Source organism: Corynebacterium sp. c25Ua_89 (genome assembly GCF_047459735.1).
GTDB classification, from domain to species: domain Bacteria; phylum Actinomycetota; class Actinomycetes; order Mycobacteriales; family Mycobacteriaceae; genus Corynebacterium; species Corynebacterium simulans.
In genome coordinates, this window is sequence record NZ_JASBOD010000009.1 from 1 (window position 1) to 57,671 (window position 57,671).

At 60.4% G+C, this 57,671-nt stretch carries 48 protein-coding genes and 2 tRNA genes (1 of these 50 running past the window's edge); 26 read left to right on the forward strand and 24 right to left on the reverse strand.

Annotated features, from left to right (window positions below; all coding sequences use genetic code 11):
* Window positions 1–94 precede the first annotated feature (94 nt).
* The 4 genes from QKB66_RS11585 to QKB66_RS11600 are packed head-to-tail and all read right to left on the reverse strand — an operon-like array spanning window position 95 to window position 3,495.
* Window positions 95–895: an alpha/beta hydrolase family esterase gene (locus QKB66_RS11585; protein ID WP_414253350.1), complete on the reverse strand. Its 801-nt coding sequence runs from the start codon at window positions 893–895 to the stop codon at window positions 95–97.
* A gap of 11 nt (window positions 896–906) precedes the next feature.
* Entirely contained in the window at window positions 907–1,863 is a 957-nt protein-coding gene (locus QKB66_RS11590; RefSeq protein WP_145914868.1) for a metal ABC transporter permease, read from the reverse strand.
* Entirely contained in the window at window positions 1,841–2,542 is a 702-nt protein-coding gene (locus tag QKB66_RS11595; protein ID WP_070498226.1) for a metal ABC transporter ATP-binding protein, read from the reverse strand. The genes QKB66_RS11590 and QKB66_RS11595 overlap by 23 nt, the downstream gene beginning before the upstream one ends.
* Complete coding sequence (locus tag QKB66_RS11600; protein ID WP_248093104.1) at window positions 2,542–3,495, reverse strand: metal ABC transporter solute-binding protein, Zn/Mn family; 954 nt, start codon at window positions 3,493–3,495, stop codon at window positions 2,542–2,544. Before QKB66_RS11600 ends, QKB66_RS11595 begins: the two co-directional genes overlap by 1 nt.
* Before the next feature lie 118 nt (window positions 3,496–3,613).
* Between QKB66_RS11600 and QKB66_RS11605 the strand changes: the two genes are divergently transcribed.
* Window positions 3,614–4,723, forward strand: coding sequence for a LacI family DNA-binding transcriptional regulator (locus QKB66_RS11605; RefSeq protein WP_070498232.1), 1,110 nt, complete (start codon window positions 3,614–3,616; stop codon window positions 4,721–4,723).
* 133 nt (window positions 4,724–4,856) lie between these two features.
* Here QKB66_RS11605 and otsB read toward each other — a convergent pair whose 3' ends face one another.
* From otsB to thrE, 5 genes are all read right to left on the reverse strand, one after another.
* Entirely contained in the window at window positions 4,857–5,603 is a 747-nt protein-coding gene (gene otsB, locus QKB66_RS11610; RefSeq protein WP_414253351.1) for a trehalose-phosphatase, read from the reverse strand.
* Between the two features lie 20 nt (window positions 5,604–5,623).
* On the reverse strand, window positions 5,624–6,121 hold the full coding sequence (locus tag QKB66_RS11615) for a hypothetical protein (RefSeq protein WP_414253352.1): 498 nt from the start codon (window positions 6,119–6,121) through the stop codon (window positions 5,624–5,626).
* Window positions 6,118–7,548 carry an alpha,alpha-trehalose-phosphate synthase (UDP-forming) gene (locus QKB66_RS11620; protein ID WP_414253353.1) on the reverse strand — a complete coding sequence of 477 codons (1,431 nt, stop codon included), beginning with the start codon at window positions 7,546–7,548 and terminating at the stop codon, window positions 6,118–6,120. Before QKB66_RS11620 ends, QKB66_RS11615 begins: the two co-directional genes overlap by 4 nt.
* 5 nt (window positions 7,549–7,553) lie before the next feature.
* On the reverse strand, window positions 7,554–7,901 hold the full coding sequence (locus QKB66_RS11625) for a hypothetical protein (RefSeq protein WP_061924617.1): 348 nt from the start codon (window positions 7,899–7,901) through the stop codon (window positions 7,554–7,556).
* A 182-nt stretch (window positions 7,902–8,083) separates the two neighbouring features.
* Window positions 8,084–9,817 (reverse strand): threonine/serine exporter ThrE, encoded by a 1,734-nt coding sequence (thrE, locus tag QKB66_RS11630; protein ID WP_082787664.1) that lies wholly within the window; start codon window positions 9,815–9,817, stop codon window positions 8,084–8,086.
* Between the two features lie 137 nt (window positions 9,818–9,954).
* On the opposite strand from thrE, the gene QKB66_RS11635 reads away from it, so the two are divergent.
* A tRNA-Thr gene (locus QKB66_RS11635) sits at window positions 9,955–10,027 on the forward strand.
* A 13-nt stretch (window positions 10,028–10,040) separates the two neighbouring features.
* Here QKB66_RS11635 and QKB66_RS11640 read toward each other — a convergent pair.
* Together QKB66_RS11640 and QKB66_RS11645 are read right to left on the reverse strand one after the other, a co-directional pair.
* Window positions 10,041–10,589: a TetR/AcrR family transcriptional regulator gene (locus QKB66_RS11640; RefSeq protein WP_414253354.1), complete on the reverse strand. Its 549-nt coding sequence runs from the start codon at window positions 10,587–10,589 to the stop codon at window positions 10,041–10,043.
* Entirely contained in the window at window positions 10,576–12,072 is a 1,497-nt protein-coding gene (locus QKB66_RS11645) for an MFS transporter (protein WP_414253355.1), read from the reverse strand. The genes QKB66_RS11640 and QKB66_RS11645 overlap by 14 nt, the downstream gene beginning before the upstream one ends.
* A 173-nt stretch (window positions 12,073–12,245) precedes the next feature.
* On the opposite strand from QKB66_RS11645, the gene QKB66_RS11650 reads away from it, so the two are divergent.
* From QKB66_RS11650 to QKB66_RS11660, 3 genes are all read left to right on the forward strand, one after another.
* Window positions 12,246–13,982 carry a pyruvate dehydrogenase gene (locus QKB66_RS11650; protein WP_414253356.1) on the forward strand — a complete coding sequence of 579 codons (1,737 nt, stop codon included), beginning with the start codon at window positions 12,246–12,248 and terminating at the stop codon, window positions 13,980–13,982.
* 197 nt (window positions 13,983–14,179) lie between these two features.
* The gene (locus tag QKB66_RS11655) at window positions 14,180–14,884 is read left to right on the forward strand and encodes a response regulator transcription factor (RefSeq protein ID WP_061924579.1); all 705 of its coding nucleotides are present in this window, start codon (window positions 14,180–14,182) and stop codon (window positions 14,882–14,884) included.
* Window positions 14,885–14,918: 34 nt separating this feature from the next.
* Window positions 14,919–16,379 carry a sensor histidine kinase gene (locus QKB66_RS11660; RefSeq protein ID WP_414253357.1) on the forward strand — a complete coding sequence of 487 codons (1,461 nt, stop codon included), beginning with the start codon at window positions 14,919–14,921 and terminating at the stop codon, window positions 16,377–16,379.
* A gap of 42 nt (window positions 16,380–16,421) precedes the next feature.
* On the opposite strand, the gene QKB66_RS11665 is transcribed toward QKB66_RS11660, so the two are convergent.
* A complete protein-coding gene (locus QKB66_RS11665; protein WP_239240619.1) occupies window positions 16,422–16,844 on the reverse strand; it encodes an HIT family protein in 423 nt (140 codons plus the stop codon).
* Window positions 16,845–16,878: 34 nt separating this feature from the next.
* On the opposite strand from QKB66_RS11665, the gene purD reads away from it, so the two are divergent.
* The 5 genes from purD to QKB66_RS11690 all read left to right on the forward strand — a co-directional run bounded on the left by purD (window position 16,879) and on the right by QKB66_RS11690 (window position 23,514).
* On the forward strand, window positions 16,879–18,177 hold the full coding sequence (gene purD, locus QKB66_RS11670) for a phosphoribosylamine--glycine ligase (RefSeq protein ID WP_414253358.1): 1,299 nt from the start codon (window positions 16,879–16,881) through the stop codon (window positions 18,175–18,177).
* A 71-nt stretch (window positions 18,178–18,248) separates the two neighbouring features.
* Window positions 18,249–19,688: an adenylosuccinate lyase gene (purB, locus tag QKB66_RS11675; protein WP_070518878.1), complete on the forward strand. Its 1,440-nt coding sequence runs from the start codon at window positions 18,249–18,251 to the stop codon at window positions 19,686–19,688.
* 21 nt (window positions 19,689–19,709) lie between these two features.
* On the forward strand, window positions 19,710–20,579 hold the full coding sequence (locus QKB66_RS11680) for a phosphoribosylaminoimidazolesuccinocarboxamide synthase (RefSeq protein ID WP_248093129.1): 870 nt from the start codon (window positions 19,710–19,712) through the stop codon (window positions 20,577–20,579).
* A gap of 76 nt (window positions 20,580–20,655) precedes the next feature.
* The gene (locus QKB66_RS11685) at window positions 20,656–22,779 is read left to right on the forward strand and encodes a S9 family peptidase (RefSeq protein WP_414253359.1); all 2,124 of its coding nucleotides are present in this window, start codon (window positions 20,656–20,658) and stop codon (window positions 22,777–22,779) included.
* 48 nt (window positions 22,780–22,827) lie between these two features.
* Window positions 22,828–23,514 (forward strand): DUF2334 domain-containing protein, encoded by a 687-nt coding sequence (locus QKB66_RS11690; RefSeq protein ID WP_061924562.1) that lies wholly within the window; start codon window positions 22,828–22,830, stop codon window positions 23,512–23,514.
* A 221-nt stretch (window positions 23,515–23,735) separates the two neighbouring features.
* Here the strand turns inward: QKB66_RS11690 and QKB66_RS11695 are convergent, their stop codons facing one another.
* Window positions 23,736–26,417: an ExeM/NucH family extracellular endonuclease gene (locus tag QKB66_RS11695; RefSeq protein WP_414253360.1), complete on the reverse strand. Its 2,682-nt coding sequence runs from the start codon at window positions 26,415–26,417 to the stop codon at window positions 23,736–23,738.
* Window positions 26,418–26,831: 414 nt separating this feature from the next.
* Here QKB66_RS11695 and QKB66_RS11700 point away from each other — a divergent pair, with 414 nt between their 5' ends.
* Entirely contained in the window at window positions 26,832–30,512 is a 3,681-nt protein-coding gene (locus QKB66_RS11700; RefSeq protein WP_414253361.1) for a phosphoribosylformylglycinamidine synthase, read from the forward strand.
* 197 nt (window positions 30,513–30,709) lie between these two features.
* Here the strand turns inward: QKB66_RS11700 and QKB66_RS11705 are convergent, their stop codons facing one another.
* Complete coding sequence (locus tag QKB66_RS11705; protein WP_248093137.1) at window positions 30,710–31,747, reverse strand: alpha/beta hydrolase; 1,038 nt, start codon at window positions 31,745–31,747, stop codon at window positions 30,710–30,712.
* A 325-nt stretch (window positions 31,748–32,072) separates the two neighbouring features.
* Between QKB66_RS11705 and trhA the strand changes: the two genes are divergently transcribed.
* Entirely contained in the window at window positions 32,073–32,807 is a 735-nt protein-coding gene (gene trhA, locus QKB66_RS11710) for a PAQR family membrane homeostasis protein TrhA (RefSeq protein WP_414253362.1), read from the forward strand.
* A gap of 22 nt (window positions 32,808–32,829) precedes the next feature.
* On the opposite strand, the gene QKB66_RS11715 is transcribed toward trhA, so the two are convergent.
* On the reverse strand, window positions 32,830–34,923 hold the full coding sequence (locus QKB66_RS11715; RefSeq protein ID WP_248093143.1) for an acyl-CoA dehydrogenase family protein: 2,094 nt from the start codon (window positions 34,921–34,923) through the stop codon (window positions 32,830–32,832).
* Window positions 34,924–34,979: 56 nt separating this feature from the next.
* A complete protein-coding gene (locus QKB66_RS11720) occupies window positions 34,980–36,278 on the reverse strand; it encodes an acetyl-CoA C-acetyltransferase (RefSeq protein ID WP_248093144.1) in 1,299 nt (432 codons plus the stop codon).
* A gap of 154 nt (window positions 36,279–36,432) precedes the next feature.
* Here QKB66_RS11720 and QKB66_RS11725 point away from each other — a divergent pair, with 154 nt between their 5' ends.
* Both QKB66_RS11725 and QKB66_RS11730 read left to right on the forward strand, forming a co-directional pair.
* Window positions 36,433–37,761: a 3-oxoacyl-ACP reductase gene (locus tag QKB66_RS11725; RefSeq protein ID WP_414253363.1), complete on the forward strand. Its 1,329-nt coding sequence runs from the start codon at window positions 36,433–36,435 to the stop codon at window positions 37,759–37,761.
* On the forward strand, window positions 37,762–38,679 hold the full coding sequence (locus QKB66_RS11730) for a MaoC family dehydratase (protein ID WP_414253364.1): 918 nt from the start codon (window positions 37,762–37,764) through the stop codon (window positions 38,677–38,679).
* Here QKB66_RS11730 and QKB66_RS11735 read toward each other — a convergent pair.
* Window positions 38,676–39,695 carry an acyl-CoA thioesterase gene (locus QKB66_RS11735; RefSeq protein ID WP_414253365.1) on the reverse strand — a complete coding sequence of 340 codons (1,020 nt, stop codon included), beginning with the start codon at window positions 39,693–39,695 and terminating at the stop codon, window positions 38,676–38,678. The two genes, QKB66_RS11730 and QKB66_RS11735, sit on opposite strands and share 4 nt — an antisense overlap.
* A gap of 34 nt (window positions 39,696–39,729) precedes the next feature.
* Here QKB66_RS11735 and QKB66_RS11740 point away from each other — a divergent pair, with 34 nt between their 5' ends.
* From QKB66_RS11740 to purM, 3 genes are read left to right on the forward strand one after another with little or no spacing between them, the layout of a single operon-like run.
* Window positions 39,730–40,134: a sterol carrier family protein gene (locus QKB66_RS11740; protein WP_061924533.1), complete on the forward strand. Its 405-nt coding sequence runs from the start codon at window positions 39,730–39,732 to the stop codon at window positions 40,132–40,134.
* Window positions 40,135–40,144: 10 nt separating this feature from the next.
* A complete protein-coding gene (gene purF / locus QKB66_RS11745) occupies window positions 40,145–41,644 on the forward strand; it encodes an amidophosphoribosyltransferase (protein ID WP_414253366.1) in 1,500 nt (499 codons plus the stop codon).
* Window positions 41,645–41,665: 21 nt separating this feature from the next.
* Entirely contained in the window at window positions 41,666–42,718 is a 1,053-nt protein-coding gene (gene purM / locus QKB66_RS11750) for a phosphoribosylformylglycinamidine cyclo-ligase (RefSeq protein WP_061924525.1), read from the forward strand.
* A 492-nt stretch (window positions 42,719–43,210) separates the two neighbouring features.
* On the opposite strand, the gene QKB66_RS11755 is transcribed toward purM, so the two are convergent.
* Together QKB66_RS11755 and QKB66_RS11760 are read right to left on the reverse strand one after the other, a co-directional pair.
* The gene (locus tag QKB66_RS11755; RefSeq protein ID WP_179294342.1) at window positions 43,211–43,411 is read right to left on the reverse strand and encodes a DUF3073 domain-containing protein; all 201 of its coding nucleotides are present in this window, start codon (window positions 43,409–43,411) and stop codon (window positions 43,211–43,213) included.
* A gap of 178 nt (window positions 43,412–43,589) precedes the next feature.
* Window positions 43,590–44,648, reverse strand: a complete 1,059-nt coding sequence (locus QKB66_RS11760) for a YgfZ/GcvT domain-containing protein (protein ID WP_414253367.1) — start codon at window positions 44,646–44,648, stop codon at window positions 43,590–43,592.
* 30 nt (window positions 44,649–44,678) lie between these two features.
* Here QKB66_RS11760 and QKB66_RS11765 point away from each other — a divergent pair, with 30 nt between their 5' ends.
* Window positions 44,679–45,545 carry an aminodeoxychorismate lyase gene (locus QKB66_RS11765; RefSeq protein ID WP_414253368.1) on the forward strand — a complete coding sequence of 289 codons (867 nt, stop codon included), beginning with the start codon at window positions 44,679–44,681 and terminating at the stop codon, window positions 45,543–45,545.
* 8 nt (window positions 45,546–45,553) lie between these two features.
* Here the strand turns inward: QKB66_RS11765 and QKB66_RS11770 are convergent, their stop codons facing one another.
* A complete protein-coding gene (locus tag QKB66_RS11770; RefSeq protein ID WP_414253369.1) occupies window positions 45,554–46,192 on the reverse strand; it encodes an FABP family protein in 639 nt (212 codons plus the stop codon).
* A 53-nt stretch (window positions 46,193–46,245) separates the two neighbouring features.
* Between QKB66_RS11770 and QKB66_RS11775 the strand changes: the two genes are divergently transcribed.
* Complete coding sequence (locus QKB66_RS11775; protein WP_414253370.1) at window positions 46,246–47,286, forward strand: diacylglycerol/lipid kinase family protein; 1,041 nt, start codon at window positions 46,246–46,248, stop codon at window positions 47,284–47,286.
* A 2-nt stretch (window positions 47,287–47,288) separates the two neighbouring features.
* Here QKB66_RS11775 and QKB66_RS11780 read toward each other — a convergent pair whose 3' ends face one another.
* Window positions 47,289–48,098 (reverse strand): DUF2993 domain-containing protein, encoded by an 810-nt coding sequence (locus QKB66_RS11780; protein WP_061924512.1) that lies wholly within the window; start codon window positions 48,096–48,098, stop codon window positions 47,289–47,291.
* Window positions 48,099–48,131: 33 nt separating this feature from the next.
* Here QKB66_RS11780 and mshD point away from each other — a divergent pair, with 33 nt between their 5' ends.
* The 5 genes from mshD to pstB all read left to right on the forward strand — a co-directional run bounded on the left by mshD (window position 48,132) and on the right by pstB (window position 53,259).
* Window positions 48,132–49,052, forward strand: a complete 921-nt coding sequence (gene mshD, locus QKB66_RS11785) for a mycothiol synthase (protein ID WP_248093159.1) — start codon at window positions 48,132–48,134, stop codon at window positions 49,050–49,052.
* A gap of 194 nt (window positions 49,053–49,246) precedes the next feature.
* A complete protein-coding gene (pstS, locus tag QKB66_RS11790; RefSeq protein WP_414253371.1) occupies window positions 49,247–50,341 on the forward strand; it encodes a phosphate ABC transporter substrate-binding protein PstS in 1,095 nt (364 codons plus the stop codon).
* Between the two features lie 127 nt (window positions 50,342–50,468).
* Window positions 50,469–51,512: a phosphate ABC transporter permease subunit PstC gene (pstC, locus tag QKB66_RS11795; RefSeq protein ID WP_248093162.1), complete on the forward strand. Its 1,044-nt coding sequence runs from the start codon at window positions 50,469–50,471 to the stop codon at window positions 51,510–51,512.
* Between the two features lie 13 nt (window positions 51,513–51,525).
* Window positions 51,526–52,437, forward strand: coding sequence for a phosphate ABC transporter permease PstA (pstA, locus tag QKB66_RS11800; RefSeq protein ID WP_414253372.1), 912 nt, complete (start codon window positions 51,526–51,528; stop codon window positions 52,435–52,437).
* A 48-nt stretch (window positions 52,438–52,485) separates the two neighbouring features.
* Complete coding sequence (gene pstB / locus QKB66_RS11805) at window positions 52,486–53,259, forward strand: phosphate ABC transporter ATP-binding protein PstB (protein WP_061924498.1); 774 nt, start codon at window positions 52,486–52,488, stop codon at window positions 53,257–53,259.
* Between the two features lie 182 nt (window positions 53,260–53,441).
* Here the strand turns inward: pstB and phoU are convergent, their stop codons facing one another.
* A complete protein-coding gene (gene phoU / locus QKB66_RS11810; protein WP_414253373.1) occupies window positions 53,442–54,170 on the reverse strand; it encodes a phosphate signaling complex protein PhoU in 729 nt (242 codons plus the stop codon).
* A gap of 49 nt (window positions 54,171–54,219) precedes the next feature.
* Window positions 54,220–55,365 carry a tRNA dihydrouridine synthase DusB gene (gene dusB / locus QKB66_RS11815; protein ID WP_414253374.1) on the reverse strand — a complete coding sequence of 382 codons (1,146 nt, stop codon included), beginning with the start codon at window positions 55,363–55,365 and terminating at the stop codon, window positions 54,220–54,222.
* Between the two features lie 179 nt (window positions 55,366–55,544).
* On the opposite strand from dusB, the gene QKB66_RS11820 reads away from it, so the two are divergent.
* Together QKB66_RS11820 and QKB66_RS11825 are read left to right on the forward strand one after the other, a co-directional pair.
* Window positions 55,545–57,047 carry an acetyl-CoA hydrolase/transferase family protein gene (locus tag QKB66_RS11820; protein ID WP_070455474.1) on the forward strand — a complete coding sequence of 501 codons (1,503 nt, stop codon included), beginning with the start codon at window positions 55,545–55,547 and terminating at the stop codon, window positions 57,045–57,047.
* 110 nt (window positions 57,048–57,157) lie between these two features.
* Window positions 57,158–57,230: transfer RNA gene (locus tag QKB66_RS11825), tRNA-Lys, on the forward strand.
* A 234-nt stretch (window positions 57,231–57,464) separates the two neighbouring features.
* Here the strand turns inward: QKB66_RS11825 and QKB66_RS11830 are convergent.
* Window positions 57,465–57,671: the 3' portion of a metal-sensitive transcriptional regulator gene (locus QKB66_RS11830; RefSeq protein WP_248093165.1), read on the reverse strand. It continues 126 nt past the right edge of the window; only the last 207 of its 333 coding nucleotides appear in the window; the start codon falls outside the window, past its right edge; the stop codon is at window positions 57,465–57,467.

The window sequence follows — 57,671 nt, forward strand, 5'->3', positions numbered from 1 at the left end:
TGCTCGCATTTTCATGCGCTTGACGACGCCCCGCAATTCACCAGAGAGCTGCATTTCCAGGGCTGGGTAAGTAGCGGGGAGGCGAGCCGCGGGGCTATAAGCCGAAGAAGTCCTCCACCACCTGGGCCGCGATGAAGCTATCGGTATTCGGGCCCAAGCGCGCGTCGAGCTCGTTGCCCGAGGGGATGACGTGGCCCACGCCTTCCATGGTCCACAGTTCGACGGGGTTGTCACCTTCCCAGGAATCCAAAGACACATCAGAAAACGGGCGGGTTACCTTGGCCTTAGAGCAACCGTTCATCGTGGCGAAGTGCTGCGCAGTCCACAACGCGGAAGTAACCTCGCCGCGGGAGCTATTCGCGAGGCCAGCCTGGCCGCCTTCATAAGGTGCTAACGGGTCCGCCGTGCCATGCATCATGAGGATTGGGGTGGGCTTATAGCCCTCGGGATTAGACGGCGCATGGTTAGCGCCGCTGCCCATCGTCGAGGCGAAGATGCAAGCGCCGTTGAGGAAGCCGGGGGCGTCGAAAAGCAGGCGAATTACCATCTGCCCACCGTTGGAATAACCGCATGCGAAGGTGCGCTGCGTGCCGTATTCCTCCTGTACGGTGGCGGCGACGTGTTGGAGAAAGGCGACATCGTCAATGCCAAGCTCACGGGTCTTGACCGGAAGCACCGCGCGGGCGTCGTTGAAGTGCCTGTCCACGCCGTCGGGGTAGACAACCACCGTGCCCGTGCGGGCGGCGAGCTCGTCGAAAGTACCGTTTGTAAAGCGCCGCATCACGCTGCCATTTTGCAGCGAACCGTGGAGGAAAAGCAGCAGGTTCGGGCCGGGATTATCCGGCGCGACGACGGTGTACTTACGCTTGAATCCCTGAAATTCCACGATGGTCATGGAACAAAAGTTTAGTCGGGGTGAGCGCAGGTTTCGTCGTGTGTGCTGGTGTGGTGCTTTTCCGAATCGCTGCGGCCCTCGAAGTGAGCTTTGGTGACGCGTGCTGCTGCGATGTCGTCGCGCACGGCACGGCGGTTGCGCAGCCAGCCGATTAGACGGCAAAACAGGTAAATGACAAAAGAAATCGTGGTCACGAAGACCGAGACCGGCAAGCCTGGTGCTAACGAGAGGATGAGGCCACCCACGGCGGCGACCTCGGCGAAAAGCGTGGACCACAGCACCGCGCGCACCGGCGAGGAGGTGATCTGCACTGCCGCTGCGCCCGGTGTAATCAGCAGCGCCATGACCAACAGCGAACCGACAATCTGCACCGACTGCGCCGCGGTAAGGCCCACCAGAATGGCAAAGCCTACGGAGATAGCGCGCACCGGTACGCCGGCTGCCTGCGCCATGACCGGGTCGGCGGAAGCGAAAAGCAGCGGGCGCCAGAAGAGCAACACGACGCCCACGATGATGACGGTAGTCAGCGCCAGCAGCCACACCGAGGCCGCGGAAACACCCACGATCTGGCCGGTCAGCAGGGTCATCGCCGTATTGGAATTGCCCGGATAGAGATGCAAAAACAGCACCGATAGACCAAGGCCAAAGCTCATCACCACGCCAATCGCGCTGTCTTGCTGGCCTTTCAACCCCAACACCGCGAGGATGATGGCGGCTACGATGGCGCCCGCGATGGCACCAAAGCCTAAGTTAAATCCGAAGAGCAGGGCCGCCGAAGCGCCCATCAGGGCGAGCTCAGACGTCGCGTGCACCGAAAAGGACATTTGGCGCAGCACGATGAGTGAGGTCATCACACCAGAGAGGATGCCCAGCAGCGCGCAGGCCCACAGGGAAGACTGCACGAAATCGACGCCGAGCAGATACTGGGTGTCTTCGAAAAACTTATTAGACAACGATGAGTCTCCCATCGACCTCGATGACGTTGACCTTGGAACCGTACAGCTCAGACAAGACATCCGAGCGCATCACCTCATCCACAGCGCCAAACATGTGGCCATGCGGGGCGATGTAGAGCACCTTGTCCACCACGCCTAGCACCGGGTTGATGCCGTGTGTCACGAACAACACGGAGGTGCCGCGTTCTTTGCGCCAGCGGTCGAGCTTTTCCACGGTCGCTTGCTGGCGGGCAGGATCGAGCGAGAGTAATGGTTCGTCGGCAAGGATGAGCTGCGGGTCATCGGCCAGCGCCTGGGCCTGCCGGATGAGCTGTTGCTGACCGCCCGAAAGCTGCCCCACGCGGCGCTCGGCGATGCCGGTGGCACCCACCTCGGCGAGGAGTTCGTTGACGCGGGCGCGGGAGGGGCGTCGCTTAGCGATGGCCCCGTGTGCCAACGACAGTGAGACCAAATCCCGAGCGCGCATGGGAAGATCCTGCGGAAACATGCGCTGCTGCGGAATGAAGCCAACCCGCGAATTGACGTCCACGCGCCCCCCGGTGAGCTGGCGCGTGCCCAGGATGGTGCCCAGCAAGGTGGACTTGCCCACGCCGTTTGGCCCCAAGACGGCGATGAATTCGCTCTTGTCGACGCCCAGGTTGAGCCCCGACCACAGCGGCTCCACGGCCGCTTCATGAAATTGAACCAGCACTAAGCTGCCTCGAGGTGATCCACGGCCTGCTCGTAGTAGTCGAGGAAGTTCGTGCCCTCTGGTGGGGTCTCGCCGATTTCCACGATAGGGATGTGGCGCTCCTCGGCTGCCTTGTGGATGCGCGAGGAGATATCGGTCTCGGTCTGTGGGTTATAAATCAGCAGATCGACCTTGTCTTCCTTGATGGCCTCTAGGAAGCGTGCGAGGTCGGCGGCAGTCGGCTCGCCCTCAGACACGGTGGCTTTGCGGAAGCCCTCCGGCGTCACGTCCAAGGCAGGGGTGTACTTCATGATGTAGTCCGCAATCGGCTCGGTCTGCGCATAGTTGAGCTTCGGCAGCTTCTCGACACGCGCCTTAATGTCCTCGACGCGCTCCAACAGCGGGTCTGCAGATGCCTTGGCCTCTGGGTTGGCCTCATTGACTAGGTCGGCGACCTCGGTGGCCACTTTCTCGATGGCGGCAGCGTCGTACCAGACGTGCTCGTTGCCCTCGATGTTGGTGACCTTGGAGGGCTCCTTCTTGGCGATGTCCTTGGCCTCTGCCGCGGTGACGACGTCCGGCTCTTCGTCGAGCTTGCCGTGGTCGGTCAGAGGGAGGGCGTGGATGATCTCGTCCTGGTTCTTTACTGCCTGGTACAGCCAGGAATCGTATCCGCCTCCGCCGACGATGAGGACGTCGGCTTCGTTGGCCTTAGCGATGTCTGCCGCGGTGGGCTCGAAGTGGTGCGGGTCGACGCCGTTGCCCTTGACGATTGGCTCGACCTCAATCTTGACGTCTTGCCTCTGTGCGGAGTCGATGACTTCCTGGGCCACATCTGCCCAGATGGAGGTGGAGGCGACGACCTTGATGGTGTCCTCGTCGGCGCTATCGGTACTGGAGCAACCGGCCAGGGTGAGGCTGGCTGCACACAGGAGAGCGGCGGGCGCAGCCAGGGATTTAAGGGAAAAACTCATGCCCTCTAGTTTGCGTTTGTTGAAAATTGTTGTCAAATGGAAATGTATTGAAAATCCGCTCGCTAAAGACCTTGCCTGAAACGCGAAACGCAGAGGTGAACAGGGTAGGGTAGCCAGCATGGTAAAACGCAGCCAGAATCGGAAAACGCTAGCCTCGCTGGCTGCTGAATTGGGTGTTTCGCGTACCACCGTTTCCAATGCATATAATCGCCCAGACCAGCTGGCCCCAGCCACGCGCGAGCGCATTCTCTCCGCGGCCGCAGCCCACGGCTACACGGGCCCCGACCCCACCGCGCGCAGCCTGCGCACTCGCCGCGCGGGCTCCACGGGGGTCCTCCTGACCGAGCACTTGTCCTACGCCTTCGAGGACGCCGCCTCCGTTGATTTTCTAGCCGGCATGGCAGAGGCATCCACGGGTGCCGCGACCACCCTAACTCTGATTCCCGCAGGGCCCGACGCCCCTTCCGACGACGCTGCCGCCCTCCTCACCCGCGCCGCCGTGGATGGCTTCGTTATCTACTCGGTCTCGTCCGAATCCGTGGAAGCGGCGCGAACGCGTGGTCTTCCGCTGGTGGTCTGCGATCAGCCCAAGGACTCTGGCCTTCCCTTCGTGGGCATCGATGACCGCGAGGCAATCAAGCCCGCCGCCCGCGCGTTGCTCGCGGCCGGCCACCGCCGCATTGGCATCCTGTGCATTCGCCTCCACCACGAGCGCATCGATGGTTTCGTAAGCCCGGAGCAGGTCGAACGCGCAGACATGCACGTCCAGCGCGACCGCGTGCTGGGCGCTCTCGATGTATTTGCACAGGCAGGCATTGGCGAGATTCCCATTGTCACCCGCCACATCAACGATGCAAGCACCGCGCGTTCCGCGGCCACCGAGCTTTTCAGCACCCACCCGGAGCTGACCGCCGTGCTGTGCACCACCGACTCGATGGCGCTCGGCGTGCTCGGCGTCTTGCGCGATGCTGGCCTCGCGGCACCGAAAGACCTCTCCGTGACGGGGTTTGACGGCATCACCACCGCCTTGCTGGCGGGGCTTACTACCGTGGTCCAGCCGAATAAAGCCAAAGGCGCGGCGGCAGGCCACATGTTGGCCGAGCATATCGACGCCGCGCTTTCCGAGACCGCCCCAGCGCACGACCACAAGCTGCTGCCCACCCGCTTCAACGAGGGGACCACGGTGGGCTCGCCGCGCGAGCAGCATTTATTGGATTGGCGGCTCTAGTCGGCACACTTTGCCAAATATTGCGCCAAAACTTGCCGAAATCAGCGCCTTATTTGGCAAAATGTACCGCGCTTGCCCCGTTTACCGCGCTTGCCCCGTTTACCGCGCTTGCCCCGTTTACCGCGCATCACGCTTAAGCGCCGAGGTGAACCGCGCGGGCCGCAGCGAGCTCCTCCAAGAAATCAGATACAGCCGCAATATCCGGAACGCGGTGTGCGGCTAGCGTCTCGCCCTCGCCAACCTTCACGCCAAGGTCTGGCGGCTGATTCAAAACCGCGAATCCGTCTTCATCAGTGACGTCATCTCCCAGGAAGACGGTGGCGGTGGCGCCGACGCGCTCGCGCAGCTCGGAAATCCATGAGCCCTTCGTGGCCTGGGTAGCGGAGAACTCGATGACAGACTTCCCGGCAGTCATGGGGAAGCCGGCTGGGTCGAGCTTGCTTCCAGCCTCGTAGGCCTCGGCGGCTAGCTCTGGGTCTGTAAGCTCCAAGCGACGCAGGTGGAACACGCGCTGGAAAGGCTTAATCTCAATTTCCGCGCCAGGAAAGCGCTCCATCAGCTCACGGATTTCAGCTTCCTTGCGGTCCAAGTGCGCCTGGGCTTCCGGCGCAAGGGAAGAGTCCTGCCACGAGGACTCCGCGCCGTGGGAGCCGCCCAACAGAACCGGCTCGCGCAGCGGGAAGACGCGCTTTAGCCCTTCCAAGTGGCGCCCAGAAAGCGCCGCCACCGTGGTATCCGGCAGCTGCGCCAGACGCTCCAGGGCAGCCAACGACCGCGGCTCGGCGTGAACCGCATAGATGTCATTGGCAAAACCGGCGAGGGTGCCATCAAAGTCAGAAACTACGGCCAGATGCTTGGTTGCTGCGAGCTTTTCAATCATGCCCTCATCCTAAAACAGCCCTAAAGCGAGACCATGCGAATAGCGGGGGAGTCCACCTCGGCGGTATCCAGAGTCAGCACCAGCTGATTATTCGGGTTTAGCCGAACCTCAAAATCATGGTCTTCCGCCAGCAGATTGCGCAATAAGTTATCCGCCCACAGTGCGGAGCCGGTGCAATCGTCGGGACGGGTATCCATTCGCACCTTATCGATGTGCATGGTGTCCGCGTCGCGGATATTGGCGGTATCCTCGGCCTCGCTGTAGGAGACCTTGGCTTGGAACGGTGCACAGCCAGTGGAGCCCACAATGGAGGATTCGCCGAAACTCATCTGTGGCACCGCCTTCGCGGTCTGCGGAATCGCAGAAGGCTCATCCGGCTTGGTGTAGATAGCCACTACCTGCCAGTCCTTGCCCACGATTCTCTCGTCACCGCGTGGCTGCGGCCCTTCATCCTCGGAGCCGCAGGCGCCAAGTGTCATTGATGCGGCGAGAAGTGCCGCTGTAATTACTCGCTTCACTTGTTCTTCGCTGCTTTCTCTAGGGCGCCCAAAAAGGCGCGCGACCATACATCCACGTCGTGTTGGACCACCTGTGCGTGCAGGTCGAGCATGTGCTGGCGCATGGTTTCGGGTGAATCATCAAGCGCCTTCAATGCACTGAGTAGGGCGCGCTTGATGGACTCTATGTCGAAAGGATTGCATAGGTTGGCCTGCTTGAGCTCCGCGGCGGCGCCGGCAAACTCGGAGAGCACCAATGCACCGCGGCCGTCGTCGTGGCAGGCCACATACTCCTTGGCCACCAGGTTCATGCCGTCTTTGAAAGGGGTGACCAGCATGACGTCGGCAAGCCGGTAGTACTTGCGCAGCATGTCCTTGTCCACTGCGCGGTGCACGTAGTGGACCACTGGCCGCCCAATCTGGCCGAAGCGCCCATTGATGCGTCCCACGGCTTCCTCGACCTGTGAGCGGGTCACACGGTAATGGTCGATGCGCTCGCGCGAAGGCGTGGCAATCTGCACCAGCGTAACCTCGCTCGGATCCAGCGCCTGTGACTCCTGCAGCTCCTCGAAAGCTTTGAGGCGCTGCAGGATTCCCTTGGTGTAGTCCAACCTGTCGACGCCCAAAATGACGCGGTGGTGGCCGCCGAATTCCGCACGCAGCTTGGCGACGTCGCGGTCCTCCGCCTTACTGAACCGCGTCATGTCGGAGGATTTGATGGAGATCGGGAACGCGCCCACGCCAACGGTGCGGCCATCGACCTTGATGCCGGCAGTGATGTCGCGGGTGCTGACCTCGCCCGTGACCTCTAAGCCGAGGCGAGTGGCCAGCTCTAAGAAGTTACGGGCGTTGGATTCGAGGTGGAATCCGATGACATCGGCGCCCATCAACCCGCGGACGACCTCTTCGCGCCATGGCAGTTGCAGGAAGAGATCCGCAGAGGGGAATGGAATGTGTAGGAAGAAGCCGATGGTGAGATCGGGGCGTAGTTGGCGCAGAATGCCTGGCAGCAGCTGCAGCTGATAGTCCTGTACCCACACCGTGGCGTTGGGCGCTGCGACCTTGGCTACTTCCTCGGCAAAGCGCAGGTTGACCTCGCGATAGGAGTACCACCACTCGCGCTTGTACTGCGGGGTGACGATGAGGTCGTGGTAGAGCGGCCACAGGGTGGCGTTGGAAAAGCCTTCGTAGAAGCCCTCGTAATCCACGTCGGTCAGCTTGACCGGGTGCAGCAGCACACCGTTTTCGGTGTGGAAGGGTTCCGGGGCGTCGTTTGTGATGCCTGGCCAGCCCACCCAGCAGCCTTGCTCGGCCTCCAGCACTGGCGACAAAGCAGTAACCAAGCCGCCAGGCGAGGCCTTCCAGGTGCGGGTGCCGTCCGGTTGGATCTCCAGATCCACGGGGAGGCGGTTGGCCACCACCACGAAGGAATTGTCGTGGCCAGACATTGTTCTTAGGCCTTCTTCGTGGTCTTCTTAGAAGCCTTCTTGGCGGTCTTCTTTGTGGACTTCTTGGTCGACTTCTTCGTTGCCTTCTTGGTGGTCTTCTTCGAAGATTTCTTGGTTGTCTTCTTCGAGGACTTCTTAGAAGCCTTCTTTGGCGCAGCATCTTCCTGCTCTGCAAGAACCTTCTTGTGTACCAAGCCATCTGGCTCGACGCCGAGCATGGACATCAAGGTCACGCCATCGAGGAAGTCCTCAGCATAAGTAGCGACGATGCGGCGCGCAGCGCGGGCGGTCTCCTCCTCGACTGCATTGTTCTGGTCTGCAGCGGGCTGAGTGTCAGTGACCTTTGGTGGCACGAAGTCCTCCTGAACGAGTTGTGAAAGCTTTCAGACCGCATATTCTACGCCATGCGGCCGTGCGGTGCGGATTCGGGGCTATGTGCGCAGAGATCTATTTTGTAGGCCTGGGTTATGGCACCGGGCACGGCGAGGATTTTGCCCTAACTGCCAAATCGGTGCCGTGCGGGGAACTTTTTTGCTCACGATTTGGCATCTGGGGCGGTTTCGGCCGCATCTTCGGCGCCGTCTGCAGCGGGTTGTGCGCTCTCACCGTTTTGCGGTTGGGCCTCCCACTGCGTGGTAACCGGCCACATTTCGGTGATGGACTCCCATTCTTCCTTCCAGTCTTCGCCGATGGCTTGGTCTTGGAGCATGCGTACCTGCTTGGCAGGCATCGGCGGCTTGGGCCCCAGCTTCGGAGGCAGGACGGGGCGGTTGACTTTGGGCGCGAAGGGGGAAAGCGGCACGCGCGGAATGCGTGGTTTGTGGGCAGCCAGGCGGCTGGCCTGGCGGAAGGAGAAGTGGCCCACGCGCTTGATGGTGGCATAAGGGCGGAAGTACTGCGGGCGACGCAGGCGGCGGGCCACGCGTTCGCCCAGCACAACTCCGGCAGCCAGCGCACCAGCGATGGCTAGCGCTCGTGACAGGTTGGTAAAGCCGGAGATCATCTGCTCATTCAGCGAGGCGTACATGCCGCGGTAGAGGGTAAGGCCAGGCAGCATCGGCGTATAGCCCACGATCATTGTGATGAGCGGCGGCATCATGTAGCGGCGCGAGAGCAGGCCGCCGGCCAGGCCCACCGCCGTGGCGGAGATGCCGCAGGCTACGACGTCGCTCACACCGAAAGGAATGACTACGAAGTAGTAGAAGAGCATACCGGCGCCCGCGGTAAGGCCAGAGACGGTGACCTCAATCCAGGAAGCGCCGCAGGCCAGGGCGAAGGCGCCCGAACCGATGCTGCCGCAGAGGATGAGCAGCGGGACCTGGTGATAGACCGGCGGCGCGAGCGTGGCCAGAGGCGGCAGGGTAAAGCCCATCCAGTCAGAGAACTGAATGCCCACGCCGACGCCGGCGATGATCGCGCCGGTGGCCAGCATGGCTTCGAAGAAGCGAGCGGCCGATGTTACCGGTGCGCGGGTGATGCCGTCGACCAAACATTGCACCAGGGTAAGGCCGGCGACGAGCACAATAATGCCTGAACCAATGATCTGGGAAGGCGAGAAGGTAATGCCGATTCCGGCGGCCACGTTGTAGAGGATCGCCGCCGGTACGACGGCGAGGAATCCGCCCATGATGTTTTGGTAGAAGGGCGGCACGCGGAACCTTGCCGCCCAGGCGTTGACGCCCATAACCAGCAAAGAGACGAAAAACGCCATGACGCCCACCAAGGCGTCGCCGCCGAGCATCACGGAGAGAATGCCACCCATAACGCCCCAGCCCAAAAGGACAGTAGAAGTCCGATAAGGTGGCTTCATGTTGTTGATCTCGTCCAAGACGTGCTCGGCCATGGCCGGTGGTGTGGCGCCCGAGCGGATCGAGTAGATCAGGCGGTCTACCGCGGAAAGCTTGGAAAAGTCCACCGAAATTGAAGGGGCCACGCGGAATACGTGTAGGTTACGGCGGTTAGAACCCGTGCCCATCGCGGTGTGAATGGTGATGGTATTCATCATGATGTCCACATGGCAGTAGTGGAGACCATAGGAAGAAGCCACCAGGTGAATCTGTGCCTTGGCATCAGAGTTGGCAGTACCGGCGCTGATTAGGATTTCGCCCACGCGTGCAGCGATTTCCATGACACCAGTGACCTGCGCGGCGTCGGTTAGATCGACTGGCGCTAGCGGCGATGGTGGTGGTGCGGCCTTTGCCGCATCGATGGTGGCAACGTAGCCGGAAGAAGCACTAAAACGCTCCCTCAGTGCGGAAATAAATGACACGCAACAAACCCTTAAAAACCGATTGAGACTCTTGCTTGCACTCTATCCGCTGGGGTTGCGCGACGCACGGGCCACCCCAGTGTTTTCGTCCGCTCGCCTGCTCGGGTACGATTCTTCGCAGCGGCTCAATCCGCGGTGCTGGAGTGGCGCAATTGGTAGCGCAACGCACTTGTAATGCGTAGGTTGCGAGTTCAAGTCTCGTCTCCAGCTCAAATTTCTACTTTTAGAGCTCTACGTGGAGTTCCCCTGAATCAATGCATTGCAGGAGGGACTCCACGATTTTCTTTCTTGCAGCCTCCGGCAGTTTCCGCTCGGTGAGATGATCGTGGACCCAGAGGCCGTTTCCAAGTAGCACGATGACGACACCAGTCGGCTCCTTGGAGGCCGGATCGGGCAGCCAGCGCTTATCGACGTCGCGCCATTGTTCCATGAAGTCCGGGTGTTGCTGAGAGTGGATGCTCATCAGCAATTCGATCAGAGGGTCGTTCTTGCCTAGGGATTGCACGAGTGCGCGCAGGCGCTCCTTTTTGTCTAGCTCCGCGGCCTGCTTGCCGCCGGCTAGCTCTTCGAGTTCCGCTTCCCAGCGCGCGGCGCAGAAGCGGTGGCACTCGATGAGTAGATCGTGGCGGGAAGGAAAGTGATAGATGAGCCCGGACTTTGACATTCCCGTGGCGGTGGCCAGGGCGTCGTAAGTCACGGCATGCACGCCCTCGTTCTCGATGATGGTGAGGGCGGCTTTTAGCACTTCGGTCTTTTTACTAATGCGCGGCATCGTAGCCTCCCGACTTTGGGTTGTTTTTAAACAAATAGCCGGTAACTGCGGCGAAGAGCAGCATCATCGCGAGCAAGCCGCCGAGGGTCGTGAGGTAAGCGTTGTCGTAGGCGGCTGCGGCGAGGTCGTGGGTCGCGGCGTCATAAAGCGCTTGCATGCCCTCGATATTCGCGGGCAGATTGCGGGAGTAAAGCAAAGGCACAATGGAGCCGGTGATAGCGATGGATAGCAGCGTGCCGAGCTCGTAGGAGACCTCCTCGACGCCGGCGGCCATGCCGGAACGATGGGGCGGTGCCGCGCCGATGATGGCGGTTGAGGCCACGGACATCGTGAGCCCTGCGCCGATGCCCATGCAGAGCAGTCCCGCAACGAAGCACCAGAAGATGCCGTGGTGGCCCGCCCACATCGCGATGGCGATGCCCGCAGCCATGAAAACAAACCCGCCGGCGATGATGGGCAGAAAGCCCCAGCGGTGCAGGTTGGCGCCGCCTAGGGTGGACATCGGAAGTGCCGCAATCGCCACCGCAGAAATGGTGAATCCCGCATGCAGGGGGCTTAAACCATTGACCATCTGTAGCTTTTGCGTGGTGAGCATCTCCAACCCGGACATGCCAAACATCGCGCCGCCCGCAGCAATGACGCCGCCTGTGAAGACGGGGGAGCGGAAGACATCGAATGTGAGCATCGGCTCAGAAAGCTGCTTTTGGCGGCGAGCAAACGCGAAGCTGCCGATGCCGCAGACCACCAGCGCGCCGCCGGCCAGCCCATAATGGGAACCCGCCACCGACTTAATGGCCAACACCAGGGAAGAAAGCGTAATAAGCGCATAGAGCGAGGACGCGAAATCCCAGTGCTTGTCCGGGTTCGGTTGGTTGGGCGGTGCCAAAAGGAAGGTCAGCAAGAGCGCGACGAGCACGATGGGCACGTTGATTAAAAAGACCGAGCCCCACCAGAAGTGCTCGAGGAGGAATCCGCCGACGGTAGGGCCGGCCGCAGCGCCCACGACCGCAATGGAGGCCCAGATGCCGATCGCGGTGTTGCGTTCGATTTCATCGTCGAAGGTCAGGCGAATCAGCGCCAAAGTAGCGGGCATCATCACGGCAGCGCCGAGACCCAAGAATGCGCGCGCAGCCACCAAGAACCACGCGCCGGGGGCGAGCGCGGCGGCGAGGGATGCGCTGCCGAAAAGCACAAGGCCGATGACGAACATGCGGCGATGTCCAATGCGATCTCCTAGGGTGCCCGTGCCCAACAATAAGCCGGCCAGCACCAGCGCATAGGCGTTGATGATCCATAGCTGCTGGGTGGATGTGGTGTGGAGCTGATCCGTCAGCGCCGGGAGGGCGGTGTAGAGGATCGAATTATCGAGGCCGACCATGAGAAGGCCGAGCGAGATCACGGCAAAGAAAGTCCAGCGCTGTACGGCGGTGGACTCGGTGTTCGTGGCGGCGCTATTGGAATGGCCTAAATCGGTGGTGGACATGGTATGAAAATGTACCGAACGTTCATTACAGTTTCAAACGCTTGAACGCGGTCTGTGTTTCGTATCACCAGACAGGGGGTTTGGTGAGTCTTGAGTAAAAAGCTGGCACAAAGGGGAATTAATAAGGACACTGGATGGAGAAACTATTTACTATTCCTGAAAGAAGTAGTGATATGGCGAAGAATTACGCAGAACAGATCGTAGAAACTCTCGAGGCCCAAGGCGTCGAGCGCATTTATGGTCTGGTTGGTGACTCCCTGAACCCAATCGTGGATGCGGTGCGCCGTTCCTCCATCGATTGGGTGCACGTCCGCAATGAGGAAGCTGCCGCGTTCGCAGCTGAGGCAGATTCCCTGACCACAGGCAAGCTCGCCGTGTGCGCGGCATCCTGCGGCCCGGGCAACACCCACTTGGTGCAGGGGCTTTACGACGCCCACCGCAATGGCGCCAAGGTTCTGGCCATCGCATCCCACATCCCATCTCGCCAGATTGGCTCCAAGTTCTTCCAGGAGACCCACCCGGAAATGCTCTTCACCGAGTGCTCCGCTTACTGCGAGATGGTCAACTCCGCTGACCAGGGCGGCGTTATTTTGCACCACGCTATCCAGTCCACCATGGCTGGCAAGGGCGTTTCCGTACTCGTTATTCCGGGCGATGTTTCCACGCAGGAGGCTGAAGATGACACCTTCACCACCTCCACCATCTCTGCTGGCCGTCCAGTTGTCTTCCCGGATCCGGCTGAAGCAGCCGCGCTGACCCAGGCTATTAATGAGGCCAAGACCGTCGCGCTGTTCGTCGGTGCTGGTGTCAAGGATGCCCGCGAGCAGGTGCTGGCGCTGGCGGAAAAGATTAAGGCGCCAATCGGCCACGCGCTGGGCGGCAAGATGTACATCCAGTACGACAACCCGTTCGACGTCGGCATGTCCGGCCTTCTGGGCTACGGCGCGGCACACGACGCCACCCACGAGGCCGACCTGCTTATCCTTCTGGGCACCGACTTCCCGTACAACGACTTCTTGCCCAAGGGCAACGTCGCACAGGTCGACATTGACGGCTCCCACATCGGACGCCGCACCAAGATTAAGTACCCGGTTACCGGTGACGTGGCTGCCACCATCGAGAACATCCTTCCGCACATCGATGAGAAGAAGGATCGCCGCTTCCTCGACAAGATGCTCAAGGAGCACTACAACAAGCTCAACCACGTGGTGGAGGCATACACCAAGAAGGCTGAGAAGATGAAGCCTATCCACCCAGAGTTCGTGGCCAACATCATCGATGAAGAAGCGGCTGACAACGCCGTCTTCACCGTCGACACCGGCATGTGCAACGTCTGGGGTGCTCGCTACATCACTCCGAATGGCAAGCGTGAGCAGATCGGTTCCTTCCGCCACGGCACCATGGCTAACGCACTGCCGATGGCCATCGGCGCACAGGCCGCTAACGAAGGTCGCCAGGTCATCTCCTTCTCTGGTGATGGAGGACTGTCCATGCTGATGGGTGAGTTGCTGACCGTGAAGCTGCACAACCTGCCGGTGAAGACCTTCGTCTTCAACAACTCCTCGCTGGGCATGGTCAAGCTGGAGATGCTGGTCCAGGGCCTGCCAGAGCACGAGACCGACCATGACCACGTGGATTATGCCGCGATCGCAGAGGCTGCCGGCATCAAGCACATCCGCATCGAGGACCCAAAGAAGGCCCGCAAGCAGATTCGCGAGGCCATGGACTTCGATGGCCCGGTTCTGGTTGACATGATCACCGACCCGAACGCTCTTTCCATCCCGCCGACACTGACCTTCGAGCAGCTGCTGGGCTTCTCCAAGGCCGCCACCCGCACCGTCTTTGGCGGCGGCGTCGGCCAGATGCTGCAGCTCGCGCAGTCCAACCTGCGCAACATTCCGCGCCCGTAGGCGGCTTGCCGCTAGTCCGCTTGGAATCCTCCTTCAGCTTGGTGTTCACCTTACGTATTTCGGCCTGGTTGTCGGCGCCGTTGGCTAGGATGGGAGTTCACAGGTGATGTCCAGACTCCCTTCAGTGCCCTTGGAAGGCTGGGTGTCATTATTGCGAAATAGCAACAAGCACTCGCTGAAGGAAGTAACAAGAGCTAATGGACGACAATAAAGAAGTAAAAGTCCTCGTCGTTGATGATGAGCCCAACATCGTGGAGTTACTCACCGTTTCCCTGAAGTTCCAGGGTTTCGAAGTATTCAGCGCAAACTCCGGCACTGAGGCGCTGCGGGTGGCCCGCGAGGTTAATCCTGATGCCTACATCATGGACGTCATGATGCCGGGCATGGACGGCTTCGAGCTGCTTGGCAAGCTGCGTCAGGAAGGCCTCGACGGCCCGGTGCTTTACTTGACCGCAAAGGACAGCGTCGATCAGCGCATCCATGGCCTGACCATCGGTGCCGATGATTACGTGACTAAGCCGTTCAGCCTGGAAGAGGTTATCACCCGCCTGCGCGTTATCCTGCGCCGCGGCGCGAACGTCGATGACGCAAACAGTGACGCCACCATTTCCTATGCTGACCTCACCTTGAATGATGACACCCACGAGGTCACCAAGGGAGGCGAAATCATCGAGCTGTCCCCAACCGAGTTCAACCTTCTGCGCTACCTCATGCAGAACAAGGAAGTGGTGCTGTCCAAGTCCAAGATCTTGGACAACGTCTGGCACTACGACTTCGGCGGCGATGGCAACGTAGTCGAGTCCTATATCTCCTACCTGCGCCGCAAGATCGACACCGGCGATACGCAGCTTATTCATACTGTTCGCGGCGTCGGCTATGTTCTGCGCATGCCGCGTAACTAGTAGTTCGCCACAGTCCTTTTTCGAGTACTAATACATGAGCACTACCCACTCGGCGGCGGAATCCACGCTGCCTGAAACCCCGTCCGTTGCGGTTCCCTCCGGGGAGCGCGCTAAGCGACGCCGCGTGCAGCGCCCCAAAGCGATGCCGCTGCGCACGTGGCTTTTGGTGCTCATGGTCTTGGTCTCTGGCCTCGGCCTGGCAGGTGCCTCTTTGGCGGTGTCCTCGATCATGTCCGACGTCATGTACGGCAACGTCGATGATCAGCTAAAGGATGCCACCGACGGCTGGGCGCGCAATATGAGCAACGACTACTATTTGGGGGACTACTCTAGGCGCCCGCCTACGGAATACGTGGCGCTTAGTTACCTGCCGAATGGCACCGTTTTATACACCGGCCCCAAGACCAGCATGCCGGACGCGAAGAACCTCTACATAGGTGACGAACCTGCCACCGTCGGTTCCGTGGGAAACGACGAAACTAAGTGGCGCGCCGTAGCTATCAAGGTCGATGGCACCGTGACCGTAGTGGCCAAGGATCTCACCCACGAGCGGCTCATTCTTCGCGGTCTTGCGATCGTGCAAATAATCATCACCGCCGTGGTCATGGGCATTATCGCCGTGGTGGGCATGTGGTTTATCCGCCGCGCGCTGCGCCCGCTGCGCGTCGTTGAAAAGACCGCCTCCGAGATTGCCGCGGGTGATTTAGACAAGCGTGTGCCGGAGTGGCCGAAGCACACCGAGGTTGGTCAGCTCTCGGTTGCGCTCAACGTGATGTTGGGTCAGCTGCAGCGCTCAGTTGTTCAAGCTCAAGATAAAGAGGAGCAGATGCGCCGTTTCGTGGGCGATGCTTCCCACGAGCTACGCACTCCGCTGACCAGTTTGCGTGGCTACACCGAGCTTTATCGCTCCGGCGCCACCAAGGATGTGGATCTCGTCTTTTCCAAGATCGATGACGAGTCCAAGCGAATGTCGCTATTGGTGGAGGACCTGCTTTCTCTGACCCGCGCCGAGGGCTCGCGCCTGGACATGCGCACTGTGGACATGCTGGAGCTGGTGCTTTCCGTCGGTTCCTCCGCGCGTGCCGCGTTTGCCGGCCGCCAGATCGACGTGGTTAACGAGACCCACGATATTCCGGTGGTCAAAGGCGACCCTGATCGCCTGCACCAGGTGCTGCTCAACCTCGTCTCCAACGGCATTCGCCACGGTGGCGAGGAGGCCAAGGTCAAACTCACCATCCGCGAAGAGGGCGAGAGCACAGACAAGGCAGTGCTTATCGACGTCGCCGATGACGGGAAGGGCATGTCCCCCGAGGACACCAGCCACATCTTTGAGCGCTTCTATCGCGCGGATTCTTCCCGCACCCGCGATACCGGCGGCTCGGGCTTGGGCCTGGCCATCGTGAAATCTTTGGTGGAGCAGCACGGCGGCAGCATTGCCGTGAGCTCCCAGCTGGGGGAGGGCTCCACCTTTACGGTGCGCCTCCCAGCTTCTTAAGTGATTGGCCGCAAGAAGGGCATCTAACGAGGACGCTGCTAGTTAGCGGCGTCCTTCTTCGTCGGTGCCCAAGTGCTGGCGAATACGCGTCGCTGCCTCATCCATGGCGGCAGGATCGGTGGCGTCGGCAGCAAATGCCTTGGCGAAGTCATACTCTTCCATCTTCTCGGTGGGGAAGAGGTGGATGTGGGTATGCGGCACGTCGAAGCCAGCGATGATGTAGCCGGTGCGTGGAGAGTTAAATGCCGTCTTGATAGCGGCACCAATCTCTAGCGCCACCTCGTTGAGGTGTGCCCAGGTCTGTGGGTCGAGGTCGGTCCACTTATCTACTTCCTCAATCGGAACCACCAGAGTGTGGCCGTAGTTGAGGGGCTCGATGGATAAAAAGGCCACGCAGGTCTCGTCGCGGTAGACAAAGCGTGCAGGCAGTTCACCATTAATAATCTTGGTAAATACAGAAGACATGGTGACTAGGCTACCTCCAGTTAAGATGGACGGCATGCGCATTCTCGTAATTGGCTCGGGCGGCCGCGAACACGCCCTGCTCAAAGGTCTCAAGGCAGATCCACTGACCACTGAACTCCACGTTGCCCCAGGCTCACCGAACTTCGCTTCCCTGGCCACGGTGCATCCTGAGTACTCCAAGGTTGATGACCCAGCACAGATGCTGGAGCTGGCGCAGAAAATTGACGCCGAGCTCGTCGTCGTTGGCCCCGAGGTGCCGCTGGTTGCCGGCGTCACAGATGAGCTGCGCGCCAACGGCATCGCCGTCTTCGGCCCCTCCAAGGAGGCCGCGCAGATTGAGGGCTCCAAGGCCTTTGCCAAGGACGTCATGAATGCTGCTGGCGTTCGCACCGCTCGCGCGGAGCAGCTGGTGCCGGGGGCTTCCGACGCCGATATTGAGGCCGCCCTCGACCGTTTCGGCCCGCACTTCGTGGTGAAAGATGATGGCCTCGCCGGCGGCAAGGGCGTCGTTGTCACCGACGATCGCGCTGCCGCGAAGGAACATGTAAACGAGGTTCACGCGGCAGGAAACCCGGTCCTGCTCGAGTCCTTCCTCGATGGCCCAGAAGTTTCCCTGTTCTGCTTGGTCGACGGCGAGACCGTCGTTCCGCTGCTCCCAGCGCAGGACCACAAGCGCGCCTACGACAATGACGAAGGCCCCAACACCGGCGGCATGGGCGCCTATACGCCGCTGCCGTGGCTGCCTGCCGACGGCGTGCAGCGCATTGTCGACGAAGCCTGCAAGCCAGTTGCCGCCGAAATGGTGCGCCGCGGTACCCCGTACTCCGGCCTGCTTTATGCCGGCCTCGCGTGGGGCACGGAAGGCATCGCCGTTGTTGAGTTCAACTGCCGCTTCGGCGACCCAGAAACCCAGGCAGTTCTTTCCATGCTCGAGTCCCCGCTGGCTGAGGCGCTTAACGCCACCGCCACCGGCAAGCTTGCTGAGCTGGACGAGCTGAAGTGGAAGGACGGCTACGCCGTCACCGTCGTCCTGGCCGCGGAGGGCTACCCAGCCTCCCCGCGTAAGGGCGACGTTATCACCGGCCCAGGCCTGGATGATCCGAACAAGGTCCTCCACGCCGGCACCTCGCAAGCCGAAGGCTCGCGCGGTGTTGAAGAGGAAGTCGATGTCATCTCCAACGGCGGCCGCGTGCTCAACGTCCTGGGCCAGGGAGCCACGCTCGCCGAGGCCCGTGCCGCCGCCTACGAGGTGCTAGAAGGCCTTAAGCTGGACGGCAGCTTCTACCGCCGCGACATCGGAAAGCGTGCCGAAGACGGCGAGATTTCCATCTAGCTTTTCTCTCGCACCCCCGTATAGCCCAGCTTTTTACCAAAAGGTACAGGCTGGGCTTTGTACATGGAATAATGTTTCCCGTGGCTGAAAAGAAGAACATTTCCAACGTCCTATCCTCCCGCTATGCCTCCGCAGAGCTTTCCAATATTTGGAGCCCGGAGTACAAGATCATCCTGGAGCGCCAGCTGTGGATCGCCGTCATGCGCGCGCAAAAGGATTTGGGAGTCGATATTCCCGCAGAGGCCATTGCGGCCTACGAGTCCGTGGTTGAGCAGGTGGACCTCGAGTCCATCGCTGCCCGTGAGCGCGTAACGCGCCACGACGTCAAGGCCCGCATCGAGGAGTTCAACGCGCTCGCTGGCTTTGAGCACATCCACAAGGGCATGACCAGCCGAGATCTCACCGAGAACGTCGAGCAGCTGCAGATTCATACCTCGCTGCGTCTCATCCGTGACAAGGCCATCGCGGTCGTCGCGCGCATCGGCAAGCATGCGGCTGCTTACCAATCCCAGGTCATGGCCGGCCGTTCCCACAACGTTGCTGCTCAGGCCACCACCCTGGGCAAACGCTTTGCTTCCGCAGCCGATGAGATGCTGTTGGGCATCGAGCGCGTCGAATCGCTCCTGGCTGCCTATCCGCTGCGCGGCATCAAGGGCCCGATGGGCACCTCCCAGGACATGCTCGACCTGATGGGCGGCTCCGAGGACAAGCTGGCCTCCCTGGAGACTGCGATTGCTGATCACCTGGGCTTCCACCGCATCTTCAACTCCGTTGGTCAGGTTTACCCACGCTCCCTCGATTTCGACGCCGTTTCCGCGCTGGTTGAGCTGGGCGCCGGCCCGTCTTCCTTGGCCACCACCATCCGCTTGATGGCTGGCAATGAGACCGTCACCGAGGGCTTCAAGGAAGGCCAGGTTGGTTCTTCCGCGATGCCACACAAGATGAACGCCCGCTCCTGCGAGCGCGTGTGCGGCTTCCAAGTCATCCTGCGCGGTTACCTCACCATGGTTGCAGATCTCTCCGGCCAGCAGTGGAACGAGGGCGACGTATTCTGCTCCGTGGTTCGCCGCGTTGCGCTTCCTGACGCCTTCTTTGCCCTCGACGGCCAGTTCGAAACCTTCCTGACCGTGCTGGACGAGTTCGGTGCCTTCCCTGCGATGATCGACCGCGAGCTCGAGCGCTACCTGCCGTTCCTGGCCACCACCCGCATCCTGATGGCGGCCGTGCGCGCCGGCGTCGGCCGCGAGACCGCGCACGAGGTCATCAAGGAAAACGCCGTCGCAGTGGCGCTGAACATGCGCGAAAACGGCGGCGATCAGGACTTGGTCGAGCGCCTTGCCGCCGACGAGCGCCTGCCGATGTCCGCCGAGGACCTGGAGGCTGCCCTGGCCGATAAGCACGCCTTCATCGGCGCCGCGGAGTCCCAGGTCAACCAGGTTCTTACCCGCATCAACAACCTGGTCAGCGAGCACCCGAAGGCCGCCGCTTATACCCCAGGCGAGATTCTCTAAAAGCGAATTAGGATAGGACTCATGCGCCCAGAACTTTCTTCTTATAAGCACCTTGCTTCCGGCAAGGTCCGTGACATCTACGACGTCGACGAGAACACCCTGCTGATGGTCGTCTCTGACCGCATCTCGGCCTACGACCACTCCCTGGACCCGGCTATCCCGGACAAGGGCCGTATTCTGACCGCGACCTCGAAGTTCTTCTTCGACGTCATCGATTTCCCGAATCACCTCGCCGGCCCGCTCGATGACGAGCGCATCCCAGAGGAAGTGCTGGGCCGCGCCATGGTGGTCAAGAAACTCGACATGCTGCCTTTCGAGTGCGTCGCGCGCGGCTACCTCACTGGTTCCGGCCTAAAGGAATATAAGGAAAGCGGTACCGTTTGCGGCATCGAGCTGCCGGAGGGCCTTACCGAGGCCTCCCGCCTGCCAGAGCCGATCTTTACCCCGGCCACCAAGGCGGAGCAGGGCGAGCATGATGAGAACGTGTCCTTTGACGCGGTCGTCGCCAAGCTGGGTAAAGAGCGTGCGGAAGAGCTGCGCGCTGCCACCCTGCGCATCTATTCCGAGGCCGCCCGCATCGCGGAGGAGAAGGGAATCATCCTGGCCGATACCAAGTTCGAGTTTGGCCTCGATGAAAATGGCACCCTGATTCTGGCCGATGAGGTCCTAACCCCGGATTCCTCCCGCTACTGGCCGGCCGATACGTATGAGGAGGGCAAGGTTCAGCCTTCCTTCGACAAGCAGTACGTGCGCAACTGGCTGACCTCCCCGGAATCCGGCTGGGACCAGGCTTCTGATACCAAGCCGCCGCGCCTGCCTGACGACGTCGTCGAGGCTACCCGTGCGCGCTACGTCGAGGCTTACGAGCGTCTTTCGGGAAACTCCTTCTAGGGCCTAGAGCCTTTGTTACGGTCGGGTTTCGAGAAATCTCACTACAAATAAGCCCCCCTAATCTAGCGAGGAGAACATGACTGAATTGACCCCGCCGATTGCCGCAAAACACCCCATCACCCGCGAGTTTCATGGCCGCAGCTTCGTGGATGATTACGAGTGGATGCGGGATAAAGAATCCGCAGAAACGCTCGATTATCTGCGCGCGGAGAATGCTTATACTGAGCAGGAGACTGCGCACCTTAAAGAGCTGACTGAGAACATCTTCCAGGAAGTAAAGTCGCGCGTGAAGGAAACGGACATGTCCGTGCCTTCGCGCAGGGGCCAGTACTGGTATTACGGCCGCTCTGTCGAGGGCAAGAACTATGGCATTAGCTGCCGCGTTCCGGTGGCCGAAGGTGCTGACCCGTGGACCGCTCCCGTTATTCCAGAAGAAGGCGCGCCTGAGGGCGAGGAAATCCTCCTAGATGCCAATGAGCTAGCAAAAGGCACCGAATTCTTCGCGATGGGCGCCTCCACCGTCTCTGACTCCGGCAACCTGCTGGCTTATTCCGTGGATACCGCTGGCGACGAGCGTTTTTCTCTGGTCATCAAGGACTTGCGTACCGGCGAGCTGCTCTCCGACCGCCTCGAAGGCATCTTCTACGGTGCGACCTGGGTGGGCGATGACTACATCTTTTACACCACGGTCGATGATGCCTGGCGCCCAGATACCGTCTGGCGCCACAAAGTGGGAACCGCGCAGTCCGAAGACGTGCAGGTCATGCATGAAGCTGACGAGCATTTCAACATCGGCGTCGGCAGTATTCGCAGCGAGAAGTACCTGTTCATCGTTATCGGCTCGAAGCTGACCTCAGAGACCTGGGTGCTGGATCGTACGGACCCGGAAGGCGAATTCCAGGTTCTGTGGCAGCGCGAAGCAGGTGTTGACTACGACGTCGACTATGCCGAGATTGACGGCCAGGCCTATTGGTTTGTCACCCACAACGCCTCAGGCCCGAACTTCACCCTGGCCACTACGCCGCTGGCCGTAGGGGAGGATCTCGCACCGCTCCGCGAGCTCGATGTGCTGATTCCGCATCGCGAGGATGTGCGCCTGGAAGGCGTGGATACCTATCGCGACCAGGTCGTCGTAGGCTACCGCCGCGCCGGCATCGGGCGTGCCGCAATCATGGATGTACGCCATGGTTGGTCCGAATTTAAGGAATTAAACTTCAACGAAGAGCTCTACACCGTGAGCGTTGGCGGCAACCCGGAATGGGATGCGCCGGTACTGCGCGTGAGCTACACCTCCTTCATCCAGCCTTCGCAGCTTTTCGATTACCGCGTTGAGACTGGCGAGTACACCTTGCTCAAGGAACAAGAAGTCCTGGGTGGTTACAACAAGGATGACTACGTTGCTTACCGCATGTGGACGCAGGCTTCCGACGGCACGCAGATTCCGGTCTCCATCGTGCACCGCGCTGATCTTGACCGCACCAAAGCTAACCCGACGCTTCTCTACGGATACGGCTCTTATGAGGCCAGCATGGACCCGTACTTCTCCGTATTCCGTCTGTCCCTGATGGACCGCGGGATGATTTTTGCGATGGCGCACGTCCGCGGCGGCGGCGAGATGGGCCGCACCTGGTACGACAGCGGCAAGCTTCTGCAGAAGAAGAACACCTTCACCGACTTCATCGCGGTGGCCGATGACCTCATTGCGCGCGGCGTTACCACCGCAGATCAGATGGTGGCGGAAGGCGGCTCAGCCGGTGGCCTGCTGATGGGCGCGGTGGCAAACATGGCCCCGGACCGCTTCACGGCCATCCAGGCCTCTGTGCCCTTCGTGGACCCGCTGACTTCCATCCTGAAGCCGGAGCTACCGCTGACGGTCATCGAGTGGGAAGAGTGGGGCGACCCGTACCACGACCCAGAGGTCTATGACTACATGAAGTCCTATGCGCCTTACGAGAACGTCAATGCGCAGAACTACCCGGACATTTTGGCGATTACCTCGCTCAACGACACTCGCGTGCTCTACGTGGAACCGGCGAAGTGGATTGCCAAGCTGCGTGATACCGCAAAGGGCGGGCAGTTCCTGCTCAAGACGGAGATGGTCGCTGGCCACGGTGGTGTTTCTGGACGCTATGACAAGTGGCGCCAGAATGCCTTCGAGTACGCGTGGACCATTAACAAGGCCACGGGGTTGAAAGCCTAGAAGCCCCTCGCCGCGCGGACTCGCGGTGGCTGTGCGATAATTGCACTTATGCATGGCCACCTTCTAGTTTCGATTTCCAGCATCTTTTCTGACACGCGGAAGCAAACTAGTAACCTCCTCAAAGAACTAGACCGGGAAGAAATCCCGGTCTCTTTGCTGGTTGCCCCACACATTGATGGCAATTGGCACCTGGCCAAAGACGACAAGACCTTAGGCTTTCTCAAAGAGCAGGAATCCGCGGGTAGGTTGCTCATTCTGAATGGCTTCGACCAAGCGGTGCAAGGCCGTCGCGCGGAATTTGCCAACCTCGACTCACACGAGGCCAATCTCCGTCTGAAGGGCGCCACGCGGCAGATGGCCAAGCTGGGCTTCGAGTCGAGCATCTTCGCACCTCCACGCTGGCGTATGTCGCCTGGCACCTTGGAGGTCCTACCGAACTTTGCTTTTGACGTCGCGGTCTCCACGCGCGGCATTCACGAGCTGCGTTCCGGCAAGTTCCACCAGACCCGCAACCTGTCTTTCGGCGAGGGCTTCGGTGCGGCGAAGTGGTGGCGCCGCAACATTATTCGCGCAGCTGAGCGCTCCGCGCTGCGTGGCAACACCGTGCGTCTTTCCATCTCTGGCCGCAACCTTAATGACAGGAAAGTGGTCTCTGACTTCATCAAGGCGGTTGACCGCGCCGCGAGCGCCGGCGCGCAGCCCGCGGACTACGGCGTCTTTTTGACGAAGCGTTAAAAGCCTCCCGCGGAAGCGCACGCCGAGCATGGACCGAACGCACGTCGAACGCACAAAGGCGTGCACCGAACGCACAAAGGCGTGCACCGAACGCGCAAAAGCGCACAATTTGCCAATTAGACTGCTGAATCCGCGCTAATTCAGGGCACTATTTGGCAAATTGTGCGTAGGGAGAGGAGACGCTCCGGGGAAGGCGCCCCGGAGGAAACGCTCCCGGGAGCCTAGAGCTTGAGGAAATCCCGGACCTGCGGTGGCAGGGCGTCGATGAGCTGGGGCGCCAGGAACTTCAGCGAACCGCCGAGCAACATTGCGATGCCGGGGACGGCAACCGCAAGGATCAATGCGATGATGCTGCCGGTGCTCGAACCAGAGCTAGAGCCGTTGCTGGAGCTGGAGCCCTTGTTGGTGCCGGGCTTGCTGTCTGGTTCTTCGTCTGGGGTAGTGGCCGCCTCGCCCAGGCTGAATCCGACCTTGACCGGGTCGTGGTCGGAGGCGCGGAACGGGGAATCGTCGTAGAAGTCCACGATGTTGTAATTGCGGCGAGAGTACTCAAAGGCCACCGGCTCGTCGGCATTGATGTTCCACACCTGGGCGTCGGTTACCTTGCCGGATACAACCTCGTTTGCCAGGACGTGGTCGAGGGAACCCAACAGGCCAGAGAACTGGTAGGAGGCATCCGCGTGGAAGTCCTCAGCGGGGACGGTGTAGCCGCTGTCGCGGAAGACATCGATGGCATCGCCATGGGTATAGGTGTTGAGGTCACCCATCACGAAGGTGGCCTTGTCCTGCCAATCTGGTTGCTTAGCCAGGTGCTCAAGAACGGCTTCGGCCTGTGCCTTGCGCACGTTGGGGTTGTTGCCCTGGCCGTCACCGGTGTCGGCGTCACCCTTAACAACGGAACCCTTGGACTTGAAATGATTGGCCACGGCCACGAAGGTCTCGTCATCCGCGGCGTCGACTGGCGCAAACTCCTGCGCTAGCGGCTCGCGAGCGGTTCCAGTGAAGCGGTCGTCGACGAAGATGCGGGATTCACCAACCGGCTTGACGCGATCCCTTTTATAGATGAACGCGGTGCGGATGACGTCCACGGTGTCCGGCAGCTTCTCCGGGGAGGCCACGTAGGCCCACTTCTCGGAACCAGCGGCCGCGTTGAGCTCGTCTGTCAGGTGCGCCAAGGCTTGGTCGCGCTTGGACTTGTCGCCGGTGACGCCGTAGCCGTCTTCGATTTCAGAAAGGGCGATGACGTCGGCATCAAGACCGTTTACGGCCGCGACAATCTTGCGCTGCTGGTTCTCGAAGGCCTCCGCGGTATAAGCACCGCGGGTCGTGCCGCGCTTGACGGTGACTGGGTTGCCGTCCATGTCATCGTAGGAGCTGCCGCCGTACTCCTCGCCAAGGGAGGTGAAGTAGTTCAATACGTTGAAAGCACCAATGGTGTATTCGCCTTCGACGTCGAGTGCGTGCAGTTCCTTTTCGCGGGAGTCTTCCCAGGTAATCGGCAAATCGCTGCCTGCCGTATTGCCCGTTACCGGTGCGGTGGGCTGGTAACGCCACTGTTCATGGGAGTAACCCACGATGACCGGGTGCTGGAAAGTTACCTGGTCAGTGGTGCGCAGGGACTTGATGGTCTGCGCGTTGTCCTGCGCGATATATGGCAGCGGGGTGGATTGGTCAGACTCGAGGTAGTTTTTCGTGCGGCCATCGTCCAGCGTGACCAGCTTGGCGGCGTTGGAAGCGGCGAGTTTCTGTAAGTCGGAGTCTGGGTCAGTTGACGGGTCATAAAGGTCCGACGGCTGGCGGAGTGCCTCAGTGCCCGGCGCCAGGCCTACCTCGCCATACTGGTTGAGCGCGTAGTTGTTGGTCACGGTGTGGGTGCCAGGCAGCACCAGCATGTGCTCATAGGCCTCACGGGCGACGTCGCCTTCGGGCAGGGCCTCCAGTTCGAGCGCGGTGACTTCCGGCAGGGGAGCATCGAGCTTTTCGACGGCATCTGCGGTTAGCTGGGTGGCGTCATAGAACTCCGAGACCTTGCCAGAAACCTGCACGGAATCACCGAGCTGCGGATAAGCAGAGGCTTCCTGGTTACCCATATAAATAAACAGCGCCGGGGAAGCAGCGGGAGCCTCGTTTCCGGTGCCGCTGGTCTGGATGGTGAAGCCGTTGATGCCGCCCTCGGACCACACGCCAGTGACGACGCCCTTGGTCGTGACGTTCTGGTCTTTAACCGGAGACTGAGCGCCGGTTCCCTGGATTTCTTCGATGCTTAGCTCGCGGCCGGGGTCTGCAGGCTGCGTTGGTTCCTCTGGCTTAGTGGGCGTGGTTGGTTCGTTGCCGGAAGGCGTAGGAGTTGGCGTGCCGACATGGAAATCGGCAGCGTTGTCGTCGGTGTCGGTGCCCGCCTCATCGCGAGAGACCGACTCTGCATTGGAGGTGCTTGGGGCGGGGGTGCCTTCTGCCAGCTGGGCGGAACCGTAACCGGCGAGGTCAACCTCGTTGCCGGAGGCGTCGTAAAGCTTGACCGATCCCTTCGAACCGGACAGGTTCAGGGAGGACTCCGCGTCTGGGGTAGGCAGTGGCGTGGAGCCGCCGTTGCCCTGGCCAGCCTGAATCAGGTAGTGCTGGCCAGCCGGAATCGCGCCGCCGAGAGCAGCCTTGCCGCCCGAGTTGCCACCGGCGGAAAAGTACTCGACGGACCAACCATCCAGCGAGACCTCGGCTTCGGTGGGGTTGAAGAGCTCGATGAAGTCGTGGGTAAAGGTCGCACCAGAGTTTCCGCCGCCGCCGTAAACCTCAGAAAGGACCACGGCATCGCCGGCGGGGGCTGCATGGGCGGGGACGGTGAGAGTGGAGAAAGTGGAGATGAGCGCGGTCAAAGAAAGCGCGCGGAGAGAACGAGAGCGCATGAGAAACCTTGCAATAGGAGATATATGACCATTTGTTTCTAGGAGATATATGACCATTTGTTTCTAAGGCACCGCGCCGAGCTTGCCAAGCGATCATCCCCCAGATGTCTTGGGGGTTTACATGCACGCCCAAAAAGTTTGTCTTGCGGTTCACCGGGTGTTTACGCGGGCTTTGCGGCGGCAAGGACGTGCGAACTGCGCACAATTTGCCAAGCAAGCCCGGAAAATCAGAAAATTTGGGCGCACTATTTGGCAAATTGTGCCCACACGAGGCGTCGGCGCCAGTAATCCCCCAAACCAAACCACCCCCAACCCGCCGCCCTATAGAATTGGTTTTCGTTCCCCGCGGGAAATACTGTGGGCACTAAGTTGACTACCGAGTTAAAACTTGAGCTGAATGAAACTGGAGGCACGATGGTTCAGCGCGTGTATGTGGAAAATCGCGAGGGCGGGCATGCCGCTGCATTGTCGAAGGAGTACGGCGTCAACGTGCGCGTGCTCAATCGCTACGACGTAGAGGGCACCACCGATTCCGAATTTGCTACCGCGGTCAAGTTGGTTCTTTCAGAACCGCAGGTAGACACTACTTTTTCCACGCTGGACGAGGCTGGAGTTGCAGGCGGGGTTCTCGCCGTCGAACCGCTTCCAGGCCAGTTTGATCAGCGCGCCGATTCCGCGGCACAGTGCATTCAGTTCCTCTTTGAAAAGGAGCGCCCCCGCGTACGCACCGCGGTGGTCTACGCGGTAGATGGTGAGATTCCTGCCGCCATGCGCAAGGATCTGATTAACCCCGTCGAGTCCCGTGAAGCAGCGCTGGAGCTGCCGGAGACTTTGGCATTGCACGTCGATACCCCCGCAGACGTAGAGACCCTTGAGGGTTTCACTGCGCTTTCCGACGCCGCCCTTCCCGAGTTCGTTGCCTCCCACGGCCTAGCCATGGACGTGGACGACGCTACTCTAATCCGCGAGTACTTTGCCTCCGAAGACCGCGAGCCGACCATCACCGAGCTCAAGGTGATTGATACCTACTGGTCCGACCACTGCCGCCACACCACCTTCGAGACCGTCCTCGATTCCATTACCTTCAATGAGCCGGCCGTTGAGGCCGCTTACCAGGACTACCTCGCAGCCCGCGAGTCCATCGGCCGCGCTAAGCCGGTGACCTTGATGGACATGGGCACCATCGCTGGCAAGGTGCTGCGTGCCACGGGCAAGCTCGACGCCATGGACGTCTCCGAGGAGATCAACGCCTGCACCGTTCATGTCACCATCACCGTGGATGGCAAGGAAGAGCCGTGGCTGCTGCTGTTTAAGAACGAGACCCACAACCACCCAACCGAAATCGAGCCTTTTGGCGGCGCTGCTACCTGCATCGGTGGCGCAATCCGTGACCCACTGTCTGGCCGCGGTTATGTCTACGGCGCGATGCGCATCTCCGGCTCCGGTAACCCGCTGGAGACCACCACTCGCGCAGGCAAGCTGCCGCAGAAGACCATTGCCCGCGTGGCAGCTGCCGGCAATTCCTCCTACGGCAACCAGATTGGCTTGGCTACCGGCCTGGTTGATGAGGTCTATCACCCGGGATACGTCGCCAAGCACCTCGAAATGGGTGCGGTAGTGGCGGGCGCACCGGCGGCGAACGTGCGTCGCGAAGTTCCGGCGGCGGGTGACCTCGTGGTGCTCGTCGGCGGTGCAACGGGCCGTGACGGTATCGGTGGCGCTACTGGTTCCTCCAAGTCGCACACCGTGGAGTCGCTGACCACCGCGGGCGCGGAGGTGCAGAAGGGTAACGCGCCGGAGGAGCGCAAGCTCCAGCGCCTGTTCCGCAACCCGGAGTTTTCCAAGCTCATCAAGCGCTGTAATGACTTCGGCGCCGGCGGCGTCGCCGTCGCAGTGGGCGAGCTGGCGGATTCGCTGGAGATCAACCTCGATGCGGTCCCGAAGAAGTACGAGGGCCTGAACGGCACCGAGCTGGCTCTGTCCGAGTCCCAGGAGCGCATGGCCACCGTCGTTGAGGCAGGCGACCTCGACAAGCTGATCGCGCTGGCTAACGAGGAGAACCTCAACGCCGTGGTCGTTGCGGAGGTCACTGACTCGGGCCGCATGCGCATGCATTGGCGCGGCAACACCATCGTTGACCTTTCCCGCGAATTCCTAAACACCAACGGCGCCGACAAGCACGTCGACGTCGAGGTTGCCCCCGCCGCTGATTGGCGCGGTGCGGCCCGCGAGTGGGCACGCGAGGAAGACTTCTCCGCTTCCTTTATCTCCATGGCCTCCGACCTCAACGTTGCCTCCAAGCAAGGCCTCTCCGAGCGCTTCGACTCCACCGTCGGCGCCGGCACCGTGCTGATGCCTTTCGGCGGCACCCGCCAGGCCACCCCGATCCAGGCCACGGCACACACCTTGCCGGCGCTGGGAGAGACCACCAACTGCTCTGTGATGTCCTGGGGTTACAACCCATACGTCACCGAGGCCAGCCCGTTTCACGGTGCTTACCTCGCGGTGGTGGAGTCGGTGTCCAAGCTGATTGCTACCGGCGCCTCCTTCGACGAGACCTACTTGTCTTTCCAGGAGTACTTCGAGCGCATGGACTCCGCTGCGGCGTGGGGCAAGCCGGCCGCCGCGCTGCTGGGCACCATCAAGGCCCAGCTTGGCCTCGGCGTCGCCGCGATTGGCGGCAAGGACTCCATGTCCGGTACCTTCGAAGAGCTCAGCGTCCCGCCGACGGTCATCTCGGTTGCCGTCAGCCACGACGATGCCACTCACATGGTGCCGAACCACTTCAAGGCAGCGGGCCACAAGGTCACGCTCTTCCGGCCGGAGATCGCTGGCGCAGAGGATACTGCGCTGGCCGGCCTGCCCACCCCAGATTCCCTGGTTGCCAACTTCCGCACCGTGACGGAGCTGCTGCGCTCCGGCAAGGTCATCTCCGCTTACACCCCGGGCTTCGGCGGCCCTGCCGAGTCCGTGCTGAAGATGGGCTTGGGCGAGGGCATCGGCTTCGCCTTTACTGACGACGCCCCGCTCTACGACTACGCCTACGGCGCCTTCGTCCTGGAGTGGGCAGACGGCGAGGAGCCAACCGCGGGCTCGGTTATTGGTGAGACCGCTGAGGGCGGCTTCACCTACCGCGGCACCGAGGTTTCCTTTGCCGACGCCGAGGCCGCCTACCTGGGCACTCTCGAAGAGATCTACCCGAGCTTCGTTGAGCAGACTGGTTCGGTCTCCCTGGCGGACGCCACTTCTCCGGTCTCCGCATCTGAGGCACCGACCATCACTCCGGCCCACGGCGGCGCCAAGGCTTCCGCTCTCATCCCGGTCTTCCCGGGTACCAACTGCGAGTACGACTCCGCCCGCGCGCTGCGTCGCGCTGGCATCGAGCCGGAGATCCTCGTGGTGCGCAACCGCACCCCGGAAGACATTGCTGAGTCCGTCGACCGCATGGCCGCGGCTTTGGATCGCTCCCAGATGCTCTTCCTGCCGGGCGGCTTCTCTGGCGGCGACGAGCCTGACGGTTCCGCGAAGTTCATCACGTCTTTCCTGCGTAACCCGTCGCTCACCGCGGGTGTGCAGGGGCTTCTCGACGAGCGCGGTGGCCTGGTCCTCGGCATCTGCAATGGCTTCCAGGCGCTGATCAAGCTGGGCTTGGTGCCGTTCGGCAAGATTTCTGAGCCGGGCACTGAGACCCCGACGCTGACCTTCAACACGATTGGTCGCCACCAGTCGCGTATTTCGCGTGTGCGCGTTGTCAATAACGCGTCGCCGTGGCTGTCCAAGATTAACGAGGGCGACGTCTTCACCGTCCCGATTTCTCACGGCGAGGGCCGCATCACTGCTGGTGAGTCCGAGTGGGAGCGTCTAAAGGCAGCTGCCGTCACCCAGTATGTCGACGTTGCTGGTAACCCGCTGATGGATATCTCCGTTAACCCGAACGGCGGCCTCTTCGCCCTTGAGGGCATCATGTCCGAGGACGGCCGCGTCCTGGGCAAGATGGGCCACTCTGAACGCATCTCGGCATCTACCTACAAGAACGTGCCGGGCGAGTACGATATGAAGCTCTTCGAGTCTGCGGCAGAATACTTCCGCAAGTAGTTCCGAGCCCGGCTGGTTGGGTCCCATTCCTTGGCTCCCTTTGCTAGCAAAGGGAGCCTTTTTTACCCCAAAACACAAAACTCCACTCGCAATAGGACCCAACCAATGGGACCCAAAGACGGGGACCCAACCGGGGTGGAAGCCTCAGAGCGAATGGAGTTCGTGATGCCCAGGAGAAATCGCGTGAGCGCCGCGACTTAAGCGCCGATTGCGCGTGCGATGGTCTGCGCCCAGCTGACCTTCATCTCGTGTGCAAAGAGCCCGAAGGAGTGCGAACCCTGCTCGCTGTAGTAGCGGTTAACGTTCACGCCGGCGCGGCGCGCGTTGTGCGTGAAGGTCTCGGTGCACTGGTTGGCAATCACCTCAACTGCACGCGGGCCAACGTTGGTCACCGGGTTGATGTTGTTGCCATCAATCGGACCCGGGTTGCCGGATGCAGAAGCCACGAAGACATCTACACCGCGCAGGCGACCCGGATTGAAGTTCGGGTCATGGTCCGCCCACTGCGGCGAGCCCGGCAGACCCCACGCGTTGAAAGAGGAGCCGCCGCCGTAAGCCATCATTGCCGTCGAGGTCAGAACGCCCGTCGGATCAGAGCGCACTGGGCAGCCGGAGTAGGAAGCGGCCGCCTTGAAACGCTGTGGCGCATGCGCCGCGATATCGAGCGCCGCCGCACCGGTGGAGGAGAGGCCGCCGATGGCATCGCGGCCGGTGCCGTGGAACTCGGCGTCGATAAGCGGCGGAAGCTCCTGGGTCATGTAGGTGTTCCACTTGTTTACGCCCAGGATTGGGTCAGCCTGGTTCCAGTCCGTGTACAGCGAGTATGGGCCGCCAAGTGGCATGACTACGTTGACGTTTTTATCCGCGAACCATGGTCCGACGTCGGTATGCGTCATCCAGTTCATACCCTCTTGGCCGCCCTGGATGCCAGGCAGGAGATAGAAGCTCGGGCGCGGTTGGTCGCCGCCCGGCAGCAGCACGTTGTTGGTGATGATTTCGCGGTTGGCAGGAGACCACACGTCGACGACCCAGTGGTTGCCGTTGATGTGGCGTTTGCCCACGATCTTGGCCTGGTCACCCAGCCAAGGCTGCGGGTTGGTCACGCGCGAGGAGACCTTCTCTAGGTGGCTCGACTGAGCCATGGCAGGGGTGGTGGTTGAGCCGACCGCCAGCGCGAGGACGCCCGCGGCGGCGACGGACTTGAGCAGGGTTCCAATGGAGCGTGTGGAAGTCATAGTGGGAGCAAGTGTACAAGGATTTTTCAGCTTGTATAAGTACTTCCCAGGGAAAGTTGAAAAAAGATTCAACTACTGTGACTAAAGTGGCACGCGCTATTCGACGCCGGGCGCTGGACCGAGCGTCGTCTCCCAGGCCTTGTACAGCTGCGCTTCGAAGAAGTTTTCGTAGTCGGTCGAATCCGGCCAGGCCTCGCCGATTTAGGTGCCGGTGCAAAATTTAATACGCATAACAAAATAGTGGGCATTTTCTTGAAAGCGTCGGGCGGGCGCCGTATAGTTACGGCAACGTAAGTTTTCTCCGAAGTGAGGCGGCTACCTGGTGATGGCTAACAAGGAAAACACTGCGCTATTAGAAGGGGTGGGGCAGGCGCCACCTGAGGGGCTCGTCGAGCGGCGTTATTTCATCGCTGACCGTGGTCCGCGCCCCCTCACTCGCGGCTGGGGCCACTTTTTTGCCGCGATTTGTTCGGTGATCGCATCTACTGTGCTGATTACCTATTCCTGGATGACGCTGCCCTGGTGGCATGCGCTAGCCGTTACCGTCTACGGCGTCGGCGTAGTGGGCTTGTTTGGCGTGTCTGCCCTTTATCACCGTTGGCCATGGCCGAGCTTGCGGGCAGTGCGTTGGTGGCGTCGGGCGGATCACGCAACCATCGCTGTCTTTATTGCGGCGACGTATACGCCGCTGTGTGCCATCGTCTTAGACGTGAAGCAGGCAACGCTCATGCTGGCTATTGCTTGGGCCGGGGCAATCTTGGGTGTCATCCTGAATCTGTTGTGGATAGACCATCCACGCTGGTTCGATGTGGTGGTCTATCTGGCACTGGGATGGTTGGTGGTCCCACTCATTCCCACCCTGTGGGGTGCCGCTGGCGCCGCAGTTGTGTGGCTGCTTTTTGCCGGCGGAGTGATCTATTCGCTCGGCGCTTTGGCTTATGGCTTCAAATGGCCGGGCCGCAACGCCCGGTGGTATGGCTACCACGAGCACTTCCATAGCGCGACTATCGCGGCTGCGGTTGTGCACATGGTGGCCATTTGGATGGTCGTGGCGGCCTAGGCGTTCAAATGGGGGCGGGCACTTAATCGCGCAGCGGGTCCACGCCGGCTTCGGTGAGCATCGGGATGTTGGATACCTCGGAAGGCAGGCCGAACGCGTCAACCAGAACTACGGACCACGGTGCCAAAGAATCCACCAGATCATTGATTGCCGCGCGGGCGGCCTTCATACGGCCGGCCGGAAGCAAGTTGTGCTCCTGATACCAGCCCGCGTGCTCGACCAACGTGGACAGAACGAACAGGTGACGTAGCTGTTCGAAGACCTGGCGTGCGAGGGACCCTACCTCCAGGCGGTCTTCGGCCTCAATCATCGCTTGGACCAGCAGCGTATCTACACGGGCCCAGCCTGCCGCGATGAGGTGATCCTGGCACTGGTCCACGATGGCGGCTGCCTGCACCTTGTCGGCCTTGCGGGCCGGCTGGATACGACGAACGAGAGAAAGCAGGACGGACTGGGCACGGTCGTCGATGAGCTTGGCTTGGTAGACGGCGTCGAAAAGCGATGCCTCGTTCGGATTGACCAGGTCCACCAGGCCCTGCAGGCGCGTGGTGAAACCAGTGCGGCGGCGCACGACTTCAGTGGCGGTCGTAGCGGCGTAGCGCACGGTATCCCATGGAGACATGTCATTCATCGCGCGGCCGTAAGCGGTGAGCAAGTTCTTGCCCACCATCTGAATCAGCACGGTGTTATCGCCCTCAAAGGTGGCGAAGACATCGGAGTCGGCGCGGTAGGTGGTCAGGCGGTTTTCTGACATATAACCCGCGCCGCCGCAGGCCTCACGGCATTCCTGAATCGTGCGGATGGCGTGCTGGGTTTGTGCGGCTTTAATCGCGCCGGCCAAAGACTCCATCTCGCGGGAGGCATACTTTTGCTCCTCGGTGGGCGTGGTCACGGACCACGAGCCTGCCTCCTGGCTGTCATTCATCTCCTGGTAGCGCTCCAGAATTTGGTTGTGCAGCAGGTGCAGCGCATAAGAGCGCGCCAGCGGGATGAGCAGGCGGCGGCGGTGCTGGCGGTGATCGATAAGGTGCTTTTCGGCGCCGGTTGCGCCTTCGAATTGGCGGCGTCGGTTGGCGTAGCGCACCGCGATGTCCAGCGAGGCCTCCGTGGCGGCGCCCGCGGCACCAGCCACGCCCATGCGCCCGCGGATCAGCGTGCCGAGCATGGTGAAGAAGCGGGCGTTGGGGTTTTCAATCGGCGAGGAATACCTGCCTTTTTCATCGACGTCTGCGAAGCGGTTAAGCAGGTTCACACGCGGTACGCGCACGTTGTCGAAGCGGAGCGTGCCATTATCGACGCCCACGAGTCCACCCTTGTGGCCATGATCGCCCAAGGTGATGCCCGGCAGCGCGTTGCCTTGCTCGTCACGAATCGGAACGATGATGGCGTGCACGCCGTGGGTGCGGCCATCGCTTTCTGGGGTCATAAGCTGCGTGAACACGACGGCGGCACGGCCGTCCTGGGCGGCGTTGCCGATGTAGTTCTTCACCGCGGTATCGCTCGGGGTATTGATGATGAATTCATCAGTTTCTGGGTCGTAGTTCGCCGTGGTCTCAAGAGATTGCACATCGGAGCCGTGGCCGCGCTCGGTCATGGCGAAGCAGCCGGGTAGCTCCAGGGATGCGGCCTTTTGAACCCACTCGATGTGGCGCTCGGTACCGAGCTGGTCGAGGGCGCCGCCCCACAGTCCCCACTGCACGCCAGACTTGATGGCGAGCGAGCCGTCGACCCAGGCTAGGCCTTCTAGCGTGAAAGTGGAAAGAATCGGTTTGCCAGGCCCGCCATTGTCGCGGCGCAGACCCTTTTGGAAACCGCCGAAGTCGCGCACCTTAGCGAGATTGTTGAAGGTATGCGCGCGCTGCTCGGCGACGGAGAGATCTGGATGCGGGAAGAGCTCCGGATCATTGATGAACTCGCGTAGCTCCTGACGGAAAGCAGCGTGTGGGCCATCGAGTAGGTTGCCCAGCTCGGTAGCTACGGATGGTTGCGGTGTCTTGGGCAGGCGGCGCGGGCTGCGCGGCTCTGCTTGGGCGGTGGTGGAACGAAGATTTGCGCGGTTTGCCTCGGTGGTGGAAGCAGCGCTGGAATCCTTGCTTTGAGTCTTGAGGAGTGCCATGGTTTTTCCTTCTTTGGGCGGCTGCTTTTGGCAGCCGGGGATTTTTGGGGTGCGGGTTAGCGTTCGATGATGGCGGCCACGCCTTGGCCGCCGGCGGCACAGATGGAGATAAGAGCGCGGCCGCCGCCTGCTTCCTGCAGGACCTTCGCGGCGGTGGCGAGGATGCGCGCCCCGGTGGCCGCGAAGGGGTGGCCGGCAGCCAACGAAGAACCCTTGACATTGAGCTTGCTGCGGTCGATGGGGCCGAGCGCGCCGGGCAGGCCGAGGCGCTCGCGGCAGTAAGTCTCGTCCTCCCACGCATTCAAGGTGGCAAGGACTTGCGAGGCGAAGGCTTCGTGGATTTCGTAGAAGTCGAAATCTTGCAGGGTGAGGTTGTTGCGCTCGAGGAGACGTGGCACCGCATAGGTCGGCGCCATGAGAAGGCCGTCTCCGCCGTGCAGGAAGTCCACTGCGGCGGTCTCGGAATCAACTAGGTAGGCGAGCGGCTCGAGGTTATGGCTTGCGGCCCAGGATTCACTGCCCAGGAGGGTGACTGCCGCGCCGTCGGTAAGCGGCGTCGAATTGCCGGCGGTCATTGTGGCCTGGGTGCCGTGCTGCTCGGCATCGCGCTTTCCAAAGACTGGCTTTAGCTGGCCGAGCTTTTCTGGCGTGGAGTCAGGACGGAGGTTGGTATCGCGGTTAACACCCATGAAGCCGGTGCTGAGGTCGTTAAAGAAACCTTCCTTCCAGGCCTGATGAAGCTTCTGGTGAGAAGCGAGCGCGAGCTCGTCCTGGGCGGCGCGGCTTACGCCCATTTCGCGGGCCGTGATAGCCGCGTGGTCGCCCATGGAAAGCCCCGTGCGCGGCTCGCCGTTTTGGGGCTGCTCGGGCGCGAGCTGGGCGGGGCGAATTGAGCCGATGAGCTTTGCACGTTGGGAAAGAGTCTTTGCGCGGCTGAGTCCGATGAGGGTGCGCCGCAGGGAATCGTTTACGGCAAGCGGGGCGTCTGAGGTGGTATCCGTGCCGCCGGCGATGCCGGATTCGATGCGGCCGCGGGCAATGGCGTCACCAACATGGATGGCGGCGGCCAAAGAGGTGCAGCAGGCCTGCTGCATGTCGAGCGCCGGGGTAGTAGAAGTAAGCGCCGAGCCAAGGACTACCTCGCGGGTGAGGTTGAAGTCTCGCGAGTGCTTGAGTACCGCGCCTGCTGCTACGAGCCCTACCCGTTCCTCGTGCAGGCCGAAGCGCGCGACGAGTCCGTCGAGGGCGCTGGTGAGCATGTCTTGATTGGAGGCGTGCGCGTATTCCTTGTTGGAACGGGCAAACGGAATGCGGTTGCCGCCCAGGATTGCGACGCGGGGCGAACTGCTGTTCATTGAGACTCCTTGCTGGGAAACCAGAGGTGGAAAAGTTTTCACTGGAATGTCCTAAATCACACTCCGAATGATAGTGTTAGTTGTATCACTCAATTAACTAACCTTGCAACCTCTTTCAAAAAGGCTTGCAACCTTGTTAAAGGAAGGATTTCGAATGCCCAAACTCAATTTCGCCGAGAAACTAATCAACTCTCCAGTGGCCGCGAAGGCGGGCGTGCCGCAGGGCTATCCGCTGCGCCGCTTCACCCCCGGGGAGCCGGCTTTAGGCGCCCCAGTGGTCATTGGTTCTGCAGGAGCAGGCCGCATCGCCCACTTCCTTTCCACTGCGCTCGCAGTGGACTATCAGCTGCTTTCGGTGGAGGCGGAAACTGAGCGGGGTGCGCTGGTATTCGACGCCACCGGAATCGAGGAGCCAGAGCAGCTGCGGGAGCTCTACGATTTCTTCCATCCGCAGCTGCGCAACCTCGCACCGAATGCGCGCTTGCTGGTCATCGGCACCACCCCGGAGAAAACCGCGACCATCGATGCCCGCATTGCCGCCCGCGCCCTCGAGGGTTTCACGCGTTCGCTGGCTAAGGAGATGCGCAAAGGCGGTACCGTGAACCTCATTTGGGTCGAACCCGGCGCCACGGCGGAAATCGAATCCACGGTGCGCTTCTTCCTCTCCGGTAAGTCAGCGTTCGTAGACGGCCAGGTGGTGCGTGTGAAAGCCGCTACCGCCGAGGCGGACGCAGACTGGCAGGCGCCTTCTCAAGACCGTCTCGCCGTGGTCACCGGCGCAGCCCGGGGCATCGGCGCCACTATCGCGGAGGTGCTGGCTCGCGATGGCTCGCAAGTCATCTGCATCGACGTCCCCGCCGCGAGTGAGCACCTCAGCAAAACGGCAAACAAGGTCAAGGGCACCGCGCTACCGCTGGACGTTACTGACCCGGGTGCTGCCGCGACCATCGCAAAGCATGCGCAGCGCCACTATGGCCGCCCCATCGACGTCATCGTCCACAATGCCGGCATTACCCGAGACAAGCTGCTGGCAAATATGAACGAGGGGCAGTGGGACGCCGTCCTCGCCGTTAACCTCATAGCTCCAGTGCGTATCACCGAGGCGCTGCTGGATAGCGGAGATCTTGCAGCCGGGGCAGCGGTGGTGGGCGTGTCTTCCATGGCGGGAATCTCCGGCAACCGTGGCCAGACCAATTACGCCACCACCAAGGCCGGCATCATTGGGCTGGTTGATGCCCTCACCCCGGTACTGGCGGACAACGGTTCCACCATCAACGCGGTGGCGCCGGGATTTATCGAAACTGCCATGACCGCAGCCATGCCCACCGGCCCACGTGAGATTGGCCGCCGCATCAATTCCCTGCAGCAGGGCGGCTTGCCAGTTGACGTCGCCGAGACCGTCGCCTACTTCGCCGCCCCGGCCTCCGCGGCGGTCACAGGTAACACCGTGCGCGTGTGCGGCCAGAACATGATGGGAGCGTAAATGCTAGACCGCAATGTGCAGAACCTGAAAGAGATTCCGCAGCTTTCCAAGCTTTACCGCAAGCAGGTGATAAAGGCGCTGCCCGGTGTTGCGGGAAAACGCGTTATCGATGACCCACCAATTGCCTACCGGGTAGAAGGTGTACACATTGATCCGGAGCATCTTGCTGCTTATTGCCAAGCAGTGGGTTTCCGCCTGGGCAACGAGGTTCCGGTTACCTACCCTTATGCGCTGGCCTTCCCGCTAGCGGTCAAAGTCATGGACTCGCCGGGTTTTCCTTTCCCCGCCATGGGCATTGTTCATCTTTCAAACAAGATTGAACAATTCCGCCCTTTGCACGTGGAAGATGCTTTTACCATCGACGTCCACGCGGAGAACCTGCGCAGCCACCGCAAGGGGCTGGTGCTCGACATGATTACCTCCATCTATGTAGAAGGCATCTTGGTCTGGCAGCAAACCTCCGCATTCCTGGGGCCAAAAGCGCACTTTTCTTCCTCCACCCCGGCAGATGTGCAGGTAAGGCCAGAAGCCGCCCGCTTCCTGCCGCAGCCGGAAAAGCCCGCGCCGGGGGTAACGGCCATTGCAACGCTGCGTTTTAGCCCGGAAACTGTAAAGACCTACGCAGCCGCTTCTGGGGATAAGAACCCCATTCACACCTCCCAGCTGGGCGCGAAGGCCTTTGGTTTTCCGAACACGATTGCCCATGGCATGTTCACCCACGCCAAGATGCTCACTGCGTTTGAGGGTCGCCTGCCCGATGCAGTGCGCGTGCAAGCAGACTTCTACAAGCCGGTCATATTGCCGGCCACCACGGCGCTTTTTAAACAAAAAGAAGGCTCCGGTTGGAACGCGCAGCTGCGCCAAGCCAAAAACGTTGAAAAGCTCCACGTTGCCGTCAACGTGGAGCCAGCGCACTAATCCAAGTGCTGGTGCTGCGGAGCCACAACCAGTGGCTTCGGGGTGTACTTTCCGCGCAGCTCGCGCAGGACGCCGGCGTGCTCCCACAGCGCCTTGTCCTCTGCCGTCTTCGGCGTGAACTGACGGGCTGCCATCGGCTGCCAGTCGGCGTCCATCGCCATGTAAGAAACCGTGGCGTGGATGGCAGTCTCCAGATTCTGGCGTCCACCGCGCGGGTTGCCAGAGCGGACGTGGATGGACATCTGCATGGAGCGTGCATCGGTGCGCATCATACGGGCATCCACCTCGATGAGGTCACCGATGGCAATCGGCTGGTAAAAGCGAATACCGCCGGCATAAACGGCCACGGTGTGCTCGCCCGACCACTCCATGGTGCAGGCCGCGCCCGCCTCATCGATCCACTCCATGGCGGTGCCGCCGTGGACCTTGCCGCCCCAATTGACGTCGGTCGGCTTTGCTAGGAAGCGGTTGATCATGCGCGGGGCGTCGGAAGGTCCGTCATAAGTCTGCTTTTCCATCTCATCCTCGATGGCTCGGCGCAGCTCGATGCGGGACTCGGCCGCCTCCCAGACACGATGTTGGTCGTCGGAAGTCGGCTCAAACGGTGGCACAGGGGTGGACTTACCCGTTTCCGGATCCTTCGCCACGAAAATAACCAAGCAATCGCAAGCGCGCGTGAAGATGCCATCGCGTGGGTCTGCGGAAAGGACTTCGTTGACGATGTGCATCGAAGAACGGCCTGTCATGGCGATTCGCGAGCGCACCTCCACCAAGTGCCCGGAAGGAATCGGGCGAGTGAAATGGATGTGGCCCACATAGGCGGTAACGCAGTAGGCACCGGACCACTGGACCGCGCACGCATACGCTGCCTTGTCGATCCACTCCAAGACGCGGCCGCCGCCAATGCCCTGCGCACCAGCGATGGTCATATCCGTGGGCGCCGCCATGAATCGGAGGGTGATCGATGGCGACTTCGCGGTTTCAGTATTCTCTTGTTCCGGAAGGGTTAGTGACATGCATAGAAAGTTATCAGGGAGGCCGAATTAGCGCATGAAAAATAAGGTAGACCCAGCGGCCACGCGCGCTGCCGTGGTGGCGGTCCAAGACTGGATAAAACGCCCCGATGAGGTGGAAAAACCAGGTAGGGCATTGCTTGCCGATGCCGTCCGTCGCACCGCCCGCACCCTCGAAGTCGACGCGCCGGGCCATTCCGTGGAGCTGCGGGTGCCCCCATTCGTGGCAGTTCAATGCATCGAAGGTCCTCGCCATACGAGGGGTACCCCACCCAATGTGGTGGAGATGGACCCATTGACGTGGTTGCAGCTGGCCACGGGCCTGCTCCGCTGGGAAGAAGCCGTTTCCGCCGCTCGCCTCGAAGCTTCCGGCTCCCGCTCCGGCGAAATCGCAGGATGGCTGCCAGTCATTCCGTTAGTTTCTACTGCCCACAACGACTAGGATTAGCGCCGTGGTAGCTGAAAGAACTCCCCATATCACCAATCTCGATGATCACAACGAGACCGAACCCCGCGAGGAATGCGGCGTCTTTGGCGTCTGGGCTCCGGGGGAAGAGGTTTCGAAGCTGACCTACTTTGGTCTCTTCGCCTTGCAGCACCGTGGCCAGGAGGCCGCCGGTATCGCAGTCGGTGACGATGACAGCCTTGTCGTATTCAAGGATATGGGCCTGGTGTCTAATATCTTCGATGAATCCATCCTGGCCTCTCTTCAAGGCAACATCGCCGTAGGGCATACCCGGTACTCCACCGCAGGCGGTAAGGAATGGGCCAACGTGCAGCCCATGTTTGCCACCACCTCCAATGGCATCGACATTGCCTTGGGCCATAATGGCAACCTTGTTAACTACTTGGAGCTGCGCGAGGAAGCAGTAGAGCGCGGGCTGGTTGCACCGCAGCAAGAGTCGGTTTCCGATTCCATGTGCTTGTCCATGCTGCTTGCCGACGGCGTGAGTGATAGCGTCAGCATCTTCGAATCCGCTCGTGCGCTGCTCCCGCGTGTGAAGGGCGCATTCTGCCTGACCTTTACCGATGGGCACACGCTCTACGCTGCGCGTGACCCACACGGCGTGCGCCCGCTGGTGCTGGGCCGTTTGCCAAAGGGCTGGGTAGTAGCTTCGGAGACGTGTGCGCTCGACATCGTCGGAGCGCAGTTCATCCGCGAGATTGAACCGGGCGAGCTCATCTCCATCGACGAGGCGGGCATCCGCTCGGAGAAGTTCGCGGAGCCAACTCACCACGGTTGCGTCTTCGAGTACGTCTACCTGGCACGTCCTGACACCGACATCAAGGGCCGTTCGGTGAATGCGACGCGTGTGGAAATCGGGCGTCGCCTAGCGCGGCAATACCCGGCCCCAGATGCGGACCTAGTCATTCCAGTGCCTGAGTCCGGTAACCCGGCGGCCGTGGGCTATGCCCGCGAGTCCGGAATCACCTTCGCGCACGGCCTGGTGAAGAATGCGTACGTTGGCCGCACCTTCATTCAGCCCACCCAGATGCTGCGCCAGCTGGGCATTCGCCTGAAGCTGAACCCGCTGCGCGAGGTCATTGAGGGCAAGTCCCTGGTGGTCGTGGATGACTCTATCGTGCGTGGCAACACCCAGCGCGCGCTGATTCGCATGCTGCGCGAGGCGGGCGCGGCGGAGGTGCACGTGCGCATCGCTTCGCCGCCAGTGAAGTGGCCATGCTTCTATGGCATTGACTTCGCCTCCCCGGGCGAGCTCATTGCGAATGCGAATCCGTCGGATGACCCAGAGGTAGTCTGCAAGACTATCTGTGACGCCATCGGTGCGGACTCCCTCGGCTTCGTCTCCATCGATGAGATGGTCGCTGCGACCCAGCAGCCTCACCATGAGCTGTGCACCGCCTGCTTTGACGGTGTCTACCCACTCGGCCTCCCGGCCGGCAACCCGAACGCTGAGGCCGTGCGCTCCCTGCTCGGCGAAGAATCCTAAAACACAAGGCAAGGAACAAAAATGAGCGAGAATACTTACGCGGCAGCTGGCGTCAGCATCGAAGAAGGCGACCGTGCCGTCACCCTGTTTGCGCCGCACGCAAAGCGTGCAACCCGCCCGGAGGTCATGGGCGGCCTGGGCGGCTTCGCGGGCCTGTTCAAGCTGGGCGAATACAAAGAACCGGTCTTGGCTGCAGGCTCCGATGGCGTTGGCACCAAGCTGGCCGTTGCGCAGGCGATGGACGTCCACGACACCATCGGCATCGACCTGGTTGCAATGTGCGTCGATGACCTCGTGGTGTGCGGCGCGGAGCCGCTATTCCTGCAGGACTACATTGCCGTGGGCAAGGTCGTACCGGAGAAGGTCGCAGAGATTGTGAAGGGTATCGCTGAGGGCTGCGTGCAGGCAGGCGCTGCGCTGCTCGGCGGCGAGACCGCTGAGCACCCAGGAGTAATGGACCCAGAAGAATACGACGTCTCCGCAACCGCCGTGGGAGTAGTCGAGGCAGATTCCATCCTGGGCCCGGACAAGGTCCGCGACGGCGATGTCCTCATCGCGATGGCCTCTTCCGGCCTGCACTCCAACGGCTACTCCCTGGCTCGCTACGTCCTGCTGGAGCAGGCAGGTCTGCCGCTCGATGGCCACATCGAGGAGCTTGGCCGCACCCTCGGCGAGGAGCTGCTGGAGCCGACTCGCATCTACGCCAAGGACTGCCTGGCTCTGACCGCTGAGTGCAACGTTTCCACCTTCTGCCACGTCACCGGCGGTGGCCTGGCCGGCAACCTGGAGCGCGTCATTCCGGAGGGCCTGACCGCTGAAGTTAACCGTTCCACCTGGACCCCGGGCCAGATCTTCAAGACCATCGCTTCTGTGGGCAAGGTTTCCCTGGAAGAGATGGAGAAAACCTTCAACATGGGCGTTGGCATGATTGCCGTCGTCGCTCCGGAGGATCGCGAGCGCGCCCTGGCTATGATGGCTGCCCGCCACGTTGATGCGTGGGAGCTCGGCACCATCCGCGCCGCCGGCGAGGGCGAAGAGCGCGTCATCATGAACGGCGAGCACCCGAACTACTAAGCCCGCCCAACCACTTCTGCTTTCGGCCTTCCGTTCTCTGCCACATCGCGGTGGAGGAGGGGAGGTCGTTTGTGGTTTTCCCCTTCCGGCGCCGGTTTTCCTGCGCTTCCGCTCGGCTCCTCGGTGTTTTCGTGCAGATGGTAAACCGCACCTTTTAGGGCCGTCTGTCCAGCGGACGCCAAATGCAGTTGAAGCCTAGTGTGGTTTTCAAATGGTGAGGTTGCACTGTAACCACTGTGGCTGTAGTGGGCTCCTGGGGCGGGTGACGCCTCACCTCACCATTTGTTCCTCACCATTTGGAAATGCCGGCCGAGGGAAGGCTGAAGGAAGGCCGAGGGAAGAGTAGGGGCAGCCCAGGCAGACCAGGGAAGCGGCCGTGAAGAGCAGGGTAGCGCGGGAAAGAGCCAGGCAGCGGCCAAAAGCAAAAGGCCGCAACCACGCGAAGCGGCTGCGGCCTACAGCTGGAGTCCCAGCGGCGAAAAGGAAAGCGCCTTAGCGCTGGTCCTCCTCGTCGTCTTCGTCCCACTCGTCGACGTAGTCGGCGTAAGGATCCTCGTCCTCGTAATCGTGGGAGTTGTTCGGGTTTTGGGAGGCAAGCTCCCGCTGGAGCGAATCCAGATCCATTTCAGGCGAATTGTACTTCAGCTGGCGTGCAACTTTGGTCTGCTTTGCCTTTGCGCGTCCGCGTCCCATGTGCATGACCCCCTTGAGGTGAGTAGGGCGTTCCAGGGATTCTTGGACGCCCCATCGGCTTAAATCTAAAAGTGTATCTTCCTGTTAGACACAATAGCCTGTGTGACGAAAAAATTCCGCACCACCCCCCTACATATGCCAAAACGAGTGGGATAACTCGCGCAGAGGGCTAAATGAGTTATCGGCCACGCAACTTTTCTACCGCAGCTCGTCCCGCCTTCGGGCCCTCATCGACGGGGATTGAGTCATTTTCCACGGATGCAGCGACATCCCCAATGGAAAGCTGTTGGCCGCTCAAAGCCGAGCGCTTGACCAGCGCGAGTGCGATGGGACCAAAGTCGCAGTCATCGACCACTGTGCCGAGACGTCCCACGCGGCGCCCGCCGAGAGTAACGTCCGCACCAATCTCCGGACGAGTAGGCGCCGAACCATCCAGATAAAGCATCACCAAAAGCCGCGGCGAGCGGCCGAGATTCTCCACCCGGGCGACGGTCTCCTGGCCGCGGTAGCACCCCTTGTTCAGGTGCACGAATGCCGGCGCATCCCCGCGTGAAATCCAGTGCGGGACCTCGTGGGCAATCGCCTTTGCATCCAGGTCCGCGGCGAGCTCCGGCTCCAGCGCCTTTACACGCTCGGCGGTGTAGGCCATCAGTCCCACCAAGGTTCCGCCAGCCGATTCCAGTTCCGCCACGGCAGCCTCTAGCTCTTCACGCGGGACGAGATAGTCCGCGCGCTGCGGGCCGCGCCAGGCGACGTCGCGCGACACCACCGCGCTCGCTGGCGCCGGCAGGGCAGAACCCAGCACGGTGATAACCGCTAAGGGCGCTTCTTCTACCGTCACCTGGGACCAGAAGATCATCTTGGTCAAAAAATCCAGCAGCGAAGAAAACTGGGCTTCTGGAATATCCAGGTAGAAGGCCTCGCCAACTCGGGTGAGATCCATGTGGTGGAGCACGTGGCCCTGTATGTCTAGGTCGAGGGCGCCGGCGCTGAAGCCAGAGGGGGCGTCGTCAAGCTTTTGCGATAACAAGTTGTTGAGGAAGGTCGCAGCCTCTGGGCCCTCGACCTTGATGACGCGGCGCTGGGAGCGGTCCACGATCCCGGAGCCGGTTTCGATGATCCTTTGCTCCTTGAGCGGGTTACCGTAGTGCCAGGCGACGCCCGCGGCGTCGATTGCAGTGGCGTCTTGGAACTCAGCGGCGCCTGTGCGCGCTAAAAGTGGGGAAGAATAGCTCACGAGATCCGATGGTAGGGCATAATAAAAATTATGGAGTTCACGCCTCGAAAAGAGCCGGTCATCTACGTTGTAGAGCCCTATGGTGGCTCTGTGCGCAAGCATCTTCCGTCGCTGCCACTTATCTATTGGGATGACGCCGCTGTCACTCGCGGCGACGGCATCTTTGAGTCGCTGCTGGTGCGTGATGGCAAGGTAGCCAACCTTGCCCGGCACAGCGCGCGCTTTGTGAACTCAGCGCAGGCCCTCGAGCTGCCGGAACCGCAGATTGAAAAGTGGAAGGAAGCCACCGAACTCGCCATCGCGGATTACTTCGGCGGTGATGAGACAAGCGAGGCCAAGTGCACGTGGACATATACCCGCGGGCGTGCCTCGACGGGCCACCCGAGCGCTTGGGTCGTGGTGCAGGCAATCGATAAAAAGCTACTTGAGCAGCGCGAGAAGGGCGTCAAAGTAATGACTACCCCGCGCCTGTGGCACGTGGCCGAGGAACTGCCCGCCAAGACGCTGAACTACGCTGCCACCATGGCTACCTTGCGCCTGGCAAAGGGGAAGGGATTTGATGACGTCATCTTCGTCGACCCAGACAGCGGCATTGTCTTGGAAGGCGCTACCTCCTCCGTCGTGGCAGTGCGTGGAAACAAGCTGCGCACCCCGGCAGCGAAGGGGATTCTCTCCGGCACCACGCAGGCTGCGCTCTTCGAATACGCGCAGCAGCAGGGCTATCGCTGCAAGGCTAAGGAAATCACGCCGGAGTATCTTGAGCGCTGCGATTCGGTGTGGTTGGTCTCTTCAGTACGCACCGCCGTGCGCGTTACAAGCCTCAATGACGCAAAGCTAAAGGCCCCGGATAACGCTGCGGAAATTCGAGGCCTGCTTGATGCCGCGCTTGCGCGGTAGGGCTTAATCTAGCCTGCTACGCGCTCAAGCTCAGCGGACATGTACGGGCGCATCTCGTCGTCGACCATGCGCTCGTCAACCCAACCCAGGTTGTTGTTCGGCATCAAGCCGTACATGCGCTTGCCTGGGCCGAAGTTTTTCGGTCCGGTTTCGGTAACCATGGTGGAGGCGGACTCGAGCTGCCATGCACGCTCGTTGAAAGGCTCGCCGTAGAAGATCTCCACGATTCCGTTAGAGGAGGTGTAGGTCATCTCGATCTCGTCCTTCAAGGAGATTCGCCAGTAACCGGATTCGCGGATATCGGCACCCTGTGGCTTGCCCTCGGTGTCGATGCGCCAGGTGCGAGAGCTATAAGTCAGGTAATTCTCGCCGTCGTGGCTGACAATAAGCTGCTGACCAAAGGTGTACTGCTCGCCGGAAGCATCGTGGGCCTGGCCTTCGCCTTGCCAGACGCCTACGAGGGGAAGAAGGGCTAGCAGGCCGTCGTGAAGCGACGGGCCCTGGCGCAGGTTAGCGGTTTCCTGCGGCAGAGGGTTGTTGCCGAGTTCCATGGCCGGGATGTTGCGGTTCGCTGCGTCCTTCCATGCCTCGGCGGCATTGTTGACAGCGTCGTTGCCATTTAGCTTTTCGTTGCTATTTTCGCTCATGACGCACCAGCCTAGTCGCCTTAAAGGGATATAAACCACTAGGCTGGTTCGCTGTGCGAGCATTAATGATTTCAAATCCGAACTCGACTTCGCAGAGCGATGCTTTATTCAGGCAGGTCATTCCGCTGTTGCGAGATGTCGAAGGCGTCCACCTGCGCATGCAATTTACCCATTATGCGGGGCATGCAGAAGAGAGCGTGCGCGGTCTTCGGCGTGCGGATTATGACGCCATTGTCGTCTTTGGTGGCGACGGTACGGTTAATGAGGTTGTCAACGGATTGCTCGGTCCGGCAGACAATGACCAGCGCCCGGCTCCGGAGGAGCTGCCGGTGCTCGGCGTTATTCCGACTGGTTCTGCCAACGTTTTCGTCCGCGCTTTAGGCATTCCGAATACCCCTGTGGAGGCCGCCCACGTACTGGCACGCCTGCTGGAGCGCGATACTCGGCGCACCATTCGCCTTGGCACCTGGAACGAGCGCTGGTTCGCGGTCAACGCCGGCTTTGGCCTCGATGCGGATGTCTTGGCGCGCGTGGATCGTGCCCGTGAGATGGGCTTTGCGGCCACCCCGTTGCGTTATCTGACGGTCTCCGCACAGGCTTATCTGCGTGCGCGCGTCATTCCACCGGAGATTTCCGTCCATGCGGTCAATCGTGATGGCAAGGAATTTACTGCGCACAAGGTGCCTTTGATGTTTACCTCCAATACCAACCCGTGGACCTTCTTGGGCCCGCTGCCGGTGGTTACTAACCCGCGCAATTCTTTTGACAAGGGTCTGGGGCTCTTCGGCGTTTCTGACTTGGGCGGCATTCACGGTTTGGTGGGCATGCTGCACCTGATGGGCGTTGATCGCAAGCGCGTGTTGAGCAAGATTACCCAGGCCCGCGCACTGCAATTCGACGATGCGCAGGTGGTCGACCTGGAAACGCCGACCCCGAAGCGCTTCCAGGCCGATGGTGAGTCCGAAGGCAAGTTCACCAAGGTGCATTTGGAGTCGGTGGCAGATGCCATCGAGGTCTTTGCGCCTTCGCAGCCGCGCCCACCGCATGAGCGCAGCGTGCGCGAGATTCTTCGCGATCTGGTGCGGATTAAGTAGCGCTAGCTGGCCTGACCAACGCGCTGGGCGGTGTCCACGGCGCGCTTTTCCGCGTCCTTCACCGCCTTTTCCTCCGAACCCTCGATTTCGAGAGGGGACAGTTGGGTGGACTTCAACTTGATGTTGCGGCGCTGCACCTCAAAGGTGATGGAGCCACCATGCAGTTTCACGGACGTCGCCTGTGCAGGCAGCGGTAGGTCGCGGGTGTCGAATTGCATCGAGAAGGCCTTTTTCAGGCGCGGATCCTCGGTGTCGTAGACATTCATGTGGAATTGCTCGCCAACCAGGCGCAGCGCGACCTTTGCCGTTGACTTCTTTTTATCTCCTGGCAGCGTACCCGTCAGCTCTGCCTCGGCTGCGGTGCCGCCGATAGGGGAGATGTTGTCGGGGTTTGCAATCGAAAGATCAGTAATGCCCATCAGCCTGCCCAGCGCCACGCCATCCAGGCTGATGCTGCGGGTATAGGTCGAGACGGGGGCGCCTTCGAATTTCCCGCTAAAGACTTGTTGCGGGGTAATGGTGATATCGCGCATGGTGGTCGAAGCATTGACCATGCCTAGCTTTGGCACCTCGACGTCGAGAGATTGCACCTCGAGATAAGGAATCTCTTTGGTCAGTGTGGCGAGCGTATAAGGGAAGCCGCCAATGTAGACGTCGGGAGTATTTTCGAGGCGCGAGACAGCCTTCGATTCTTGGGCCACGGTGTGCTCTGCGTGCATGGCCACGGCAGAATCCGAAAGCCAGGCGAGGGTGCCCACGATGGCGACGATGCCGAGGCGGACAACGTTGCGGTTGATTTGCAGAACAGTCACTCTTCTATTCTTACCGCACGTACGCTGGTGGGTATGAATATCGAAACCTATCAACTTCCAGAGTGCCCAGAACTCGCAGGCAAGCTCAAAAAAATCGCTGATTTAGCACGGGGCGTCGACGGTATTGCGCCCCTGTCGGAGCAATTCATCTTGGGCCTGGATGACGCGCGCTTGGAACACACGCACTTGGTGCTCAGCGACGCCGCGGAGCCGGTAGGCCTTGCAGCTGTCGCCGGAGACGACGCTGAGATGTTTATCCACCCCGAATATCGCGGCCGTGGCTGGGGCAACGAGCTGCTGAATGCCGTACGGGCGATAAAGCCTGCGGCAAATGTCTGGGCCCACGGCAATCTGCCGGCAGCCCAGGCTGTGGCGCAGAAGAACCACATGGAAAAGGTGCGTCAGCTTCTGGTCATGGAGGTTGCCGGTAAGGATTTGGCAAAGCACTCCACGCTTGGCGACGCCCCGTATACTCCCGCCAACTTCACCGATTCGGTAGAGCGGTGGGGCACGGACTTGGTCGAGCAGGAATGGGTGCGGGCCAACAACGAAGCCTTTTCCTGGCATCCGGAGCAAGGCGGATGGGATATAGAGCGTTTGCACCGCGGGATGGAAGCGGAATGGTTCGATCCGGCAGATGTCCTTTTCTATTGGGACACCAAGAAAGACGATGATGAGGCAGCCCCCGTGCTGGCCGGATTCCACTGGACAAAATGGCACACGGAGGAAACTGATGAGTTTGGTGAGGTTTATGTGATCGGCATTTCGGAGGCTTATCGCGGCCAAGGTTTGGGAAAGCCTTTGCTGCGTTATGGCCTGAATCGAATGGTGGAAAAGGGTGCTGACCGTGTGATTCTCTATGTCGAGGCGGGCAATGAACCGGCTGTAAAGCTTTATGAACGCCTCGGATTTAGCGTCATTGAAGATCACTCTGTCTACTCAGGGCGTGATTAGTCTCACCAGCTTTGGCTACATGTTCACTTGTTGTTCACCTGAAACCACCTCTGCGGTTAACCCGCCGCGGATAGCTTTACATTTCGTGAGTTAACCGCGGTGTTGGTAGTTCTCTTTCAACTCTTTCGCTTTTGCCAATGCGATGTGCGGTTTACTCGGATAACAATCTCTGTTCTGCTTTGGAAAGGTTTCCTGTGATCCGCAACTTCAAGCGCACCGCTGCAATCTTCGGCATTGTTGCCGCAACCTCCACCGGCCTTGTTGCCTGCTCTGAATCCGATTCGGGTTCTGAGGGCGGCTCTGAGGTCTCCGGTGACCTCACCGGTGAGGGCGCATCCTCCCAGAAGAGCGCAATGTCCGTCTTTGAGAAGGCCTTCCTGGACGAGCACCCAGACGCTAACTTCTCCTACACCTCCTCCGGCTCCGGTGCGGGCGTTGAGGCTTTCACCAACGGCACCGTTGACTTCGCTGGTTCCGACTCCGCTCTGAAGGAGGACAAGGGTGAGATTGAGGCTGCCAAGAAGCGTTGCGAGGGCAACGACGCATGGCACCTGCCAACCACCATCGGCCCGGTTGCAATCGCATACAACCTGGGTGACAAGGAAGTAAACCTGAAGACCGAGACCCTGGCAAAGATCTTCAAGGGCGAGATCACCAAGTGGAACGACGAAGAGATCAAGGCTTCCAACGAGGGCGTTGACCTCCCAGACACCGACATCACCGTCATCTTCCGTTCTGACGAGTCCGGTACCTCCGACAACTTCCAGAAGTTCCTGAAGACCGCCACCGGCAACTGGGACAACGAGGGCAAGCAGTTCCCGGACGCTGTCGGCGAGGGCGCAAACGGTTCCTCCGGCGTTGCTGACCAGGTTGCTTCCATCGACGGTGCAATCACCTACGTTGAGGCTGGATACGCACACCAGAAGGAGTCTGACGGCGTCAAGATTGCCAAGATCGACTTCGGCAACGGCCCGGTTGAGCTGTCCAACGAGACCGTCGGCGTTGCACTCGACAACCTGAAGTTCAAGGAGACCGGCTCCGAGCACAACATGGTTGTTGACTCTGAGGCGCTCTTCGGTTCCGACACCAAGGGTTCCTACCCGCTCATCCTGACCACCTACAACATCGTTTGCTCCGCTGGTTACGATGAGGAAACCTCCGCACTGGTCAAGGCTTTCTTCAAGACCGTTCTGGATAACCAGAGCTCCGACCTCGAGTCCGCTGGATTCATCCCTGTTACCGGTGACCACCTCGAGCGTCTGAAGTCTGCTGTTGACGCAATCCAGTAATTTGCTGGATACGCAATAAAAGACAGCACCGTCCGCCCCCAAATCCGTTCATTAGAGCGCCTTTGGGGGCTGCGGTGTGTTGCACATTCATTTCCAAAGTTTCCGTTGAAAAGGATTTCGTAGTCTCATGGCAGACAACAATCTCACCACGGCGCCACCAAATGAGCAGAAAGAAGCCGCCTCGCGGCCTGCTTCTTCTACTGGTAGCTCCGAGGCCGCAACCGTGAAGTCCGGTTCGGGTGTAAAGCGCCCAGGTGACCGAATTTTCGAGTTTCTCTCCACCGCCTCCGCAACCTTAATCACCGTGATGATCGCTGCCATCGCAGCCTTCCTGATTTGGCGTGCTGTGCCTGCACTGAACGTCAACGAGGGCGGCTTCCTAGGCTTTTTCACCTACGGTCAGCGCTGGGAGACTAACAACACAGACGCAATGCAGTTCGGTATCCCGACCATGTTCGGCTCCACGGTGCTCATTTCCGTCGTTGCCTTGCTGATTGCGATGCCGGTTGCGCTTGGCATTGCTATCTTCCTTTCCAACTACGCTCCGGCCCGCGCAGTGAAACCGCTTGGCTTCTTGGTCGACATGCTCGCTGCCGTTCCGTCCATCGTTTACGGTCTGTGGGGCTGGCAGGTTCTTGGCCCGGCTCTTTCGGGCTTCTATAAGTGGATTCATTCGTGGGCTGGCGGCTTCTTCCTGTTCACCACCTACGACAATTCGCCTTCCTTCGAGACCGGCCGCAACATCTTCACCGGTGGCATCGTGCTGGCAGTGATGATTCTGCCCATCATCGCCGCCACCGCGCGTGAGGTCTTTGTGCAGACCCCACCGGGCCAGATTGAGTCCGCGTTGGCGCTGGGCGCGACCCGCTGGGAAGTTATCCGCATGACCGTCCTGCCTTTTGGTATGTCCGGTTACATCGCCGGTTCCATGCTGGGCCTGGGCCGTGCGCTGGGTGAGACCATGGCGCTGTACATGGTTGTCTCGCCGCTGATTGACTTCCGCTTCTCGCTCTTTGACGGAGGTACTACCTTCGCAACGGCGATTGCCCTGGCAGCTTCCGAGTTCGGTAACGAGATGCGTGCAGGTGCATATATCGCGGCCGGTCTCATGCTGTTCCTCCTGACCTTCGTGGTCAACGCCATTGCCCGTTCCATCGTGAAGAACAAGTAGGAGGAAGCAAACAATGTCTACTCCAGTAAAGACTCTGCCCCAGAATTCCGGTTCTGCCTTCCTCGATATCTCTGCAGGCCGCAAGACTGCCAACAACGTCGCCACCATCATCGTGTGGGCCACGATGATTCTGGCCATGATTCCGCTCGTCTGGGTTCTGTGGGAGCTTTTTGCTCGCGGTGCCGGCGCCATTTTCACCCCTGAATGGTGGACTACCTCGCAGCGCGGCATCCTCGACACCGAAGCTGGTGGTGGTGCACTCCACGCCATTATCGGTACTTTCGTGCAGACGATTCTCGCGACGATTATCTCCGTGCCAATCGGTATCTTCACCGCTATCTATCTGGTGGAGTACTCCCGCGGTGGCCTGCTGAGCCGCCTGACCACCTTCATGGTGGACATCCTCTCTGGTGTTCCTTCTATCGTTGCTGCACTGTTCGTCTTCGCAATGTGGATTACTCTCTTCGGCTTCGAGCGCTCCGGTATGGCTGTGGCACTTTCCTTGGTGCTGCTGATGATTCCAATCGTCGTTCGTAACACGGAGGAGATGCTGCGCGTCGTCCCGATGGACCTGCGTGAGGCTGCCTATGCGCTGGGTGTGCCGAAGTGGAAGACCATCGCCCGCATCGTTCTGCCGACCGCTCTGTCCGGCATCGTCACCGGCATCATGCTGGCCGTTGCCCGCGTCATGGGTGAGTCCGCACCGGTTCTGGTCTTGGTCGGCTCGACCTCTTCCATCAACTGGGACGCAATGGATGGCGCAATGTCTTCCTTGCCGCTGATGATGCTTGATATGTACAAGTCCGGCGCCCAGCCGGCCGTTCTGGACAAGCTGTGGGGCGCGGCACTGACGCTGGTCCTGCTGATTGCAATCCTCAACATTGCGGCGCGCTTCGTTTCTGCGAAGTTCTCCGTCAAGAAGTAACACGCCCGCCCGCCATACCTAAAGCCCCTCAACAGGAGTAAATCAAAAATGTCAAAGCTTGAGCTCAATGACGTGAACATCTACTACGGTGATTTCCACGCCGTACAGAACGTCAACATGCAGATCCCAGCACAGGCAGTTACTGCGTTCATCGGCCCTTCCGGCTGCGGTAAGTCCACCGTTCTGCGCACCATCAACCGCATGCACGAGGTCATCCCTGGCGCTTCCGTCAAGGGTGAGATCCTGCTCGACGGCCAGAACATCTACGGCCCAAAGGTTGACCCGGTTTCCGTCCGCAACACCATCGGCATGGTCTTCCAGAAGGCAAACCCGTTCCCAACCATGTCCATCGAGGACAACGTTGTCGCCGGCCTGCGTCTGTCCGGTGAGAAGAACAAGAAGAAGCTGAAGGAAGTCGCTGAGAAGTCCCTGCGTGGCGCAAACCTATGGGATGAGGTTAAGGACCGTCTGGACAAGCCGGGCGGCGGCCTGTCCGGTGGTCAGCAGCAGCGTCTGTGCATTGCTCGCGCGATTGCCGTGGAGCCAGAGGTTCTCCTCATGGACGAGCCTTGCTCCGCACTGGACCCAATTTCCACCTTGGCCGTTGAGGACCTTATCCACGAGCTGAAGGAAAACTTCACCATCGTCATCGTGACCCACAACATGCAGCAGGCAGCGCGTGTGTCCGACAAGACCGGTTTCTTCTCTCTCGAGGCCACCGGCAAGCCGGGACACCTGGTGGAGTTCGATGACACCACCACCATTTTCAAGAACCCGTCTAAGAAGGACACTGAGGACTACATCTCCGGCCGCTTCGGCTAAGCCTTAGTAGCTTTCATGTAGCAGACGGATAAACCCCGCTTCCTTTGAAATAAGAGGGAAGCGGGGTTTAGCGTTATTAAGGATAATGAAAATTGATCTAAATAGACAGTTTTCGGGAAACGCCTGTAGTTGGATTGAATGTGCTTCAGCGTTGCCTTAAAGGTCTAGCTACCTAGTAAGGATTAACGGCGGAACTGGCGTTCGAGCTCGGCCATGCGGGACTCGAACTCTTTGTCCCTTTCTTCCTCGCTTAATTTGGCCATATAGGCTTCCGGAGCGAGCCCGGTGGACAGGTAAATGATGCGGCCGGCCACGCTGACGCAGTGATCGGCGAAACGCTCGTAGTAGCGGGTCGTTTGGGAAGTTTCCACGGCCTCGCGCACGCTTGCTTTCCACTCCCGATTCGTCAGGATGGACAAAAGGTAGCGGTTGATGTCATCTACCGCATCATCTTCAGAGGCCATCCGCAGGGCGGTATCGGGGTCCGGGGTCACTAAGATTTCGCGCAACATCCTAATCATGTCGTCGTTTAAGCGTGCGAGCTCCTCAAAATAGCCGATGTACTCTGCGGGCACCACGTTATCTGGGTGGCGGCGGCGGGCACCCGATGCCACGTGCTGGGCCAGACGGCCCATGCGGTGGAGGTCTTCCACGATGTAGATGGAGGAGACGACCTGGCGGAGATCTTTGGCCATGGGATTTTCGAGCGCGAGCAGCAAGACAGCGCGCTCCTCACAGCGGTTACGGACTTCGTCCAGTTCCTCGCGCAAAGACATGGCCTCTTCAGCGGAGTGGAGTTCGGACTCAATCAGTGCTTCAGAGGCGAGCTTTAAGGTGTTATGGACGATGTCGCACATGATAATGAGGTCGTGCGAGAAGCTATCTAGATGTTCGCGATATGCGGTGCGCATGTCGAAAATGATAGACCACTTTTTGGTCTAATGCTCGTTATGGCTATATCTATCCGCCCGAATGCATAATTTCCGCACCTTCCGGCACAGTTGCGTCCTCTGGATCGTCCAGCCAACCCTCGGGTAGAACCACCTTGGCGGGTGAGCCTTGACGCCCACGTGCGCCATCCGCGTCGTCGGCAAGCGCCTGCGAATCGGCCCACGGTGCCAGCAATTCGCGCAGGTTATTTACCGAATCCACGCGCGAAAGGCCCGAGCGTACCTCGCCTCCTACGGGGAATCCGCGCAGGTACCAACCCACGTGCTTACGGATATCGCGGCTGGCCTGACGCTCGCCATCGTGCTGCGCCAGCAGCTCCGCATGTCTAATCATAATCTGCGTCACTTCGCCCAAGGTTGGCTCGGAAGGAATTGGCTCGCCACGCAGCTCCGCAGACAGTTCTGCGAAGAGCCAGGGGCGGCCGAGGCAACCGCGCCCGACGACGACACCGTCGCAGCCCGTCTGCTCCATCATGGCGCGGGCATCGGTGGCCTTGAAGATATCTCCGTTGCCCAGCACCGGGATGCCGGTATCGGCTAGATGCTCCTTGAGCCGTGCGATCTCATTCCAATCGGCATGGCCGGAGTAGCGCTGCGCGGCTGTGCGCCCATGCAAGGCGACGGCCGCGGCACCCTCCTCCACTGCGATGCGTCCTGCGTCCAAGTGCGTGTGGTGCTCGTCGTCGATGCCCACGCGCATCTTCACGGTAACCGGAATGTCGGTGCCCTCTGTGGCCTTAACTGCGGCGGCGACGATGTTGCCGAAGAGACGGCGCTTATAGGGCAGAGCTGAGCCGCCACCGCGACGAGTTACCTTGGGCACGGGGCAGCCGAAATTCATGTCGATGTGATCGGCCAAGTTTTCATCAACGATCATCTTTGCTGCCTTGTAGGTGTACTCCGGATCGACGGTGTACAGCTGTAGCGAGCGTGGATTTTCGTCTGGCCCGAACGTGGTCATGTGCATGGTCTTTTCATTGCGCTCGACCAACGCGCGAGCGGTGACCATCTCGCATACATATAGTCCGGAGACCGTTCCGGTCTTCGCAATTTCTTGTTCCCGGCAGAGCGTGCGGAAGGTCACGTTGGTTACGCCCGCCATAGGGGCTAGGACAACGGGGGAGTTGAGCTCGATTTTTCCGATTGCAAGATTCACGCAGCCAATTGTGCTCTTTGGGCAGGTGGCGTGGCAAGTTTGGCGCGTCGTTGTGACGGGGGTGTGTAAGTTTGCGAAGTTTTCGGTAAAACCTCAACAAGTTCGCTAATGTGGTGCATGTAACTTAAAGGGGCTGATCGTGTCGTACGGTCGGCCCTATATATAAAGGAGGATTTACTTTGACCGATAGGATCGGATACGTGCCGTTTAAGGAACTTGTCGTTTCTGCTGAAGAAGCTGCAAAGTTTGTCAATCACGGTGACCGCGTCGGTATCTCAGGCTTTACCGGTGCGGGCTACCCAAAGGCGCTGCCTACCGCCATCGCTGAAAAGGCAAAGGCTGCACACGCTGCTGGTGAGGAATTCAAGATCGATGTCTTCTCCGGCGCTTCCACCGCACCGGATTGTGACGGTGTGCTGGCAGAGGCGGACGCACTGCGCTTCCGCTCTCCGTACAACTCCGATCCGACTCTGCGTAACAAGGCCAACGCAGGCGAGATTCTTTACCAGGACATTCACCTTTCCCACTCCGGCCAGCAGGTAGAGGAGGGCTTCTACGGCGATTTCCAGGTCGCAATCATCGAGGTTGTCCGCATCCTGGAAGACGGCAACATCATCCCGTCTTCTGCAGTGGGCAATAACCTGGAATACATCGAAGCTGCAGACAAGATTATTCTCGAGGTAAACACCTGGCAGTCCGAGAACCTCGAGGGCATGCACGACATTTACAAGATCGAGAAGCTGCCTAACCGCCAGCCAATCCCGATCACCAAGGTTGATGACCGCATCGGTACCCCGTACATCGAGCTGCCGACCGAAAAGGTTGTCGCAGTCGTTGAGACCAATGCTCCGGACCGCAACGCGCCATTTAAGGCTCCGGATGAGGTATCCGAGAAGATCGCCGCTAACTTCATCGAGTTCCTTGAGGGCGAGGTTGCTGCTGGCCGCCTGGAGTATGACAAGTTCATCATGCAGTCCGGCGTGGGTAATGTCCCGAACGCCGTGATGGCAGGCCTGCTGGAGTCCAAGTTTGAAAACATCCAGGCCTACACCGAGGTCATCCAGGACGGCATGCTCGACCTTATCGACGCCGGCAAGATGTCTGTCGCTTCCGCTACCTCCTTTGCACTTTCCCCGGAGTACGCAGAGAAGATGAACGCTGAGGCAGAGCGCTACCGCAAGCACATCATTCTGCGTCCGCAGCAGGTCTCCAACCACCCTGAGGTCATCCGCCGCGTGGGTCTTATCTCCTCCAACGGCATGATTGAGGCCGATATTTACGGCAACATCAACTCCACCAACGTTGGCGGCTCCCGCATCATGAACGGCACCGGCGGCTCCGGTGACTTCACCCGCAACGGTTACATCTCCACGTTCGTTTCCCCGTCTGTGGCAAAGGGTGGCGCAATCTCCGCGATTGTTCCTTTCGTTTCCCACACTGACCATACCGAGCACGACACCATGGTCATCATAACCGAGTACGGTGTCGCTGACCTGCGTGGTCTCGCACCGCGTGAGCGCGTGGAAAAGATCATCGCTGTGGCGCACCCGGATTACCGTCCGCTGCTGGAGGAGTACTACGAGCGTGCTTCCGCCAACAAGTTCGTCCACACCCCGCACGATCTGAAGACCGCCTTCGACTTCCAGATCAACTTCGCCGAAAAGGGCGACATGCGCGGCTAAGCAAACTCAGCGGCATTTAGCCCCTGACGAGCAAACATGACTGGCTCCCCGCAATAAAGTGGGGGCCAGTTTCGTTTCTTTAGCGGGGCCTACTAAAATGATTTCGCGATGGGCCTTTAGCTCAGCTGGTAGAGCTACGGACTTTTAATCCGCAGGTCCCGGGTTCGAGCCCCGGAGGGCCCACATTTGATTCCCCTTGGTAAAAGCCAAGGGGAATTTTTATGCCCACCTTGTGCCTTGTTTATGAAGTGTCCCGAATTGTTGGACTGGTTTAATTCTGGCGCAGTTTCGGGGTAACTCATCGTCGTGCTGGAGTTGTTCCTTTCCCTGTCTAGGGGCTAGGGAGAGCTCGTGCTTAATCTAATCAGACCTTTGAAGTGTCGCTGAAGATTCGCATGATGTGTTGGTTGGGGGGCGTTAGCTCTTAACCAGCTTGCGAATAGCCGTCATGGCCTCTTCTAGCTTCTCTTTGGCCAGTTCACCGTCTTCGGCGGCGGCACCGGCTACGCAGTGCTCAATATGGTCTTCGAGTAAGGCCAAAGAGATATTTTCCAGCGCGGAGGTTACTGCGGAGATCTGCGTGATGATGTCAATACAGTATTTGTCTTCTTCGATCATGCGGTG

Excerpts from the sequence above, each read along its gene's own strand:
- mshD (WP_248093159.1), top strand. The coding sequence starts at position 48,132 with ATGAATATCGAAACCTATCAACTTCCAGAGTGCCCAGAACTCGCAGGC.
- QKB66_RS11735 (WP_414253365.1), bottom strand. The coding sequence starts at position 39,695 with ATGTCACTAACCCTTCCGGAACAAGAGAATACTGAAACCGCGAAGTCG.
- QKB66_RS11680 (WP_248093129.1), top strand. The coding sequence starts at position 19,710 with ATGCGCCCAGAACTTTCTTCTTATAAGCACCTTGCTTCCGGCAAGGTC.
- QKB66_RS11720 (WP_248093144.1), bottom strand. The coding sequence starts at position 36,278 with ATGAACAGCAGTTCGCCCCGCGTCGCAATCCTGGGCGGCAACCGCATT.
- pstC (WP_248093162.1), top strand. The coding sequence starts at position 50,469 with ATGGCAGACAACAATCTCACCACGGCGCCACCAAATGAGCAGAAAGAA.
- otsB (WP_414253351.1), bottom strand. The coding sequence starts at position 5,603 with ATGATTGAAAAGCTCGCAGCAACCAAGCATCTGGCCGTAGTTTCTGAC.
- QKB66_RS11765 (WP_414253368.1), top strand. The coding sequence starts at position 44,679 with ATGGAGTTCACGCCTCGAAAAGAGCCGGTCATCTACGTTGTAGAGCCC.
- QKB66_RS11620 (WP_414253353.1), bottom strand. The coding sequence starts at position 7,548 with ATGTCTGGCCACGACAATTCCTTCGTGGTGGTGGCCAACCGCCTCCCC.
- QKB66_RS11640 (WP_414253354.1), bottom strand. The coding sequence starts at position 10,589 with ATGCCGCGCATTAGTAAAAAGACCGAAGTGCTAAAAGCCGCCCTCACC.
- QKB66_RS11725 (WP_414253363.1), top strand. The coding sequence starts at position 36,433 with ATGCCCAAACTCAATTTCGCCGAGAAACTAATCAACTCTCCAGTGGCC.
- QKB66_RS11585 (WP_414253350.1), bottom strand. The coding sequence starts at position 895 with ATGACCATCGTGGAATTTCAGGGATTCAAGCGTAAGTACACCGTCGTC.
- purD (WP_414253358.1), top strand. The coding sequence starts at position 16,879 with ATGCGCATTCTCGTAATTGGCTCGGGCGGCCGCGAACACGCCCTGCTC.
- QKB66_RS11740 (WP_061924533.1), top strand. The coding sequence starts at position 39,730 with ATGAAAAATAAGGTAGACCCAGCGGCCACGCGCGCTGCCGTGGTGGCG.
- QKB66_RS11700 (WP_414253361.1), top strand. The coding sequence starts at position 26,832 with ATGGTTCAGCGCGTGTATGTGGAAAATCGCGAGGGCGGGCATGCCGCT.
- QKB66_RS11690 (WP_061924562.1), top strand. The coding sequence starts at position 22,828 with ATGCATGGCCACCTTCTAGTTTCGATTTCCAGCATCTTTTCTGACACG.
- QKB66_RS11685 (WP_414253359.1), top strand. The coding sequence starts at position 20,656 with ATGACTGAATTGACCCCGCCGATTGCCGCAAAACACCCCATCACCCGC.
- QKB66_RS11600 (WP_248093104.1), bottom strand. The coding sequence starts at position 3,495 with ATGAGTTTTTCCCTTAAATCCCTGGCTGCGCCCGCCGCTCTCCTGTGT.
- QKB66_RS11660 (WP_414253357.1), top strand. The coding sequence starts at position 14,919 with ATGAGCACTACCCACTCGGCGGCGGAATCCACGCTGCCTGAAACCCCG.
- QKB66_RS11650 (WP_414253356.1), top strand. The coding sequence starts at position 12,246 with ATGGCGAAGAATTACGCAGAACAGATCGTAGAAACTCTCGAGGCCCAA.
- QKB66_RS11655 (WP_061924579.1), top strand. The coding sequence starts at position 14,180 with ATGGACGACAATAAAGAAGTAAAAGTCCTCGTCGTTGATGATGAGCCC.
- phoU (WP_414253373.1), bottom strand. The coding sequence starts at position 54,170 with ATGCGCACCGCATATCGCGAACATCTAGATAGCTTCTCGCACGACCTC.
- QKB66_RS11755 (WP_179294342.1), bottom strand. The coding sequence starts at position 43,411 with ATGGGACGCGGACGCGCAAAGGCAAAGCAGACCAAAGTTGCACGCCAG.
- purB (WP_070518878.1), top strand. The coding sequence starts at position 18,249 with ATGTTTCCCGTGGCTGAAAAGAAGAACATTTCCAACGTCCTATCCTCC.
- pstA (WP_414253372.1), top strand. The coding sequence starts at position 51,526 with ATGTCTACTCCAGTAAAGACTCTGCCCCAGAATTCCGGTTCTGCCTTC.
- trhA (WP_414253362.1), top strand. The coding sequence starts at position 32,073 with ATGGCTAACAAGGAAAACACTGCGCTATTAGAAGGGGTGGGGCAGGCG.
- QKB66_RS11605 (WP_070498232.1), top strand. The coding sequence starts at position 3,614 with ATGGTAAAACGCAGCCAGAATCGGAAAACGCTAGCCTCGCTGGCTGCT.
- QKB66_RS11730 (WP_414253364.1), top strand. The coding sequence starts at position 37,762 with ATGCTAGACCGCAATGTGCAGAACCTGAAAGAGATTCCGCAGCTTTCC.
- QKB66_RS11645 (WP_414253355.1), bottom strand. The coding sequence starts at position 12,072 with ATGTCCACCACCGATTTAGGCCATTCCAATAGCGCCGCCACGAACACC.
- QKB66_RS11715 (WP_248093143.1), bottom strand. The coding sequence starts at position 34,923 with ATGGCACTCCTCAAGACTCAAAGCAAGGATTCCAGCGCTGCTTCCACC.
- QKB66_RS11695 (WP_414253360.1), bottom strand. The coding sequence starts at position 26,417 with ATGCGCTCTCGTTCTCTCCGCGCGCTTTCTTTGACCGCGCTCATCTCC.
- pstB (WP_061924498.1), top strand. The coding sequence starts at position 52,486 with ATGTCAAAGCTTGAGCTCAATGACGTGAACATCTACTACGGTGATTTC.
- purM (WP_061924525.1), top strand. The coding sequence starts at position 41,666 with ATGAGCGAGAATACTTACGCGGCAGCTGGCGTCAGCATCGAAGAAGGC.
- QKB66_RS11590 (WP_145914868.1), bottom strand. The coding sequence starts at position 1,863 with ATGGGAGACTCATCGTTGTCTAATAAGTTTTTCGAAGACACCCAGTAT.
- QKB66_RS11705 (WP_248093137.1), bottom strand. The coding sequence starts at position 31,747 with ATGACTTCCACACGCTCCATTGGAACCCTGCTCAAGTCCGTCGCCGCC.
- QKB66_RS11665 (WP_239240619.1), bottom strand. The coding sequence starts at position 16,844 with ATGTCTTCTGTATTTACCAAGATTATTAATGGTGAACTGCCTGCACGC.
- QKB66_RS11770 (WP_414253369.1), bottom strand. The coding sequence starts at position 46,192 with ATGAGCGAAAATAGCAACGAAAAGCTAAATGGCAACGACGCTGTCAAC.